This window comes from Leptolyngbya sp. AN02str, from assembly GCF_050565595.1.
In the GTDB taxonomy this organism is placed as follows: Bacteria; Cyanobacteriota; Cyanobacteriia; order Elainellales; family Elainellaceae; genus Kaiparowitsia.
This window is the reverse complement of record NZ_JBNXVR010000047.1, coordinates 1-52363: the sequence shown is the minus strand read 5'-3', so window position 1 is coordinate 52363 and position 52363 is coordinate 1. Positions and strand designations below refer to the sequence as shown.

53 protein-coding genes and 1 tRNA gene are annotated in these 52363 nt (G+C 49.5%); 28 read left to right on the top strand and 26 right to left on the bottom strand.

The annotated features are described in order from the left end of the window. Positions 1-276: 276 nt before the first annotated feature. Entirely contained in the window at positions 277-423 is a 147-nt protein-coding gene (locus ACQ4M4_RS24665; RefSeq protein ID WP_430687135.1) for a hypothetical protein, read from the bottom strand. Positions 424-963: 540 nt separating this feature from the next. Further along, positions 964-1590 carry a sigma-70 family RNA polymerase sigma factor gene (locus ACQ4M4_RS24660; protein WP_430687134.1) on the bottom strand — a complete coding sequence of 209 codons (627 nt, stop codon included), beginning with the start codon at positions 1588-1590 and terminating at the stop codon, positions 964-966. A 425-nt stretch (positions 1591-2015) separates the two neighbouring features. On the opposite strand from ACQ4M4_RS24660, the gene ACQ4M4_RS24655 reads away from it, so the two are divergent. The 8 genes from ACQ4M4_RS24655 (at position 2016) to ACQ4M4_RS24620 (ending at position 10727) form a co-directional block, all read left to right on the top strand. After that, on the top strand, positions 2016-2615 hold the full coding sequence (locus tag ACQ4M4_RS24655; protein ID WP_430687133.1) for a tRNA-(ms[2]io[6]A)-hydroxylase: 600 nt from the start codon (positions 2016-2018) through the stop codon (positions 2613-2615). A gap of 823 nt (positions 2616-3438) precedes the next feature. After that, positions 3439-3972, top strand: coding sequence for a GNAT family N-acetyltransferase (locus ACQ4M4_RS24650; protein WP_430687132.1), 534 nt, complete (start codon positions 3439-3441; stop codon positions 3970-3972). Positions 3973-4026: 54 nt separating this feature from the next. Then, positions 4027-4149 (top strand): hypothetical protein, encoded by a 123-nt coding sequence (locus tag ACQ4M4_RS24645; RefSeq protein WP_430687131.1) that lies wholly within the window; start codon positions 4027-4029, stop codon positions 4147-4149. A gap of 1 nt (position 4150) precedes the next feature. Continuing rightward, positions 4151-4642 carry a GNAT family N-acetyltransferase gene (locus tag ACQ4M4_RS24640; protein ID WP_430687130.1) on the top strand — a complete coding sequence of 164 codons (492 nt, stop codon included), beginning with the start codon at positions 4151-4153 and terminating at the stop codon, positions 4640-4642. 82 nt (positions 4643-4724) lie between these two features. Next, on the top strand, positions 4725-5159 hold the full coding sequence (locus ACQ4M4_RS24635; protein ID WP_430687129.1) for an SRPBCC domain-containing protein: 435 nt from the start codon (positions 4725-4727) through the stop codon (positions 5157-5159). 90 nt (positions 5160-5249) lie between these two features. Next, positions 5250-5798, top strand: a complete 549-nt coding sequence (locus ACQ4M4_RS24630) for a DUF1499 domain-containing protein (RefSeq protein WP_430687128.1) — start codon at positions 5250-5252, stop codon at positions 5796-5798. 182 nt (positions 5799-5980) lie between these two features. Beyond that, positions 5981-6937, top strand: coding sequence for a threo-3-hydroxy-L-aspartate ammonia-lyase (locus ACQ4M4_RS24625; protein WP_430687127.1), 957 nt, complete (start codon positions 5981-5983; stop codon positions 6935-6937). A gap of 382 nt (positions 6938-7319) precedes the next feature. Continuing rightward, the gene (locus ACQ4M4_RS24620) at positions 7320-10727 is read left to right on the top strand and encodes a DEAD/DEAH box helicase (RefSeq protein WP_430687126.1); all 3408 of its coding nucleotides are present in this window, start codon (positions 7320-7322) and stop codon (positions 10725-10727) included. Between the two features lie 297 nt (positions 10728-11024). Here ACQ4M4_RS24620 and ACQ4M4_RS24615 read toward each other — a convergent pair whose 3' ends face one another. The 4 genes from ACQ4M4_RS24615 to ACQ4M4_RS24600 all read right to left on the bottom strand — a co-directional run bounded on the left by ACQ4M4_RS24615 (position 11025) and on the right by ACQ4M4_RS24600 (position 14173). Next, on the bottom strand, positions 11025-11204 hold the full coding sequence (locus ACQ4M4_RS24615) for a hypothetical protein (protein WP_430687125.1): 180 nt from the start codon (positions 11202-11204) through the stop codon (positions 11025-11027). A 567-nt stretch (positions 11205-11771) separates the two neighbouring features. After that, positions 11772-12032 (bottom strand): hypothetical protein, encoded by a 261-nt coding sequence (locus ACQ4M4_RS24610; protein ID WP_430687124.1) that lies wholly within the window; start codon positions 12030-12032, stop codon positions 11772-11774. A 366-nt stretch (positions 12033-12398) separates the two neighbouring features. Beyond that, on the bottom strand, positions 12399-13643 hold the full coding sequence (locus ACQ4M4_RS24605) for a PrsW family intramembrane metalloprotease (RefSeq protein WP_430687123.1): 1245 nt from the start codon (positions 13641-13643) through the stop codon (positions 12399-12401). 146 nt (positions 13644-13789) lie between these two features. Beyond that, positions 13790-14173: a cupin domain-containing protein gene (locus ACQ4M4_RS24600; RefSeq protein WP_430687122.1), complete on the bottom strand. Its 384-nt coding sequence runs from the start codon at positions 14171-14173 to the stop codon at positions 13790-13792. A gap of 312 nt (positions 14174-14485) precedes the next feature. Here ACQ4M4_RS24600 and ACQ4M4_RS24595 point away from each other — a divergent pair, with 312 nt between their 5' ends. From ACQ4M4_RS24595 to ACQ4M4_RS24585, 3 genes are all read left to right on the top strand, one after another. Then, complete coding sequence (locus ACQ4M4_RS24595) at positions 14486-15463, top strand: putative 2-dehydropantoate 2-reductase (protein ID WP_430687121.1); 978 nt, start codon at positions 14486-14488, stop codon at positions 15461-15463. A 66-nt stretch (positions 15464-15529) separates the two neighbouring features. Next, positions 15530-16588, top strand: coding sequence for a YgfZ/GcvT domain-containing protein (locus ACQ4M4_RS24590; RefSeq protein ID WP_430687120.1), 1059 nt, complete (start codon positions 15530-15532; stop codon positions 16586-16588). An 87-nt stretch (positions 16589-16675) separates the two neighbouring features. Beyond that, positions 16676-17482 (top strand): endonuclease domain-containing protein, encoded by an 807-nt coding sequence (locus ACQ4M4_RS24585; protein WP_430687119.1) that lies wholly within the window; start codon positions 16676-16678, stop codon positions 17480-17482. Here the strand turns inward: ACQ4M4_RS24585 and hppD are convergent. Together hppD and ACQ4M4_RS24575 are read right to left on the bottom strand one after the other, a co-directional pair. Beyond that, positions 17461-18606 carry a 4-hydroxyphenylpyruvate dioxygenase gene (gene hppD, locus ACQ4M4_RS24580; protein WP_430687118.1) on the bottom strand — a complete coding sequence of 382 codons (1146 nt, stop codon included), beginning with the start codon at positions 18604-18606 and terminating at the stop codon, positions 17461-17463. The two genes, ACQ4M4_RS24585 and hppD, sit on opposite strands and share 22 nt — an antisense overlap. 49 nt (positions 18607-18655) lie before the next feature. Beyond that, the gene (locus ACQ4M4_RS24575; RefSeq protein ID WP_430687117.1) at positions 18656-19372 is read right to left on the bottom strand and encodes an SDR family oxidoreductase; all 717 of its coding nucleotides are present in this window, start codon (positions 19370-19372) and stop codon (positions 18656-18658) included. 617 nt (positions 19373-19989) lie between these two features. Between ACQ4M4_RS24575 and ACQ4M4_RS24570 the strand changes: the two genes are divergently transcribed. From ACQ4M4_RS24570 to ACQ4M4_RS24555, 4 genes are all read left to right on the top strand, one after another. Continuing rightward, complete coding sequence (locus ACQ4M4_RS24570; protein WP_430687116.1) at positions 19990-21018, top strand: chlorophyll a/b binding light-harvesting protein; 1029 nt, start codon at positions 19990-19992, stop codon at positions 21016-21018. 138 nt (positions 21019-21156) lie between these two features. Then, positions 21157-21669, top strand: a complete 513-nt coding sequence (gene fldA / locus ACQ4M4_RS24565) for a flavodoxin FldA (protein ID WP_430687115.1) — start codon at positions 21157-21159, stop codon at positions 21667-21669. A gap of 212 nt (positions 21670-21881) precedes the next feature. Then, positions 21882-22640, top strand: coding sequence for an alpha/beta fold hydrolase (locus tag ACQ4M4_RS24560; RefSeq protein WP_430687114.1), 759 nt, complete (start codon positions 21882-21884; stop codon positions 22638-22640). A gap of 54 nt (positions 22641-22694) precedes the next feature. After that, complete coding sequence (locus ACQ4M4_RS24555) at positions 22695-23270, top strand: Crp/Fnr family transcriptional regulator (protein ID WP_430687113.1); 576 nt, start codon at positions 22695-22697, stop codon at positions 23268-23270. Positions 23271-23321: 51 nt separating this feature from the next. Here ACQ4M4_RS24555 and ACQ4M4_RS24550 read toward each other — a convergent pair whose 3' ends face one another. The 3 genes from ACQ4M4_RS24550 to ACQ4M4_RS24540 form a co-directional block, all read right to left on the bottom strand. After that, the gene (locus ACQ4M4_RS24550; protein WP_430687112.1) at positions 23322-24188 is read right to left on the bottom strand and encodes a metal ABC transporter permease; all 867 of its coding nucleotides are present in this window, start codon (positions 24186-24188) and stop codon (positions 23322-23324) included. A 180-nt stretch (positions 24189-24368) separates the two neighbouring features. Further along, on the bottom strand, positions 24369-25106 hold the full coding sequence (locus tag ACQ4M4_RS24545; RefSeq protein WP_430687111.1) for a metal ABC transporter ATP-binding protein: 738 nt from the start codon (positions 25104-25106) through the stop codon (positions 24369-24371). Further along, positions 25103-26125, bottom strand: a complete 1023-nt coding sequence (locus ACQ4M4_RS24540; protein ID WP_430687110.1) for a metal ABC transporter substrate-binding protein — start codon at positions 26123-26125, stop codon at positions 25103-25105. Before ACQ4M4_RS24540 ends, ACQ4M4_RS24545 begins: the two co-directional genes overlap by 4 nt. A 106-nt stretch (positions 26126-26231) precedes the next feature. On the opposite strand from ACQ4M4_RS24540, the gene ACQ4M4_RS24535 reads away from it, so the two are divergent. The 3 genes from ACQ4M4_RS24535 to ACQ4M4_RS24525 all read left to right on the top strand — a co-directional run bounded on the left by ACQ4M4_RS24535 (position 26232) and on the right by ACQ4M4_RS24525 (position 27922). Continuing rightward, positions 26232-26363, top strand: coding sequence for a hypothetical protein (locus ACQ4M4_RS24535; protein ID WP_430687109.1), 132 nt, complete (start codon positions 26232-26234; stop codon positions 26361-26363). 205 nt (positions 26364-26568) lie between these two features. Then, on the top strand, positions 26569-27330 hold the full coding sequence (gene aqpZ / locus ACQ4M4_RS24530; protein WP_430687108.1) for an aquaporin Z: 762 nt from the start codon (positions 26569-26571) through the stop codon (positions 27328-27330). Between the two features lie 100 nt (positions 27331-27430). Then, entirely contained in the window at positions 27431-27922 is a 492-nt protein-coding gene (locus ACQ4M4_RS24525; RefSeq protein WP_430687107.1) for a hypothetical protein, read from the top strand. A gap of 66 nt (positions 27923-27988) precedes the next feature. On the opposite strand, the gene ACQ4M4_RS24520 is transcribed toward ACQ4M4_RS24525, so the two are convergent. Further along, a complete protein-coding gene (locus ACQ4M4_RS24520) occupies positions 27989-30073 on the bottom strand; it encodes an NAD-binding protein (protein WP_430687106.1) in 2085 nt (694 codons plus the stop codon). Positions 30074-30358: 285 nt separating this feature from the next. Between ACQ4M4_RS24520 and ACQ4M4_RS24515 the strand changes: the two genes are divergently transcribed. Together ACQ4M4_RS24515 and ACQ4M4_RS24510 are read left to right on the top strand one after the other, a co-directional pair. After that, positions 30359-30556 (top strand): hypothetical protein, encoded by a 198-nt coding sequence (locus ACQ4M4_RS24515; RefSeq protein ID WP_430687105.1) that lies wholly within the window; start codon positions 30359-30361, stop codon positions 30554-30556. 400 nt (positions 30557-30956) lie between these two features. Next, positions 30957-31346 (top strand): VOC family protein, encoded by a 390-nt coding sequence (locus ACQ4M4_RS24510; RefSeq protein WP_430687104.1) that lies wholly within the window; start codon positions 30957-30959, stop codon positions 31344-31346. Positions 31347-31504: 158 nt separating this feature from the next. Here the strand turns inward: ACQ4M4_RS24510 and gloA2 are convergent, their stop codons facing one another. Together gloA2 and ACQ4M4_RS24500 are read right to left on the bottom strand one after the other, a co-directional pair. Next, entirely contained in the window at positions 31505-31894 is a 390-nt protein-coding gene (gene gloA2 / locus ACQ4M4_RS24505; protein ID WP_430687103.1) for an SMU1112c/YaeR family gloxylase I-like metalloprotein, read from the bottom strand. A gap of 29 nt (positions 31895-31923) precedes the next feature. Then, positions 31924-32085: a hypothetical protein gene (locus ACQ4M4_RS24500; protein WP_430687102.1), complete on the bottom strand. Its 162-nt coding sequence runs from the start codon at positions 32083-32085 to the stop codon at positions 31924-31926. A gap of 127 nt (positions 32086-32212) precedes the next feature. Between ACQ4M4_RS24500 and ACQ4M4_RS24495 the strand changes: the two genes are divergently transcribed. Then, complete coding sequence (locus ACQ4M4_RS24495) at positions 32213-32767, top strand: zf-TFIIB domain-containing protein (RefSeq protein WP_430687101.1); 555 nt, start codon at positions 32213-32215, stop codon at positions 32765-32767. A 325-nt stretch (positions 32768-33092) separates the two neighbouring features. Here the strand turns inward: ACQ4M4_RS24495 and alr are convergent, their stop codons facing one another. Continuing rightward, the gene (gene alr, locus ACQ4M4_RS24490; RefSeq protein ID WP_430687100.1) at positions 33093-34304 is read right to left on the bottom strand and encodes an alanine racemase; all 1212 of its coding nucleotides are present in this window, start codon (positions 34302-34304) and stop codon (positions 33093-33095) included. Positions 34305-34709: 405 nt separating this feature from the next. Between alr and ACQ4M4_RS24485 the strand changes: the two genes are divergently transcribed. From ACQ4M4_RS24485 to ACQ4M4_RS24465, 5 genes are all read left to right on the top strand, one after another. After that, the gene (locus ACQ4M4_RS24485; protein ID WP_430687099.1) at positions 34710-35207 is read left to right on the top strand and encodes an HNH endonuclease; all 498 of its coding nucleotides are present in this window, start codon (positions 34710-34712) and stop codon (positions 35205-35207) included. A gap of 333 nt (positions 35208-35540) precedes the next feature. Continuing rightward, positions 35541-36764 carry a DHH family phosphoesterase gene (locus ACQ4M4_RS24480; protein WP_430687098.1) on the top strand — a complete coding sequence of 408 codons (1224 nt, stop codon included), beginning with the start codon at positions 35541-35543 and terminating at the stop codon, positions 36762-36764. 202 nt (positions 36765-36966) lie between these two features. Further along, entirely contained in the window at positions 36967-37470 is a 504-nt protein-coding gene (sixA, locus tag ACQ4M4_RS24475) for a phosphohistidine phosphatase SixA (RefSeq protein WP_430687097.1), read from the top strand. Between the two features lie 526 nt (positions 37471-37996). Continuing rightward, complete coding sequence (locus tag ACQ4M4_RS24470) at positions 37997-39133, top strand: Gfo/Idh/MocA family oxidoreductase (RefSeq protein WP_430687096.1); 1137 nt, start codon at positions 37997-37999, stop codon at positions 39131-39133. A gap of 105 nt (positions 39134-39238) precedes the next feature. Then, positions 39239-39460, top strand: a complete 222-nt coding sequence (locus ACQ4M4_RS24465) for a DUF2945 domain-containing protein (RefSeq protein ID WP_430687095.1) — start codon at positions 39239-39241, stop codon at positions 39458-39460. A 70-nt stretch (positions 39461-39530) separates the two neighbouring features. Here the strand turns inward: ACQ4M4_RS24465 and ACQ4M4_RS24460 are convergent, their stop codons facing one another. The 9 genes from ACQ4M4_RS24460 to ACQ4M4_RS24420 form a co-directional block, all read right to left on the bottom strand. Beyond that, positions 39531-40241, bottom strand: coding sequence for a GntR family transcriptional regulator (locus ACQ4M4_RS24460; protein WP_430687094.1), 711 nt, complete (start codon positions 40239-40241; stop codon positions 39531-39533). A gap of 574 nt (positions 40242-40815) precedes the next feature. Then, the gene (locus tag ACQ4M4_RS24455) at positions 40816-42252 is read right to left on the bottom strand and encodes a uracil-xanthine permease family protein (RefSeq protein ID WP_430687093.1); all 1437 of its coding nucleotides are present in this window, start codon (positions 42250-42252) and stop codon (positions 40816-40818) included. 361 nt (positions 42253-42613) lie between these two features. Then, entirely contained in the window at positions 42614-43312 is a 699-nt protein-coding gene (locus ACQ4M4_RS24450) for a hypothetical protein (protein ID WP_430687092.1), read from the bottom strand. Between the two features lie 123 nt (positions 43313-43435). After that, positions 43436-43678, bottom strand: a complete 243-nt coding sequence (locus tag ACQ4M4_RS24445) for a hypothetical protein (RefSeq protein ID WP_430687091.1) — start codon at positions 43676-43678, stop codon at positions 43436-43438. A gap of 18 nt (positions 43679-43696) precedes the next feature. After that, positions 43697-44368 (bottom strand): hypothetical protein, encoded by a 672-nt coding sequence (locus ACQ4M4_RS24440; RefSeq protein WP_430687090.1) that lies wholly within the window; start codon positions 44366-44368, stop codon positions 43697-43699. Positions 44369-44564: 196 nt separating this feature from the next. Then, positions 44565-45173, bottom strand: coding sequence for a hypothetical protein (locus ACQ4M4_RS24435; RefSeq protein ID WP_430687089.1), 609 nt, complete (start codon positions 45171-45173; stop codon positions 44565-44567). 57 nt (positions 45174-45230) lie between these two features. Beyond that, the gene (locus ACQ4M4_RS24430) at positions 45231-46013 is read right to left on the bottom strand and encodes a YoaK family protein (RefSeq protein WP_430687088.1); all 783 of its coding nucleotides are present in this window, start codon (positions 46011-46013) and stop codon (positions 45231-45233) included. A 57-nt stretch (positions 46014-46070) separates the two neighbouring features. After that, positions 46071-46610, bottom strand: a complete 540-nt coding sequence (locus ACQ4M4_RS24425) for a hypothetical protein (RefSeq protein ID WP_430687087.1) — start codon at positions 46608-46610, stop codon at positions 46071-46073. Positions 46611-47285: 675 nt separating this feature from the next. Beyond that, positions 47286-47358, bottom strand: a tRNA-Thr gene (locus ACQ4M4_RS24420). Positions 47359-47702: 344 nt separating this feature from the next. Here ACQ4M4_RS24420 and ACQ4M4_RS24415 point away from each other — a divergent pair. After that, on the top strand, positions 47703-48383 hold the full coding sequence (locus tag ACQ4M4_RS24415; RefSeq protein ID WP_430687086.1) for a hypothetical protein: 681 nt from the start codon (positions 47703-47705) through the stop codon (positions 48381-48383). A gap of 677 nt (positions 48384-49060) precedes the next feature. On the opposite strand, the gene ACQ4M4_RS24410 is transcribed toward ACQ4M4_RS24415, so the two are convergent. Further along, complete coding sequence (locus tag ACQ4M4_RS24410) at positions 49061-49378, bottom strand: RNA recognition motif domain-containing protein (protein WP_430687085.1); 318 nt, start codon at positions 49376-49378, stop codon at positions 49061-49063. A gap of 309 nt (positions 49379-49687) precedes the next feature. Here ACQ4M4_RS24410 and ACQ4M4_RS24405 point away from each other — a divergent pair, with 309 nt between their 5' ends. Next, entirely contained in the window at positions 49688-51028 is a 1341-nt protein-coding gene (locus ACQ4M4_RS24405; protein WP_430687084.1) for a sensor histidine kinase, read from the top strand. Here ACQ4M4_RS24405 and ACQ4M4_RS24400 read toward each other — a convergent pair. Next, positions 51025-52044 carry a L,D-transpeptidase gene (locus ACQ4M4_RS24400; RefSeq protein WP_430687083.1) on the bottom strand — a complete coding sequence of 340 codons (1020 nt, stop codon included), beginning with the start codon at positions 52042-52044 and terminating at the stop codon, positions 51025-51027. The genes ACQ4M4_RS24405 and ACQ4M4_RS24400 overlap by 4 nt on opposite strands. Positions 52045-52363: the final 319 nt, after the last annotated feature.

Sequence of the window (52363 nt, the reverse complement as noted above, 5' to 3'; positions counted from 1 at the left end):
AGCGTTGGCAAAAGTCGTCGATGTCACAAAACACTTCGTCTAAACTAGTCATAGGAGGGGCTCTGCTGATGTTTCTCTTAAAGCTCAGCTTATCCAGTCCCTCCCTTTCTTATCCATAACTCAGGTTAATTTATGACGGGTTGAGTTTAGCGCACGCAGCGACATCGCAAAAAGCCCAATGCAAAAAGCCCAGTGTTCTCTTACAAAACATTGGGCCATGGAACAAACGTTGAATTAGCAAACGATAGAAAACTGATGGAGGCTAGCTGTTCTCACTCATCGATCGGCAGATTCGGAGTATGGGTCTCCTTCAAACGGTTGAACACCTGTGTTGGGATAGTGGTCACGATTTGGACTAAAAATTTCGAAAGCACCGTCGTAAATGTAGCGGATGGCGTTACCAATAATCTTGAACAAGTTCATAAATTTGGCCTCGCGTAAAGAGCTGCAGAGATTGACCTAAGCTGGTCAAAGCCCCTCACAACCACGTCTTCGCTGCGTTCTTGCTTTGCTGCTGTTGCGATCGCAGATTGGCTATGTAAAACAACAGCAACCAGCCAAACGGTAAGTGGAGATAGTGACCGTTGGAACATCCGACAAGGATGGATTTAGACGCGATGAGAATGCCTTAACAGCTAATCAGTATTCAATTTTTTGGAGAGCGGGAAGCAGTGGTTAGGCATTCCCACTCAAATCATAAGGAATTCGGCGAGTTTATTGTTACCTAAGCTACCATTCTTTACAGAAGAAAAAGTGAACAATATTCAGATTTTTGTGGGCATGTTGCGCATGAGAACAAGGGCTTTTCTGAATGTTGGCACCATGAAACATCCAGAAAAGCCTTTAGCCGAAACTGATGCTCATGAGATGTATGGCAAACATTTAGGGCAACCAGTTGGCGAACCTATCGATAGTGATGGGTGCGATTGCCCTAGATATCGCCCTAGATAAGGAAGAATGCAGCTAGCCAAACTCCACATCTAGATGCGGCCTTACCACTTGAGGCAGTTGAGCCAATCGCCGAGAAATGGTGGGTTGTTTGAGGTTGAGTTCTTGTGCAAGTTGGGCTTGACTTTTATTTTGATAGAACCGACCATGCACAATTTTGAGATAGTGGCGTTCGGGATGCTGCTGATCGAGTTTGGCAATAATGTGTATGGCTGCGATCGCAAAGTCTCGATGCTCTAGCTGCATCGCAACATCGACAGGATAACGCTGCTGGTCAAGATAGGTTTCGTTCGACTCAGCAATGACGGTATCCAAGCTGAGCGCGCGTTTGCGACGTGCCTCTTTCAACAGATCAAGAATGGCATTGCGGGCCACTACCATAACCCATCCCTGAACGTTATAGTTGGCGTGGTTTCTAGCAAAGCGTCCGTTTCGGAACTGCTGCAGGATGCGCAGGTAGGCAGTTTGGGCGGCATCTTCCCAAGAAATTTCAGTACCGTACGTTTTTCGACGGGCTAGGCGATTGATGGCGGCTCGAACGTTTGGAGCGAGTAGAAGCGCCATATCAGGGAGGCGATCGCACGGTGGGTTGCTGGGCTGACCAGCGCTAGGGTGGGCTCCAGGCAGAGGATCTTCAAACATGGGCTTACTCCTTGAAGGGGGCTAACAAAGCAAAGGAAAAACGGACAGATCAGGTTAGGGTCTGGTTAATTACAAGGGCGATCGTGCTCTACAGGCATTGCCAAGATGTCGGCTGCCCAGCCATCGTGTGAACCTGAACAATTCCATTAATCTTTTGTAAGGGATAGGTGTTGCAGTATGTGTTGCAGCTGTTTCAGCAACAGATTTTATTTTCCGAAGCCGCTTAATCAGACGAAATAGCGTAGTTTTGAGCGTAGTTTTAAGTGACTAGGCTCATCTGGCCGACAGCCGCGTTAATACCGTAAGATCAGCAAGAACTAGTTGTTGGTCAGCTTTACTTTTTAGGTCATTGCTTACGGGAGTGACCCGAAATTACCGTTATGACGCTGCGCTAGTTTTTTGGATGTCAATCAAGCGGCAACGTTGTGGAAACTCTTACGCCCAAAACCATTAAATTTTTGCAACAGCCAACGTCTCAGGCTTGGGTTGAGCAAGCACTCGCTCATTTAGATACGATTTTGCTGGATCACTCGCATTGCGAGCGTAAGGCGGCAGGCGTAGCACTCAATCTCATGTTTCGGTATCCATCAAGCGCCAAGCTTGTACGGGCACTAACAGCGATCGCCCAAGAGGAATTAGAACATTTTGAGCTGGTCAATCAATGGCTCGATCGACGAGGAATTGATTTAGCCCCACTCACTCCGCCGCCCTATGGTGCCGGGTTGAATAAGCACATTCGACCGCAAGAACCTCATCGCATGCTGGATTCTTTGTTGGTTTCGGCTTTGATTGAGGCTCGAAGCCATGAGCGACTGGGCTTATTGGCAGCGCATTGCCCCGAACCAGACTTGGCCGCCTTCTATCGAGGTCTCATGGCCTCGGAAGCTCGACACTACGGCGCTTATTGGACCTTGGCGACGACCTATTACGACCGAGAAACCGTCGATCGCCGTTTACATGAATTGGCCATCATTGAAAGTAGCATTTTAGAAACGCTCCACCCAGAACCCCGTATTCACAGCTAGGTTTTAGATTTTTTCGCATTCTTTGCACTAGTGGTCTGTCAACTTAAAGTTTTAGGGTAAACCCCTTAGGGGTTTACCCTAAAACTTAGCTGTGACGCTGCACTAGTTTTTTGGGGTTGATGGGTGCGTATCTTGGCTCCATCGTTCTATTGCAATTCTGTTTGCAATGTTGCGATCGCCCTTTGCAAGAGCAAATTTGGTAAGGGCAAGTCTTGTGAGAGTAAGTTTTCTTGAGACTCACTCTTTGCAATCGGTTCCAGCCAGCAGCATCTATCTTGTTCAGGACTTCCGCACTGCATCCGAAAAGCCAGAGGATTGAATGATGTTTGGAGTGCTAAGTGATCCAAACATCATTCAACTGCACAAGTCCTGTTGTTTTCAGAGCTGTGGGCTGAGGATGTGTTGCATCATGCAACTGATTCATACTTTTGTCGTGTAAATCATCTTGTCCTGTAACCGCACGATAGAGCTTTGCCCGCATGGGTAAAATTCTACTGTGGCGAAGCGTATTCTGACTTAAGAACAAGTCAACACTGAATATAGATGCTTTTGATATAACGTTCTTCAGTTCAGATGGTTCAATCTGGGGGTGATAGCGTCACAGCATACTGACCTGAGTTGGATTAACTGCTTAAATTTTTCATGATATGTTTCTCAACATAAAACGTTCTCTGCTGTTCAGGCAGCACTGCTTTTCTTGGCCGATTTGTGTTGAAAAGGTAAGTTGAACGAGATAGGTTCAACAATAAACTTGGCATCAACGGATTGGTGTTATTTCTTAAATTTGCTATTCCGTTCAGCATGCTCATTTGGGTGCATCGCAATGAGTGACTTTGTAAACCTAATATTAGAGTCAGAGCGAGTTTGTTTAAAACCCCTAACCTTGGATTACCGCGATGTTGTTTTTTTAGAATTTACACCCGAGGTTGCTCGCTATATGTATCCCAAACCTTATGCCAGCCTAGGTGAAGCCATTGAGGATATTCGCTGTGCCATGCGCCAACAGCAAATCGGATGCGACCTTCACAATGTCATTCTGCATCGATTTACGCGTGAGTTTTTAGGCGTTTGTGGGATTCATAGAATTAACACGGATACACCAGAATTTGCAATCTGGCTGAAGCAACTCGCCCAGGGTCATGGATATGGTCGAGAAGCAATTCATCGGCTAAAGCATTGGGCAGATGAATACTTAGACTATCGATTCATTTCTTATTCAGTTGATCAAGAGAATTATCCCAGTCGTCGAATTCCTGAGAGCTTAGGCGGCAAAATTGCTCGGCAAATTCATGTCATGAGTCTGAGTGGACGGCAATTAAATTTGTTGGAATATCGAATTGATTGGTTGAGGTCGTAAGGTTTGTAAGTTTATCGGCTTCGTTGTCGGCTTCATATGATTGATGAGCATTGGATGAACAATCGTTGGCTATTTATGGCCGCGATCGCTGGCATGGTTGAGCAAGGTACAATCCAAAATCGTTGGGTGTGCTTTGTCGGCACGGTTTGGCGAGTACTGGTAGATGGACCCGAGTGAAATGAACACGACCTATCGAGATTTTGTAGTTCGAGACTGGCAACCAAGCGATCGCCCGATTGCCTTTGATTTGATTCGGTCGGTGTTGGCAGAGTACAACCTAGAATGCGAACCTCAGGGTGCCGACCAGGATGTATGGCACGTTGAAGACGCATACCTAAAAACGGGTGGTGAGTTTTGGGTGATTGAGCAGGATGGGCGATTGGTCGGTACGGCGGCTTATTATCCCGTGGAACGAGGCGATCGCTCAGTCGAGATCCGTAAAATGTATCTCCTGGCAGATGCGCGCGGTCAAGGGTTGGGTCGATTTCTGCTGGGTGAGCTAGAACAGGCGATCGCGGCAAAGGGCTATCGGCAAATCTGGATTGAAACGGCATCCGTATTAAAAGAAGCGGTCAAGCTTTACGAGAGCAGTGGCTATGAGCCAAGTATGGGGGTGGAAACGGAACGGTGCGATCGCGTTTACGTCAAACTAATCAAGGAAGCGAACTGATCAAATGTCACTGAACCTGTCGAGGGAGGAATTGCCTGCTTTGACCTGGGAGTTGTAAGTTTATTGTGCTGGTCTCTGTCCTATGCCGAGCCTGTATACCGAAATTGAAATTAATGCGTCGCGAGCAGAGGTATGGCGATCGCTCGTTCGCAAAGATCATTGGCTAAAGTGGAATACCTATTTGTACGACCTCACACCCAATCGTCCATTTCGGCAGGGCGATCGCGTGTTACTGTCTGTCAAGCGCGACTCTAGCGAAGCCGAAACCGAAATTGAATCCTACATTACCCGCTTACAGCCCGAAGCCACCCTTAGCTTCACCTATCACGCACCGGGCTTTAAAAGCGAGCATGTGTTTGAACTCCAAGATTTGGGAAGAAACCGCACTCAGTATTTACATCACATCTATTTTTCTGGCGCTTTAGCGAATGTATTTCTTCCCTTCATTCGACAAGATGAACAACAGGGAATTCGCCGCATGGCTTGGGAACTTAAGCAATTTGTCGAGCGCTACTGACTTTTTGGAACAACTAGAAAGTAATCAATTGGCGGACTCATCGATTTACCTTCTACACTGTTAAGCGTATTTTTCTACCATTTTCCCTTTATGCTGAAAGCTCTGGTCATGGTGCTGTTTGCAGGAATCGTGACCTTTGGCGCTATGCCATCGGCGATCGCGCATTCCAATAGCCCATATTCCCTAAACCCATCGTTTGCACAACCTTTTGCACAAGTTATGGCGGCTAAAAAGTCTCTTTTTTCGTTTTCGGGCACTCGTCCCAGCAATTTGGGAGTGAAGGACGGCAAGCTAGCGGCTTGTCCGGGTTCTCCCAACTGTGTAAACAGTCAGGCTTCCAACAGCGATGCCGAACACTTTATCGAGCCGTTTGCTTACAGCGGTAGCGCTGTCGATGCGATCGCCAAACTCAAGGGCATCATTGAAGCCACAGAACGCACCGAAATCATTACCGCAACCGATTCTTATCTATACGCCGAGTTCACGACACCACTCATGGGTTATGTGGATGACGTGGAATTTTTTGCAGATGATGCTGCTAAAGTCATTCACGTTCGCTCTGCTTCCCGTTTGGGCCAGTCCGACTTGGGTCTCAACCGCAAGCGTATAGAAGCGCTTCGCACTCAATTTGCAGCGTAATGGCTTGAATCACGGTCGTTGGATCGACTTTGGATTGGGTTAATCCGGCAAAGTCGTTCATTTTTTAATTCATTGATATGGAGTAGACCTCCTGCAAGAGTGGCTGTTTGCTGCATGAACGGTTGCACTGTGCAACCGTTCATGCAGGAGGTCTCTTGTTTTGAACCTGGAGAGGGGGCCGGATGTCGCTGCCAGTGACCTATGCCGATGTGGTAGGAGCTATACAAACATTGCAAGGCGTTGCCCATCGCACTCCGGTGATGACCTCGCGCCTGGTCAACGCTCGCACCGGATGTGAGGTCTTTTTCAAATGCGAGAATTTTCAGCGTACGGGCTCGTTCAAGTTTCGGGGAGCCTACAACGCGATCGCCCACCTCAGTTCAGACCAGCGATTGCGTGGGGTGCTCACCTACTCATCGGGCAACCATGCCCAGGCGATCGCCCTGGCAGGTCAATTACTCAACATTGCCACAACCATCGTCATGCCGAACGATGCGCCAGCGGTCAAACAGGCCGCCACCCAGGCCTACGGCGCAGAAGTGATTTTGTACGATCGCGCCGAGATAACGAGAGAACAGTTGGCGTCCCAGCTCGCTGCAGAACGCGGCTCAACCGTCATTCCCCCCTACAATCACCCCCAGGTTATTGCCGGACAAGGCACGACAGCCCATGAGCTGTTGGAAGATGTGGGCAACCTAGATTACTTACTGGTGTGCTGTGGTGGTGGTGGCTTGCTGTCGGGCTGTGCGATCGCCGCCCATGCCCTATCCCCAGCCTGCAAAGTGATTGGCGTGGAACCCGCCGCTGGGGATGACGCCGCGCGCTCATTCAAATCAAAAACGCTACAAACGGTCTCCAATCCCGATACCATCGCCGATGGGGCACGCACGCCATCGCTAGGTGACCTAACGTTTCCGCTGGTACTGCACTACGTTCACGACATTCTGACCGTGACCGATGAGCAATTGCTGCGCGGACTTTTTTACCTATGGGAACGCATGAAACTGGTGGTTGAACCGACCGGAGCCCTAGCCGCAACAGCGTTGTTGGAAGGGGGGGCGATCGCTCCCGGTGCCAGAGTTGGCATCATTTTAAGCGGAGGCAATGTGGATTTACAGCAGCTCAAACATTGGTGCTAAGTACCTCGACGCCATTAAAAGCTAGACCCCAAAGCCCTGTGCGGGCACAGGGCTTTGGGATCTTATATTTGAACGATTACTGATTACTTGGAAACTCCTTGGGTTGGGTCATTCCACAGGTCGTCTCTAGGGATTCGTGAAGGAAAACGTGGAACGCTGCCCGAATTTGGTAACTCGTAGATACAATGAGTGCAAGTTTGCAGATGATGCTGCAACGCTACGCATCGCCAAAGCTGAACGTGCTGGTTTGAGTCGTAGCGTTTGTTCTAATTGGAACTGAAGCATTGCATGCGGCGTAAAGGCTTTTTAGGCAGGTAGTGATGAGCTTTGCTTGTCCAGTCTTGCCCGATACCTTAGTCCTGCTCGTTGCGTTCACATTGGCATGGCACTACTACACGGTAGCTGGATTTCTCTATCCCAGATGCACTCTGTCGCTGTCGATCCAGCCTTGGCAGATGCACCTTGGCCGTTGTCCCAAACGGGGGCGTTTGTGCTTTGGGGGGAAGTATGGCGGCGGGTAGAGCCGATGAGCCAACTGCCTGATGAGGTGCAACCGCTGCCCTACGCCATGGCACAGCCGGAACTGATGGAATGGCTGCGATCGCTCCACCATGCCCACCAAATTCAGTGGAGCGTGGCAGATGTACCGCTCGAAGCTCCTACTGCTGCCCAAGCCAATCAGCGTGGAAAAACCGCCACGCTAGAACGCAAAGCCGAACCTGCGAACGCTTCAAGCGCAATTCAACGGTGGATCGCGCTACCGTTTGCGGTACCCACCACCCGCATTGAGGGCAAGCGGCGCACCAAAAAAGTCACCCTGCTACCCCATTACTCGGTGCGCTTGGCAGATGAAGAAGCGGATGAGCATCCGGTAGAGCTGCGCCCCTGGCAGGTGAACTGCATGGTGTTGCAACCGTTGGAGGCGATCGCTCTGCTCAACTCGTTGCCCCTCGCGGTTGGCTCCGAGGCCGATTCGTTTATGGGCAGTGATTTGCGGTTTTGGTCTCATGCGGCCCGGTGGAGCTTGGACCTAATTGCACGATCGCGATTTTTGCCAGGGCTGCGGGAGCACGAGTCGGCGGCCCATTCCATTTGGCAAGTGCTGCTCGACAGCAGTACCGATCAAGAACGGCTCCAGCAGTTTGTGAAACAGATGCCGCCTGCCTGCTGTGCCTATGGGGCGATCGCTCAACCCGACTTAGCAGCCCCTCTCATGCCTGCCCGCACGCTGCTGCTCGACTTCCTAAACACAAGTGTGGATGCTCAGGTGCGGGGCGCGATCGCCAATCAATCCTTGCCCAAACTGCCGCTGTCACAGGAATCGGTTTTGCTCGCTTGGTTGCATCATTTGGAAACTGACTCGGCGATCGCAGCAGAACCGTTACTGATCGAGCGCTTAACGTCTTTAATTGACCAATGGCAAGCCCCGTTTCAGCGACAGCTGTCGCAACAGTTCAACTCATTTCGCACCTGCCTCATTCTCAATCCGCCACTCCCTAACCAAACCAACTGGCAGCTCGAATTTGGCCTACAAGCCAACGATGACCCCGATGTTGTGGTGAAAGCCCACACCCTTTGGCAAAATCCGGTGGAACAGCTCACCGTTCAAGGGCGAACCATCGAGCAACCCCAGGAAACACTGCTGGCCGGCTTGGGCCTTGCATCCCGTTTGTACCCCATGCTGGAATCCAGTTTGGAGGTGCAACAGCCAGAAACCTGTGCGATCGATCCGCTCCAGGTATACGACTTCATCAAATCCACAGCCAGCCGCCTGCGAGATAGCGGCATTGGGGTCGTGCTGCCGCCCAGCCTCGCCACCGAAGGGGGTTGGGCAACGCGGCTGGGGCTTAGCATTCAAGCAGAGCCACCCAAATCGACGAAGGGTTTGGGGCTTAAGAGTTTGCTCAACTTTCGATGGGAGCTGACGATTGGTGGGCAACGCTTGAGCAAGGCTGAGTTCAATCGCCTGGTCAAGCTCAATACGCCATTGGTGAACATCAACGGCGAATGGGTAGAACTGCGATCGCAGGATATTAAAGCGGCGCAAGCATTTTTTGAAACCCGCAAAGACCAGATGAGCCTGTCGCTTGAAGATGCCCTGCGCATTAGCACCGGCGACACGCAAACAATTGAAAAGCTACCCGTGCTCAGCTTTGAAGCATCGGGAGCGCTGCAAGATTTGATTCAAGCGCTGACTCAGGGCAACCAAAGCATTGAGCCATTGTCCACTCCTCATGGATTCACCGGAGAACTCCGCCCCTATCAACAGCGGGGTGCTGCGTGGATGTCGTTTTTACAGCAGTGGGGCTTAGGAGCTTGCTTAGCGGATGACATGGGGTTGGGTAAGACGGTGCAATTTATTGCACTCATGCTGCATTTACAAGAGCAAGAGGCTTTGGAGAAGCCAATTTTGCTGGTGTGTCCCACCTCGGTGCTGGGCAACTGGGAGCGCGAGGTGAAGCGGTTTGGGCCTAGTCTGCGGGTGTTGGTGCACCATGGCGACAAGCGATCGCAGGGCAAAGCCTTTGCCAAAGTAGCCAAGTCGGTGGATTTGCTCATTACCAGCTATGCGCTGGTGTATCGCGACGAGGAATCGCTGAAGAGTGTGGGCTGGCAGGGCATTGTGCTAGATGAAGCGCAGAATATTAAAAATCCCGAAGCACGCCAGTCGCAAGTGGTACGGCAACTAGAGGCGGATTTTCGGATCGCGCTGACTGGAACCCCGGTTGAAAATCGCCTGTCGGAACTGTGGTCCATTATGGATTTCTTGAATCCCGGCTATTTAGGGCCACGCAACTTTTTTCAGCGACGGTTTGCCATGCCCATTGAGCGCTACGGAGACACCGCTTCGCTTAAAACCCTGCGATCGCTCGTGCAGCCGTTTATTTTGCGCCGTCTCAAAACCGATCGCACTATCATTCAAGATCTCCCCGAAAAGCAGGAAATGTCAGTTTTCTGCGGGCTAACAGCTGACCAGGCTGCGATATACCAGGGCTTGGTTGACCAGGCCCTGGAAGATATTGAAGCTGCGGAAGGCATTCAGCGGCGCGGCAAAATTTTGGCCTTGCTGACGCGGCTCAAGCAGGTGTGCAATCATCCCGACTTGGTGGGAATTGCCAGCGATGAGGATGAAGACTCCTCAGCCGATTCCCCCAGTCCCAAAGCCAGTAAAAAAGGGAAGCGCGACAAGCAAAACCTGGCTGATGTGTTGGCTCAACCAGCGGCATTTTTAGCAAAGTCGGGTAAGCTACAGCGGTTAACAGAAATGCTAGAAGAGGTGCTTTCGGAAGGCGATCGCACGCTGGTCTTTACTCAGTTTGCAACCTGGGGCACCTGGATGCAGACCTATTTGCAACAGCAGTTTGGCCGCGAAGTGCTATTTCTGTACGGCAACACCAGCCAAAAACAGCGAGAAGAAATGGTGGATCGCTTCCAAAATGATCCGCAGGGACCCCGCATTTTTATTCTGTCGCTTAAAGCGGGTGGGGTTGGCCTCAATCTCACTCGCGCCAATCACGTCTTTCACTTTGATCGCTGGTGGAACCCTGCTGTCGAAAACCAAGCGACAGACCGAGCCTTTCGTATCGGGCAAACCCGCAATGTGCAAGTGCACAAGTTTGTATGTACAGGCACGCTCGAAGAACGCATTAATGAACTGATCGAGAGTAAAAAAGCGCTTGCCGAAAATATTGTTGGAACGGGCGAAAATTGGCTAACCGAACTAGATACCGAAGCGCTACGAGATCTCTTGCTGCTGGATCGTGCAGCCGTTATTGATGACTCACCCTAAACGCTTTCACCCACACCTTTCCCAAGCATGTGGTATTCTCCAGCGTTTAGCAAGGGTCATGTCTGCAAGGATTTGCAAAGCGATCGCATCTGTAGGACTGCTCTGTGAACTGGAAAGCTGTCTTAGCCTACTTGTACCTATACGTGTACCCATAAGCTTTGCATTCATCTTTCGATTCACACCACATCAACCCAATCAAAAACTGAGCAGGATATCGGGATGAGCAGATGGATTACAGAGGCGATCGCGTTTTTTTAGAATCGCGGTTTTAGAGAAAAAATACGGGTTCATCGAACTTTATTGAGCCGTTTGAACCGTTTGCTGATATTCGCTCGTGAGCTGAATTTGCTCCCACGTGTTCATGCGGGTTAGGGCATCTGGATTTTTGCCCTTTGCCTTCAAATAGTCAATTAGCTCGCGCCGAGTAGGCAAAAACCGCTTTGTCGTTGATTGAGACGGATGATGATTGCGTGTCATAGGGTTAAGGTTGCAATGTTACAAATGGGTAGAGGCAGGTTGCAGCACGGGGCCACTATTGGCGAGAACCGTGAAAGCCATTCTGCCGAATCGAAGAACCTGGAAAAGGAATTGCCCGATCACATGCGATCGCGACATGACTCTAGACTGACCTAATAAGATTAAGCCTTCAATAAAACCAGGTTTAATTTGCGAATTGGGCAATCGCTCTGAATGGCACAGGCTCAATAAACTGCGCAAAGATTAGCAATACAGCGATAGGATGCCCTATGTTCACAAGTGATACGAGAAATGACCTGTAGTGGCTTGGCGTATCAGAAACAGCGCACAGCTCAACATACCATCATTTCACCTACACCTAATAGTAATTGATACGAGCGATCGCTGCCTTCACCCATTAGGAAGATGGAAAACTCATCCAACGGGGATATGCATTTGCGCCCTAGTTGTCCTAAAAATTGATTGATTATTACACCACCATCACTCGATCCAAGGCCAGCTTAAGTCATGACTGAGCGGTGATATGTCCTCACATAGATCGCTTTAGGAACCCAATCAAAATCCTCGTTAGGCTGCCCGCTTAAAGTAAGCCACAACGCTATTTTCATTCACCGCATCATCGTTCAAATCGGCGGCAGCAACCAAGCTCCACCGCTCAGCCGTCATTTGGCTTAAAAAGTCAGGCCAGCGCTTTCCACGCCATTCCAAAACTTCTTGACCTTGCATCCGCAACCAAGTAATTTCCTGATTCCAGCCTTTCCCTTTCCAGCCGTAGGCGACGCTGCAATGTTCCATCATGCATACCTCAGAACTGTTAGAAAGATACATGGCCTTATCCAACGTGAAAGTCTCTCAAAAAAGTTATCTACTTCTTCCTATCCAAAAAATTAGCGACAAATTCCGTAAAGTTTTGTACCAGGTTTAACCGGCATCAACATTCTTCATCTCGGCTTTATCGCTCGATTCCAAGCCCAACATTAGCTTAATATTCCAACCAGACAACTCACCCAAATGGACTAAATTGCGACTCATCTGGTGGCAATTCGTTTGATTCACCCTGGTTAATTCAGAAGAGCGATCGCCGATTTTGTTCCCATCTTGCAATCAAACGTTGAAAACGCCCGTCAAAAACACACATTGGTCAAGCGTATTCATACCTGCTTTAACCGACGTTTCAGTTCAAACTACAGCAAGCTAAGCGAGCTTCGTTCGGTTGAGTTCACCTCGAATCATATTGACCTCCTCGCGCCAGCCCTGCACCAAGGGATCGGCGTTTGGATCTTTGCCCATTTTACGAACATGGTGTTTGCGAAATGCCAGCTCATTTTGCGCGTTGATGAGTGCCTCCGCCAACCGACGATTGGCCCCTTGAATGCGCCGGGTTTGAAAAATGCCATCCCGACGGATGAGTTCATACTCTTCAGGGGTTACAGCCGTATCCACTTCGGCACGCAACTCTTCCCGAATGACGTTGCGCTCCCAAATGCCGCTACGCCAGAGCAGAAGGGCAATTAAGGCCCAAAAAGGCACAAACAGCACTAGGTCTAACACGCTGCGCTGTAAAAACGCCTCCAAAAAGGATGGGTTGGGCGGAGTCATGGCCTCGGTTGAGGTGGGTTGTTCGATCTGTGCCCCAGCCAGCGTAAACAGCAGTGGCAATGCATTACTTAATGCATGAGCCGCGATCGCCAATATCCATCCCACGATAGGGGCCAAGATGCGCAACCACCCTTGGGTTGTTTGAATAGCCCAGCCCAAAAACAACCCCAGCAAACCACTAAACAACGCATGGCCCGATAAGCCAAACAGTGAGTAGCGTGCCCCCAACTGCAACCCCCAAGGCGCAAAGTCAAAAGCCGCAAAACTTTGAGCCACATACAGAGCAGATTCCAAACAATTAAAACCAATCCCAACTAGTGCTCCATAAATGAACCCGTCCCGCATGTTGTCAAACTCGGCGCTCAAAATTAGCAGCAGCGCCAAAATGCCCAATCCCTTAATGGTTTCTTCTACCAAGGGACCCGCCAGGGGAGCCCCCAGCAGCAATGCCGCTTGAGATCCCAACACAGCGCCAATCGTTGGGTTCGTGGTTAACCAATGTTGAATGGAGAGAATTATCGCTGAGTTAATGGGAAGAGATAGCCCGGTGGCAATAACCCCTCCCCACAAAAAAGCGGTGAGCATCGCCAAGGGAGATTCTCGTTCGCGCCGATCGAGATACCAAAGAACTGCAATCGGAACAAGGCTTAAGAGGGATGACAACAACAACGCTTGAAAGAACACAGTGACGGCTTCTGGCTTAAATGCGGCAAGCGCTGCCAATAAGTTAAAGAAAGCCAAAACCAGAGCCAATACCAAAACGCTCAACACAATGATGGCTAGGGCATTGCGTTTTAAGGGAGATCCGTAAAATAGGCGATCGCGATTGGATTGAGTCATAGTTCAAAGCCTTGTGTGATCTCATCGTCAGCATTTTATCCCTGTTGCCTTGAACAAGGAATATATCGTTGGAGTTCGATTTGTTCCTAAGCCGTTGACATCTGCGGCCTGCATTCTTGAATGGGTAGTGGTGATGGCTGAGTGCTTCAGCGCTGATCTTGCTCAGACGATGCGTAAACAATTTCGTCTTCGGGCTGCCATGCAGGATCCACAATGCAGATAAACATCAAGGGCTCTGTGCCAATATTTTCGATAAATTGTCGGGCATGGGGAGGAATGTAAATGCCGTCTCCGGGTTTCACCAGTTGCACTTCATCCTGAATATGCATTTTGCCTTCACCGCTGAGAATGTAATAAACTTCCGACGTTTTGAGGGCATGGGGAGTCGAGGTTTTGCCAACAGGTACCGTGGCATGGGCAAAACTGTATTGCAGGGCGATCGCCTGCTTATCGGGATGAAATAGCTCTCGCAACAGCGTATTGTCGCCAGCTTTAAATTCAGGGCAATCCAGCAGATTCCGAATCAACATACCAATAGCTCACTTAGGTAATTAAGACGCTGATGACCATTCCCCCAAGGTTCCTGAATCAGACAAGCCCTGAATTAGACAAGTCTCGAATCAATTAGGACTTACACACGTCATCCGAAAAACCAGGGGATTGAATGATGGTTGGAGCGCTCAACGCTCCAACCATCATTCAACTGCGTACGGCCTGTCAAGATGCGACCACAGCACGTGACCAAGGAGGGAGCGGATGTAATGTACCATTTTTGATGGGCTAGGACATGCTTTCAATCCTCATGATCCTCCTCGATTTTTTTGAACGAAGGACAATTGGTAATGACGACTCTAGAATCTGCTGCTCCCCTGCGCTATGCCATCATTGGAACGGGAGCCCTGGGTGGATTCTACGGTGCGCGCTTACAGCAAGCAGGCTTAGAAGTTCACTACTTACTCCGCAGCGATTACGAGCATGTGCGGCAGCATGGGCTAATCATCGAATCGCCCGATGGAAACTTTAGGCTGCCTTCTGTCTATGCTCATCACACACCAGAAACCATGCCCAAGTGTGATGTAGTTGTGATTGCGCTAAAGACCACACAAAACCACGTGCTGCCCAAGCTATTACCAGCTTTAATGGATGCCCAAAATACAGTTTTGGTGCTACAAAATGGACTCCAGGTTGAAGATGAGGTGGCTGCAATTGTGGGTGCGGATTGCGTAATTGGGGGATTGTGCTTTCTTTGCTCCAACAAAGTTGGGCCAGGCCATATCCACCATTTAGATTACAAAAAGATCACCATGGGGGTGTATGGAGCGAATGGCCAGCCCATCGGTATTACGCCTCGCCTCCGGCACATCGCAGCCGATTTTGAGCAGGCTGGAATTCCCATTGAGTTGTCGGATGACTTGGTACTGGCCCGATGGAAAAAGCTGATATGGAATATTCCCTTTAACGGGCTATCGGTTGTGCTAAACGCAACGACAGATCAAATGATGACTCATGGGGATACCTATCATCTTGCAGAAGAGTTGATGCAGGAAGTCGCCTTAGGCGCAAAAACTCAGAGTCGCCACATCCCTCCTAGTTTTTTGGATGACATGCTAGAGCACACCGCAAACATGAAGCCCTACCGAACCAGTATGAAAATTGACTATGATGAGCGTCGGCCATTGGAGGTAGAAACGATGTATGGCAATCCGCTGCGGGTGGCGGCGCAGGGTGGCGTTGCATTGCCCAAGATTGCTATGTTGTATCACCAACTTCGGTTTTTGGATGCGCGAAATCGGGGTGTGGCTCCGATTTCGCCAGCGTGAGGGGCACAACCAAGCGGCCACCGTGCGCGATACTTGAGACAGAAGGACAAGAGGAGCGCGATCGCCATGACACAAGCATTACAAGAAGCACAAGCCGAGTTAGGAGCCACCTTTGCAGAACGGGGAGCGATGCAAATTCCCATAAGCTTTGGGAATGATGAGGCGGCACGACAGGCAGCACAGAGGGGCGTTGCTGTGTACGATGCTTCTCATTGGGGGCGCATTTTGGTGTCGGATAGCGATCGCCTACGTTTTTTGCACAATCAATCCACCAATGCCTTTGAGCAACGACAGCCTGGAGAAGGTTGCGACACAGTTTTTGTAACGCCAACCGCACGCACAATTGATCTGACAACCGCTTACATTTTGGAAGATGCTGTGCTCTTGTTGGTCTCTCCAGACAAGGACAAAGATCTGATCAAATGGATGGATCGGTTCATCTTTTTTGCAGACAAAGTGAAACTAGAAAATCAGACTCCCACCACCACCACCTTTCGCTTGATTGGGCCTGAAAGTGAAGCATTGGTGAATCGTCTGGGAATTGACCCACTAAAAGATCAACCATATGGAACGCATCAACTCGTCAGCTTAAACGGAATAGAGGTGAGAATTGCAGTGGGAAGCGGATTGGCGATCGCAGGCTACACCTTGATCACTCAGATTGAGCATGCAGCCACCGTATGGAAAAGCCTAGCCAGTCTGGGAGCAGTTCCCTTGGGCGAGCAAGCGTGGAACCAACTGCGAGTCATCCAAGGTCGGCCCGTTCCAGGTCAAGAATTGACAGAAGACTATAACCCGCTTGAGGCAGGACTGTGGAGCACCATTTCCTTTCAAAAAGGTTGCTACATTGGACAAGAAACGATCGCACGACTGCAAACTTACCGTGGCGTTAAACAGCAACTGTGGGGCATTCAGCTTCCCACAATTGTAGAGCCTGGAAGTGTTATCACATCGGGAGAAGACAAAATTGGGAAGCTCACTAGCTGTGTTGCAGTCTCTGAGGGCTATGTCGGGTTGGCTTATATTCGCACCAAGGCCATTGAACTCGCCCAAACACAAGTTGAGGTGGAAGGAGTTGCAGGCAGCTTGGTTGCCCTTCCCTTTGTGAGCCACGAGTACCCTTAAGCCCACGGGCGAATCCTAACCGCCTTGCCGCGTGGATGAGCCAAAGATCGGCAAATTGAAATGACGTTAAGGGGAACGGACGGGTTGATGGATGCTTTTCCAACGGTTTTGTTTCCAGACCCTGCTGCGATCGCGATCGCCCCGGCAGGGCTTAGTCTTAATCCAGCAAGAGGCCATGCCGAACATCAGTTTGAGCGGGATTTGTGGCAATTTTTTCCCGGCAAGATCCAAACGGGGCTAGAGCTGCACCGTCCTGGGTTTCGTCAGCCCTATCGGCCAGATTTTGCCTATGTTGATGGGGAGCAGCATCTCTTTATGGATATTGAGGTGGATGAACCCTATGCCCACGTGTCGCGCAAACCCTTGCACTACCTTGGTTGCCCAAAAGATCGCGCTCGCAATCAGTGGTTTTTGGCTGCGGGGTGGGTGGTGATTCGGTTTAGTGAGCGACAAGTGGTGCGATCGCCCGCAAGCTGCTGCAAAACCGTCGCTAGCGCGATCGCCCACATCACTGGCAATAGCTACATCATGAACCCGTTTCGAAATGTGCCAACGCTAAAGCCAGAACGCCGCTGGACACAAGCAGAAGCCACAAACTTTGCAGCGCACCATGACCGAGAACAATATTTAAGCAACCTAACTGAAGGATTGCATGAACAAGCACAAGATATATTCGCTAATGCAAAACTTCATTTAAGACAGCGCTCAAAACAGAAACAGCAGGCAAACCAAGCAGAATCTATTCATGAACGCTCAGGTAGACAAAAACAGCCCAAGTTTTCAGTCACCTCTCAATTCACATTCTATTGTCCGCAATGTGGAGAAGGCCCAATTCGCTGGCAGGGGCACTATGTTTGCTGTCCCACGTGCCGCTACGATGCGTTTGTGCTGTAGGGCGCGGACAACGGCGCGATCGCCCGCTTCAGCTGTTCATGTTCCATCGCCTCAAACAAAGCCCGAAAGTTTCCTTCCCCAAACCCCTTCGCTTGTTTTGGTTGATGATCTTCAACATAAACCTTGCGTTCAATCACTTCAAAAAAGAAAGTTGGTTCGTCAAAGATTGGCTGAGTAAACGCCTGCAACAGCATTGCCTGAGGATTGTTTGGCTGCCAATCAATCAAAATATGGTGCTGAGCGATCGCATGAATAAATTCTTGAGAAAGGCGACCCTGAGCCCTTTGAATCAGCTGTTCGTAATAGCTAGAAGGAACCGATAAAAACGCGAGACCCCGTTGCCGTAATTCTGCAATCGTGGCGATCGCATCGGAAGTTTGAATGGCAATATGTTGAATACCAGCCCCGTGGTTGTAATCTAAAAATTCCTGAATTTGCGAGTTGGCAGATGTGGGCTCATTGATGGGGAGTTGAGCCGTTCCGTGGGGGTGAACCAAGACCCGACTGCATAATCCAGAATGTCGTGTTTGAATCGTAAACTGTTGCTGCGCCAAAAAACCCAAATGGGCACAATACCATTGCACAGCCGCTTCCATCTGTCCGGCAACTACGTTCAGGACCGCGTGATCAATTCTGTCCTGTGACCAGTTCACCGATGTATCAAGGTCTTCGCAGCAGACGTGATCTTCCAATTCGGAATGATAGGTAAACAACCATTCACCACTGGGAATCACCTTCGTGTCGTTGCCTTGTATCAACGTATGCTGAAACCCATCCCACCCAGCGATCGCGCACCATTGAGTGCGACCCTGCTGTTGCAACGGACTGATGCACAAAGCGCCATGCTGCATGGCCTTGGCTAGTACAGGGGCGATCGCCTGGATCCGAAATGCAACATCCACCACTCCCGGGGGATGGTGGGTGAGATAGCGCGCAACCGGACTGGTATCAGCAATGGCAGACGATAGGAGGATCTTGATCGACCCTCGACACACAAACGCTGTTTGCGTGTGATGCTGAACGGGGCTATGCAGCGCGATCGCACGAAACCCCATCTTTTCAACAAACCAATCTCGTATTGACGCCGCATCGTGGACGTAAAAGTGAACGTGGTCAATTTCCATCCGTTCGTTCCCTGAACCAACATCGCCAAGGTTTGAAGCACCCAGCCCTTTAAAGAAAGACGTGACTCTCGGGCTGAATGTTCACCTCCAACGGAATGGCCTGTGGTTCAGCCGAGATCGCAAACAGAATAGCATCTGCCGCCGTTTCTGGGCGTAGCATTTTACTACGATCTACCTTCAGACTGACATTGTCCCAAAAGGGCGAGTCAATTCCACCAAAGTAGAACAGCGTAAACTTCACCCCAAACCGCTTCAGCTCATCAGCCATGCACTTGCTAAATCCCACCACGCCAAACTTCGACGCACAATACGCAGCTGCCATCGCCATGGGATGCTTGCCCAAAATGCCAACTACATTGCAAATGTGGCCGGACTTATGCTCTTTCATCACCTCGGCAGCCGCTTGGCAAGTGTAAAAACTGCCCTTCAGGTTTAAGTCCAACATTCGATCCAGGTCAGATGGCTCTAGCTTTTGATATTGCTTGAGCACACCAGCCCCGGCGCTGTTGACCAATACATCTAGCTTGCCAAACTGGGCCACCGTCTGTTGCATAAGCGCGATCGCTTGAGCCGAATCGGTAATATCGGTGGGAATTGCCACAACGTTTGTGGCCCCCAAGGCAGACAACTCTTCGGCCAAGGTTGCAAGGGGAATTGGGCGGCGGGCGGCAAGCACCAAGATTGCCCCCATAGATGCCAGCTTGTGGGCCAGAGCCATCCCAATTCCTCCCGTAGCTCCCACAATGACAATGACTTTGTCGCGCATATTTACAATTTGTTACATTCTTTTCTTGATCATACGCACATTCCAAAAAGCAGCAACCTATAGGATTTGGGAGATTTTTGCGAACTTGACACTCGTCCCCTCATCAAATGAAACTTTATCTCAAATGCAAGGGCGGGTAGATGGAGTCCATCATCACACTCCCAAAAAAATAAAAAAATTGACTGCACCCTCAATTTATCGAGAAAACTGATCGGACTTCTAGCCACAGCAGGCTGTTGAGCACAAAGAGTCGGCTCCCAACGATATGTTTTTTTGAGATCTGGATTCATCTTCCATCAAAAAAACTGACCTAATTTAATGCAACTAATTCTCAATAAGTTAGAGATTTCCTGCTAAGCTATGGTGCAGGTACGGAACGAATGTTTCATCACCGATTGAGAGGAGAGAATGTTGTCGAGTTGGTTCTTGCCCTCGGCAAGATTGCGTAGGCATTAGCCGCGTCACCTGTTGAGTTTTCTGCCGATTGTATTAACTGTTGCTGCATTGCGATTGGGCGATCGCAGCGTTATTTGTGCTGCCAATGATTGGGCGATCGCGCCCGACAGGGTAGAGCACATCTCCTTCGTTCCATACCGTCACATCTGGAAGGAGATAGCATGCAAACTTACGATAATCCCAAAATTTCCTATGAATGGTGGGCAGGCAATGCTCGCTTCGCAAACCTCTCTGGCCTTTTTATTGCTGCTCATGTGGCCCAAGCGGCGCTCATCACCTTTTGGGCTGGCGCGTTTACCTTATTTGAAATGTCCTGGTACGATCCCACCTTGCCCATGGGTGAACAGGGACTCATCTTGTTGCCCCATTTAGCCACGCTTGGCTTTGGCGTGGGGGATGGAGGGCAAGTTGTGGATACCTATCCTTACTTTGTCATTGGCGCGCTGCATTTAATTTCTTCGGCTGTGTTGGGGGCAGGAGCCCTGTTCCACACCTTCAAGGCTCCCGAAGATCTCAGCACCGCAAAAGGACAAGCCCGCAAGTTTCACTTTAGCTGGGATGATCCAAAGCAACTGGGCCTGATCTTGGGTCACCATTTGCTGCTGCTGGGGCTGGGTGCGCTGCTGCTGGTGGGTAAAGCCATGTGGTGGGGTGGCCTCTACGATGCCACAATCCAGGCGGTGCGCGTTGTGACGAATCCAACGCTCGATCCCCTGGTTATCTACGGCTACCAAACCCACTTCGCCAGTGTTGACAATCTAGAAGATCTGGTAGGTGGGCACATTTATGTGGCTGCGTTGCTCATTGCTGGCGGTATTTGGCACATTCTGGTGCCGCCTCTGGCCTGGGCAAAGCGGGTGCTCACCTTCTCGGGCGAGGCAATTCTTTCTTACTCCCTCGGTGGCATTGCGCTCGCTGGATTTGTGGCAGCTTACTTTTGTGCAGTCAATACATTGGCCTACCCTGTGGAGTTTTATGGCCCAGCTTTGCAGGTCAAGCTGGGAGTATCGCCTTATTTTGCCGATACGGTAGACCTACCCATGGGTGCCCACACCTCTCGCTGCTGGCTGGCCAATGCCCACTTTTTCCTGGCGTTCTTTTTCCTGCAGGGCCATCTCTGGCACGCACTGCGAGCGATGGGGTTTGACTTTAAGCGCGTTGAAAAAATGCTCAGCGCGGTTGAAGGCTAAGCCCTGCTAGCCATCTAAAACTGGATGGGCCTCACAACTCGGCCCATCCATCACGCTCCCCATACGTTGTTTTGGATGGCTGCACGACGTTTTCCCAAATTGACGAGAACTTGACAAGATACGAATTACGGATGACCTATGGCAAAGATTGCGCTCTTTTTTGGAACCCAAACCGGAAACACTCAAACCATTGCAGAAACAATTCAACAGCAAATGGGTGGAGATAGTGTTGTCACGGTTTACGACATTGCCGATGCAGAACCCAGTAACTTTGATGAGTATGAATGCATCATCATCGGTTGTCCAACCTGGAATATTGGCGAACTGCAATCAGATTGGGAAGGTTTTTATGATGAGCTGGATGCGATCGCGTTTAACGGCAAAAAGGTAGCGTATTTTGGGGCGGGCGATCAGGTTGGATATGCCGACAATTTCCAGGATGCAATGGGCATTTTGGAAGAAAAAATTTCGCAGCTAGGTGGCAAAACGGTTGGCTACTGGCCCGTTGATGGCTATGACTTTAACGAATCGAAAGCGGTTAAAAACGGTAAGTTCGTTGGTTTGGCATTGGACGAAGATAACCAAGCAGAACTGACCGATGAACGCATTGCAGCCTGGGTGGCTCAAGTTAAGCAAGAATTTGGCATTTAGCTGATAACAGCTTGTCGATAAACATCTTGTGAAATCTGAATTGTCTTGATTTCACAAGATCAGGACTTACGCAGTTGAATGATGTTTGGAGCGCTGAGCACCCCAAACATCATTCAATCCCCTAGTTTTTCGGATGACGTGCGTCAGTCCTAAATATGTCCTCTTTTGTTTGTTGTGTTGTGTATTTCGTATTAAAACCAGAGGATCAGCCCTTGATTGATAAGATTCCAGATGTGGTTTGGTTAAATGTGAGTCCGGCGTTAGCCCGGTTTCACCATCCTGTCATGAAGCAACTATCCCATCAATCCTTGGTCGCGTTTTGGGAGTATGTGCACAATCAAGATGAGGCGAATTCGCTGGAGGATGCACTCGAGGTTTTGCATCGGTATCTCTCTAGTTGGGATGAGCCCGTCCATTTAGTTGGGCACAGTACTAGTGGAACGCTGGGGTTGCTGTATGCTCAAAAGTTTCCAGAGAAGGTGCGATCGCTCACTCTCTTGTCTGTAGGAATTCATCCACTCATTGATTGGCAAGCGCATTACTACAACAACCGACGACGGTTTCACTGCGCCCGCGAGCTGTTGTTAGCGCAAATGGGGAAATTGCTATTTGGCGATTGGAGTCGCCTTGTGGGTCAACGCGTGATCGAGTTACTGGATGCGGATCTCAATACGAGTTTGTCGCCCCATACGCTGTATCACGTGGTATCCATGGCTCCGGTGTCGGTATCGGTGCCGCTGTTAGTGTGTGGTGGTCAGATAGATGGAGTGCTCTCGCCCCATGAAATGGAAGGATGGCGATCGCTCTTTTCCACCTCGGTCGCTTGCATGACCTCTCGCCTGTGGCTGTGTGCTAATGAGGGTCACTTTTTTCACTACTTTCGGCCTGAACTCACGGCTTGCCATATGCAAAGTTTTTGGCAATCTATTCAGTCAGCATACTGCCGTTCGGCGATCGCAATCGGTTCGTAACCCTTTACCCCAACCTCATCAATTCACCCACATTACAGGAGTTGAACAGTCACCATGGCGACTCTCAATCATGTCTTTTCATCTGCGGTTCGATTTTCAACCCGAAGGTTTGGCCGACGTGAGTATTTGCCAACCGATCGCACCCATGCTTGGCAGCTCCATTCTGGCTATGTCCGCATGTTTGCACAGGATGACCAGGATGCGATCGCCACTTTGGGACTGTGGCGGGCGGGCGATATCGTAGGGCATTTTGGAGGGACCAATCAGCCTTGTTTTATTGAATGCTTGACCCCGGTTGAGGCAACTCCAGTCAACTTAAATAATTTGAATCAACATGAAATTTTGATGGCGCAACTTCAGCAAAACCAGGGATTAGTTCGCATTCTCCACCAGAAAAGGGTTGAGCTGCGTCTGTTGGCATTTTTGCAATGGTTGGCAACACAGTATGGATGCCCCATGCCCCAAGGCACCCTCATCGACATGCCTCTCACCCATCAAGATATTGCCGATGCAATTGGCAGTACTCGGGTTACCGTTTCGCGCCTGATTAAACGACTGTATAGCCGAGGAGAGGTAACCTATCGGCGGCATCGCTACATGTTGCTGGGTGTAGAGATATGTGAGTCGTGAAGACCGAGATCCGTTAGTAGATTGCTAACTGTGAAGCGAAGGGTATTTCAGCTATTCTCCAGACAAGATTGGACGATGCCACATTCGAGCAAGCAGACCATGCTTGGGAGCCAAAATCATCGTCAGCATAAAGAGCAGCGTTTGTACCAAGACGATGCATCCTCCAGTGGATGCATCTAAGTGAAAGCTAATAAAGGTTCCAAGAACGCAAGAGCAAATGCCACAAATAACCGAAATGACCATCATATGATTGAAGCGATCGCTCAACAGATACGCAGTTGCTCCAGGTGTGACTAACAATGCCACAACTAAAACGACACCAACCGCCTGCAATGCAACCACAATTGTGAGCGATAGCAATGTCAGCAAAATATAATACAGAGCAGTAATATTCAAGCCAATGGATTGCGCATGGGTTGGATCAAAGCAAAATAGCAACAGGTCTTTGCGGAGGATCAAAATCGTGATGAGTGCGATCGCTCCAATCAACACCGTTTGTACAATCTCTGCATTGGGAATGCCCAACACATTGCCAAACAAAATGTGCATGAGATCCACATTGCTAGGAGTTTTGGAAATGAGAACCAGCCCTAATGCAAAAAAACCTGTAAAGACTAGCCCAATCACCGTATCTTCTTTGATACGAGTTTTTGCTTGAATGAAGCCAATCGCTAGAACCGAGCCAACTCCAAAAACAAACGCTCCGATCGCAAATGGAATATTGAGAATGTAGGCTAATACGACACCGGGCATTACCGAGTGCGACACAGCATCGCCCATTAGTGCCCATCCTTTCAGTGTCATATAACAGGATAGTACCGAGCACACAATACCGATAAAGGCACTCACCAATATCGCCTTAACCATGAATTCATACTGTAATGGTTCTAAGAACCACTGCTGAATCATTTGCAACATGTTGGTACCGCACTCAAAATGATAGATAGGTAGAGAGATGGCGATCGCCATTTTGATGAGGCCAGCTTTGGGAGTAGCAAGGCTGTTCTCAAAACTGGCCCTGCCTTAACGACACTGGCGACAGCGGTAAAAGTGAAGATAAATAGCACGAAAAATTTTCGTCTGAGTCAACTCGATAATTTAAGCAATTTTGGGTGCAATGCCACCGAAAGTGCGGTTAAGGTTCTCTTGGGTAAACACCTCAGCAGTCGGCCCGTAGGCCAAAATCGTTTGATTGATAAACACGACCTGATCGCAAAATGTTGAAATAGATGCCAGATCGTGGGTGGAAATAAGAATGGTGTGACCGCGATCGCGCAATGCAATCAACAGTTCAATCATGGCCTTTTCGGTTTTAATATCGACTCCACTAAAGGGTTCATCCAATAGCAAAACGGGAGCCTGTTGTGCGATCGCTCGTGCCAAAAATGCGCGCTTTTTCTGTCCACCTGACAACTCCCCAATTTGTCGGTGTTTAAACGAGGTCATTTGCACTTGGTTGATGCTGTCATCCACAATGTGGCGATCGCCCCGTTTGGGAATGCGGAGCAGATTCATGTGGCCATAGCGACCCATCATGACCACATCCCACACATCCACCGGAAAGTTCCAATCCACATCTTCGGACTGAGGCACATACGCCACCAGGTTTTGCTGCTGAGCCCGCCGCAACGGCAATCCATTAATCAGCACTCGGCCCGTTTGGGGGGCAACAAATCCCATAATGGCTTTGAACAGCGTAGATTTGCCGCTGCCATTCATGCCAACCAAGCCCACAATCGAGCCGGGATATAGCTTCAAACTGGCTCCATGAAGCGCCACCTTGCCGTTATAAGCAACGGTCACATCCTCAACTTGAACGCTCGGTGCGTGCATCATGAACCCTCCTGAAGGCCTTGAATTAATGTGTTGACGTTGTATTCCAGCAGCTTGAGATAGGTTGGCGCGTCACCTTGGGCTGCAGTTAGCGAATCGACATAGAAAACGCCCCCAAACTTGGCCCCAGACTCCTGAGCGACCTGCTGCTGGGCTCCAGCATTCACCGTGCTTTCACAAAACACGACGGGAACCTGATTCGCTTTGACAGTATCAATCGCCCGACGAATTTGCTGCGGTGTACCCTGCTGGTCGGAGTTAATAGCCCATAGGTAAATTTCCTGCAATCCATAGTTTTGGGCCAGGTAAGTAAAAGCACCTTCGCAGGTCACAATAAAGCGATCGCTCTCTGGCAATTTGGCCAATGCAGCTCGCAGGGTTTCATCAATTGCAAGAATTCGGTCGCGGTAGGCGGCGGCGTTGGCAGCGTATACATCCGCATGATCGGGATCTAGTTCGGATAGCGCTGCCCGAATATTGTCAACATAGATCAGCGCATTTTGAGGCGACATCCACGCATGGGGGTTGGGGCGATCGCGATAAGGCCCTTCCGAAATAGGAATTGCATCGATTCCTTCGGTCACCGTCACCCGAGGCACATCTTTGACACTGCCATAAAACCGCTCGGCCCAGCGTTCTAGCCCCATGCCGTTGTCCAAAATGAGATCAGCCTGCTGCGCCCTCACCAAATCGCTTGGGGTAGGTTCGTAGTCATGAATTTCAACCCCAGGACGGGTGAGCGATTGCACCACTGCGCGATCGCCCGCAACATTTTGGGCGATATCGGCCAACACCGTAAACGTGGTCAGCACAATGGGCTTGCCCTGGGCCGCTGCGTCAACACTGGCAGCAGATTCCACCGCTGCTTCAGAGTTCGATGTGGGAGCTGTTGCAGAGTTGGTACAGCCGCCAAGCCACAGACCAGTCACCAAAACCGACAAAACTGGGGCGATCGCCAGCCGAATGCCAACGTGGGGTAAATAAGAAAGAAAAGGGTGAATCGGCATATATCGGCGTTTCATAATCTTTTCATTTTTGATTCTATCGGATGTGGCTGCAAAAATGAAAGGAATATGAAATTCAACCCCAGTAAGATTTGCAAGATAACGCTAAGGGTAGAGAATCGCGATGTCGCCCATATTCCCCTGGGTTCTCCATGATCCCCTGGGTTCTGATATTGTTCGCTATCCTCCCTATTCCCTCATGGTTACCGGGTTAAATCGTCATCCCCTGGTTGCATTCTTTGTAGAGCGCAGGTAGAGCGAGGCCATGAATCGTCTCCCGGTAAAGCTGAAGAACGATTAATGCAGAAGGTCTCTGGGAATTTTGATAAGTTCGGTTTATCTTCGAGTTTTATTTTGTCGCAAAGAATACAGTTTTATTTATCGTTCTCCTCATCAAATCCTTATATTTGTCCTGTAGCTTCAGCGTGTAAACACTCTCTAAAAAAAAGTTCTTAGAAAATATGCCGTTGTCTAAAAAGTTGCTTGCCGAGTTTATCGGCACTTTTTGGTTGGTTTTAGGTGGGTGCGGTAGTGCTGTATTTGCTGCGGGTTTCCCCTACGATACAGATACCAATCCGCTAGGAATCGGTTTGCTGGGGGTTTCTCTGGCCTTTGGCTTGACGGTGTTTACCGGGGCCTATGCATTGGGTCACATTTCGGGTGGTCACTTTAACCCAGCTGTTTCGTTTGGGTTGTGGGCAGGCAAGCGGTTTCCTTCTAGCCAATTGCTGCCTTACATTGTGGCTCAGGTATTGGGTGCAATTTTGGCTGGCGGTTTGATTTATTTAATTGCAACGGGTCGGGCTGGGTTTGAACTGGCTGGCTCCAATCCTTTGGCGACGAATGGTTTTGGTGAGCATTCGCCCGGTGGTTATGGTTTGGCTGCCGCTCTGCTCGCTGAAATTGTGATGACGTTTATGTTTTTGATGGTGATTTTGGGTGTGACGGATGTGCGCGCTCCCAAAGGCTTTGCTCCTGCTGCCATTGGTTTGGCACTTACCCTGATTCACTTGATTAGCATTCCAATCACCAACACATCGGTAAACCCTGCTCGCAGCACGGGGGTCGCTTTGTTTGCAGGTGCTAGCCTGTTTAGCCAGGTGTGGCTGTTCTGGTTGGCTCCGATTGTGGGTGCGGTGTTGGCTGGATTTGTTTACAACCTCGTGTTTGAAGCATTGGAAGAACCTCAAGGGGTAGAAACGCTGCGATCGCCAGAGGTGTAGCGTCTAACCTTCTGCATCAACCAATTTGCTAAGGTATCACAAGGGCAGGTTGCCCTTTTTTTGTGTCTGTCGGTCATGCTCGATAGGAAAAGGACGCACCATGACGACTCGCCAACACTACACCGATGCCGAATGGAAAACGCTGGCGATCGCCCCGGTGGCCTGTGGCTATGCGGTGGCCATGAGTGAGCTAGGGGTGTTTTCTTCGGCATCGGAGGGATCAACTTTGGGGCAAGCTTTAGCAACGGCGAGCGATCGCTTTCCTGCCCATGAGCTAATTCATGCGCTGTTTACGGCGAACGATCAGCCTGTGAGTATCCAACCGCAAGATTTGGGAACAACGCCCGCCGCCGCATTGCAGCAAGCCATTACCCTATGCCACGCAGCGATCGCACTATTGCAGGAGCGATCGCCCGCTGAGCTTACCGATTACCAAACGCTTTGCTATTCCCTGGCGGAACAGGTAGCCCAGGCAACTGCGGAGACTCCACGCTCTCATCGGCCCACTCGCCCCCATCAACCCAAATCCGTTGGCGAGCACGAACAAGAGACCTTGCATCAGCTGCGATCGGCTCTGGGCCTGGAGATTTAACCCTCTGAGGCGAACGTGTATCTTTAACGCGTCTGCTGGATTGGTCTATTGGACTTGTCTAAGCCATTAATCAGCCTCGGGCATTAGCTTGGCAGTCACTCCAACTTTGTGGAGTTCGCGCACCATGCGAATAGCTTGATGGTGGTACATCGGAACGGGCACTTGGGTGGGTATGTGCTCCATCACATCGCGTGCAGGTTGCAATGCACAACCCGCAACCCGCGCAATGGTGGTGGCTCCCTCGAAGTGAGCATCTTTGGAAAACGCCCGCTCTACTTGTACCCACCACGTTGGCTGGAGGCGATCGCCCCGTTCAATGCGCTGCAACCCCTCGCTACTAGCCAATACCACCATGCGATCGCCTTGATGCAGGCGCACATCATCCGACGGCATCAGCCGCACATTATCGTCCTTGCGGCTGTGGAGCAAGGGCACCACGCGATAGCCATAGGCTACCTCCGAAAGCAGCAGTCCATTTAAGGTATCGCCTTGTTCAATAAAGTACTCTGTCACAATAATGGTTTGCTCATTCAGCCGAAATAGCGACAACACATTTTCGCCAAAGGCAGCAGCAACAAAGGCTTCGGCCGCTAGCTCGTAAGCACACAGCACATTGGCAAAGGGCATCACGCGATCCATATTCTGGCTAAATCGAGGATCATAGGTGCGGATCACCACTCGTAAATTGGGGTTGATGGAATTGGCCATCATGGCAAGTTCCAAATTGTCGATTTCGTCTTCGGTACATAAAACGATGCCGCGTGCCGTGGATAAGTTGACCTTGGCGATCGCCACGGTTGGGTTTCCAATCACAATCGGTAATTGAGGTAACACACCCGCTTCAAGCATATCGGAGTGCACCCCAACCACCTCTTCCTGGAGCGATTCTAAAAATGAGGCGACGCGCTTGCCCACACGCCCTAACCCAACGACAACAATATGATCGGCTTTGGGTAAGGGTTGTCGCTTTTGCGGAAGCTGAAACTTAGCCGCTAGCAAACTTTCAGTCAACAGCGCGTACAACACGCCAATCGACGCGGTACCCGCCAGGGCAAAACACACATGCAACACCTGCAGCCAACCGGGAATCGTGTCGCGATCGCCCGTCAAACTTAACAACGCATCGTACGAGTCGAGCAGGAGCATCGCACTCATGTAGAGCGAGTCGGCAAAGGTGGTATTGGGAATGGCAAAGTGTAAAACCACCGTGCCCACCAGCAATAGCAGCACAATCAACACCCCCACCACCAGCGCTACGCGCTTGGTCTGCTGCTGCTCGGTGGCGTGCCATAGGTGTTGCAGCCAGCGGTGCATCCGCAGCGGAGTTACGGCACTTTGCACACGCTGCCACATCGACTTGGAATACGGTGAGGGTTCGGAGCCTGGAGCCGCTGCCTCGGTACGCACCATCGGCTGATTCAGGCGATCGCTGAGTTCGACATAGGTGAGGGTGTCTCCCATCCGAACCCGCGCATTGGGATCCCAGTTAAACACTTCCATGGCGGTGGTGGTGCCGCCTGCCCGGTGGCTCAGCATCCGGGTCATGGTGGTGTTGAGTTCGTGCAAAAAACGGCGATCGCACCAGCGATGTTGAGGCGTTACGGTTTGCTGCACAACCCGCAGCAAGTGCCCATCCAGGTCGATAAATCCCTGATTCTCGTTGCCCAGAGCGGCGATCGCAAAGGCGTGAGTCGGAAGCTGCGTGGCCTCAAATGCGACAAAGTTACCCAACTGTTTGCTTAGTAGCTCGTTCAGGCTTTCTTTGGCAGAGCGGACGACCAGTCGCACATGGGGGTTGAGCGATCGAACCGCAAACGCCGCCTCAATATTGACTCGTTCATCGCTGGTTACCAACATCACCGCTCGATAGCGCTGAATTTGAGTTTGCTCCAGGTAAACGGCTTGGCGACAGTCCCCCTCCCAAAATGACTCTAGTTGCCTCAGTAAAGCTTCGGCATCGACAGGATTTGGCGCACGAATATCGATCGCACTCACCAGTACCGAAAACTCTTTCAGCGAGGTCACACAGTAATAGCCCAATCGCCCCAACCCACACACCAAAAAGTGAGACGGCACGACAGGTTGAGACACAACGGGTTGAGAAGAGTCAACAGCGGTTTGAATATTCTCTATCGATGGAGGATGGAGCATAGAGAATGAGTTCGTCAATGATTCATTTCACAGATAGATGCAGCCTTTGTTGAAGATAGAGCCAGCGCATTGTGCAGTCCAACCTCCCCCTTATATAACACTGTTGCCCAGCTCTGTCTGCCGCATAGATTAACACTCATTGCCGACTCCAACGTCAAACCCAGCAAGCTGTTGAAGGGATGGCTCAACATTCTGTTGCAATATCTAAAAAATATTTCGCCTTTAACGTTAAGATCTGGTTAACAAAAATAAAATACGTACGGTGAAGGCCGACTTTTAAAATCCTTGTACACTCCTGATATTCCTCAAATTGGCGATAAAGTTATTATTTTATTTCCAGATTATGTTTCTGAAAAAGCTGGAAAGGTCTGCGGTCGAGAGAAGATTTCAGAGGATCCAATGCGCGATCGCTGGTTAATTGAAATTTCCTCCGACAATTTTGTTGTCTCCCTTTACTCACACGAGTTTCGTGTTGTGCGATAAGGCAGAATCATGTTGGTTTTTCTGCCCCAATTTGCTCAATCTATAAGGAAAATACCCGTAGTTTCAACGCTTTAGAATACGGTTCGATTATCCATCATTGAGAGTCTAAATTACGGAGTACCTCCGTTGGATATTGCCAACTAAAAACGGTTGAATCCATCAGCAACCTTCTGGAGTCCTATTGGTTGATAGTTGCTGTCATTTCCTACACAAAATAGACCTCCTGCATGAATCGTTGTGCAGATCCTCGGCCCCACGATTCATGATCCCCAAAAGCCATTTGGACAGGAGGTGTAATAAGCTGCAATCTTGTAGCCTGTTCTCCCAGGTTGGAGGAGAAGGCTTTTGGTGGCGTTTTGCCGCACCTCTCGATAACACTTGTGTTTGTGAGCCATTCGCGATGCATATCACTCAGATTGACCACTTGGTGCTAACCGTGCAGGATATCTCGGCCACTTGCGATTTTTATGGTCGGGTGTTAGGGATGCAGGTGGTTACGTTTGGGCAGGGGCGTACAGCTCTTGTATTTGGCCAGCAAAAAATTAACCTACATCTTTACAGGCAGGAGTTTGAACCCAAGGCTCGGCATCCAACACCTGGTTCGGCAGATTTATGCTTCATCACACATTTAACTTTGGAGGAGGCGATCGCCCATGTGCAGCACTGCGGGGTTGCCATTGAAGAGGGAATCGTCGAGCGCACGGGAGCCACAGGCCGTATTCGGTCAATTTATTTTCGAGATCCAGATGGAAATTTGTTGGAGCTTTCCAATTATTTTGAATCTCAGTAAATCTGAGGTTTGGATAAGCTGAAGCACCCATTTTTGCGTGCTCGTCGCGCACGCAAAAATGGGCTTTTCTAGGGTTTGCGCGTCGCGTAAACCTTAGAAAAGCTCTTAACCAAAACTGACGTTCAGTCAGTGGGCAGCCATCGTTAGCAAGAATCGCATCAGGCCAGTTCGTACAGCTCTAGCGGCAACTGATCAGGATCGCGGAAAAAGGTGAACCGTCGATTGGTAAACTCATCGACCCGAATGGGCTCGGTTTCAATGCCGTAGGTGTGCAAATGGGCGATCGCCTCATCCAGATCGGGTACGGCAAAGGCAAGGTGTCGCAAGCCACAGGCTTCGGGATATTGGGGCCGGGGAGGCGGCTCAGGAAATGAGAACAGTTCGATTTGCGTATGCTCGTCCACTGTAAGGTCGAGCTTGTAGGAATCGCGGGCGGCTCGATAGTTTTCGCGAATGATGGAAAAGCCCAAAACCTCGGTATAAAACCGTTTGGAGGCTTCGTAGTTGGAGCTAATAATGGCGATATGGTGAACGTTTGAGATCTGCACGGTTTGGGGTTCAAAGATGGAGTGACAGTCTAGGGTGCAACGGTCGGGGCGATCGCCCCTGGCTCAACCGTACCGCACCCATTGTCAAACCGTTTGCGATCGCAGCAGGGCTGGGGTTTATCCAGTCGAATGATTCGCACGCCAAGTTCAAAACCCGTCATCCAAAATCCATCGATCTGTACGATAGGCATCGATTTTGCAGGCTTGCGCGGCTAGGGGGCGATCGTAGCAGAGTCGCGATGAGTATGAATCCTGGCCAAGGGTTAGCAATCTTGCCGTCCAGTGGTTTAATGAAAGGGTTCAAATGGAGAATGACTTGTGCAGTGTCCAAAAGACAAAGGTGAATCGCTATCGAGCATCATCCTGTCTGGCAATTTAGCGGCGCATCAATGCCCGGTTTGCGAGGGGACGTGGGTTTCGGCAGATGATTACGAAAGTTGGCAGGCAAGCCTATCCGATCGATCGATTGAGCCGGTTCCTGCGGATTTGGATTTGGGCTATGAACCTTCACCGTTGGATGCGAAAGGTGGCCTCTGTCCCGACTGTGGGGGCTACTTGGCCCGAGCACGCATTGGGCTGAAGCATCCATTTTATGTGGAGCGCTGTGTAAAGTGCGGTGGGGTGTGGTGCGATCGCGGTGAGTGGCCTGTCCTGGAGCATTTAGGTTTGCATGTGGCGGTGGAGCAACTGTTTACCAGCGATTGGCAGTTGCGATCGCGCGAACGCGAGTATTTGGATCGCGAGCGTCGCGCTACGGTAGAAAAGTTGGGCGATGACTTGGCACAGCGGGTATTTGATCTGGCAGATCAGTTGGCGAAGCATCCTAATGGGGATTTTGGCGTGGCGTATTTGATGCGGCGGTTTGAGCAGTAGGACGGTGAGGGAAGCCTTCGAGGGTGATGGTTTTGGGCCATGCTAATGGGTTGGGGTTCGGTTGGCCAAAGCATGGCTCGGGGGACTTCCCCCAAGCCCCCGCTTCTAAGGGGACGAAGCACGTCCCCTTAGGAACCCATCCGCAAGGGGCGAACATCTCAATGCCAATCCGCTCACCGGGTTAGGGCTTGAGCGAGGTGGCAAAGGGGCGCGGATTGGGGTTCCGGCCCGACCCATTCGAACCGCTGGCAGTCACCCCGACTACCGACTTCCCACTCCCTACTCCCTCCCTTTCCTCCTAACCTCTAGCCCCTAGCCCCATCTCCTAACTCCTTCCCCCACTCCCCTCTTTCCCCACGCCGTGCGCCACCTCCTGCGATTGGTTGATGGTGAGCCGGGGAAGCCGATGCTTGAAGCCGCAGAGAATTTCCCAGGAGATGGTGCCGAGGAGGTTGGCCCAGTCGTCGGCGGTGATGCGATCGCCCCTGTCTTGGCCCAGCAAGGTGACAACTTCACCTTCTTGCAGGTTGGGGATGGTGGAAACATCGAGCATGAGCTGATCCATGGTGATGGAGCCAATTTGGGGAATACGCTGGCCACGAATGAGGACGGTCATGCGGTTGGAGAGGAGACGCGGCACTCCGTCGGCGTAGCCAATGCCAACAACGGCGATTTGCATATCTTTGGGGGCAATGAATTTGTAGCCATAGCTCACGCCAGTTCCGGACTGGAGTGATTTGACTTGGGTGATGCGAGCGCGCACTTGCATCACGGCCTGTAGGTTGAGGCGATCGCTCAGGTGGGGTGCGGGATGGAGTCCATAGGTGGCGAGTCCGGTGCGCACCATGTTGTAGTGCAAAGCAGGGTCAACCAGGGTGGCGGCGGAGTTGGCCAAGTGCAGCCGAGGTGGGGCAATGCCTGCGCTGCACAGTTGGGCGATCGCCGCTTCAAAACGGTGGTGTTGGAGCTGCATCACCGTTTGGTCTGGCTCGTCGGCGGTGGCTAAGTGTGAGTAAACGCTGGCAATTTGCAGATTGGGCAAACCCTGTACGAGTTGGGCAAAAGCGGCAGCTTCTTGCCATGGCATGCCTAAGCGCGACATGCCGGTATCGAGCTTGAGATGGACGGGGAGCGATCGCCCCATATGACTCATGGTTTCGGCAAACACGAGCGCTTGCTTGGGGTTGCATAAGGTTGGCTGCAAATCCCAATGGGCGATCGCCCGCACTTGCTCGGGAGTATTGGCAGCTCCCAGCAGCAAGATGGGTGCGTCAATGTTGGCCTCGCGCAATTCAATCCCTTCGGGAATGGTGGCTACGCCTAGCCAGGTGGCCCCATGCTGCAAGGCAGTGCGGGCTACGGTGACGGCTCCGTGGCCATAGGCATCCGCTTTGACTACGGCCATAAGATCAGTTCCTGCCGCAAGCGATCGCCGCAACTGCTGCACATTGTGAGCCACCGCTGCCAGGTCAATCTCAACCCAAGCCCGTTCTCGCATCATCGGAATTAAACTGGGCGTATGTTCCCAACTCAGCATCGAACTCCACTCCTTGCATCACACCAAATACTACACACCAACCGCTGGTTTGATTGTTTCAGGACTTACGCAAGCCCACTAAATCTGGTGTGTTGGTGTTGTGGGTAGGGTGCTTCGCACCCTACCCACAACACCAATGCGTAAGTCCAATGTTTGTCGAGATCACTCAATCATTCATGTCATTCCTGGCTTTGCTACTCAAGCCCCAGCCTATCAATTGCCCTTCACTCTACACACTCAAAACTTAAATAACCGTAAGCGGGAACCTTAAAAATTGCAAAACATAAAAATTGCAAAACAACGCCCAAATTTTGGTTTCTCCGTAAATCCTCTGAGGGTACGCCCACCGCTTCTGGGCCAACTATGTTAATATCACGTCAACCTTCTTAAATTAACTAGCCATCAATGGGCAAAGTTCTGGTGTTGAACGCTTCCTATGAACCTCTCAACATCACGAGCTGGCGACGGGCAGTCGTTCTGCTAATAAAAGGAAAAGCAGAACAGGTAGAACATAATGGCAAACTGGTCTACAACAAGCTGCCCCTGCCAACGGTGATTCGACTGAGGCATTATGTTCGGGTGCCCTACAAAGAGATCCCGCTAACCCGACGCAACTTACTGCATCGCGATAGCCACACCTGTCAATACTGTGGCTACACAGGCGACGAATTAACACTAGATCATGTACTGCCGCGATCGCGCGGAGGTGGCGATAGTTGGGAAAACATCGTCACGGCCTGTGTGCGCTGCAATGTAAAAAAAGGAAACCGCACGCCCAAAGAGGCAAACATGCACTTGAATCGACCGCCCCACAAACCCCATAGCGGCCTTTACTTTGAAGTCACCAAACATGTCAAGAGTGGCTTGCACAAAGAGTGGCAAAAATATGTCATTGGTATTTAACCCCTGAACCTGCAAATGGTTTGGGGGTTTTTCTACGTGGGATTTGATACTTAGCAACCGAAAAAAGCCCAGTTGAGCGATCGCAACCACAATCAATAGGCCATATGGCCTATCCAGATGAGTCGAATGTCAGCAAACTGTGAATTTATGTACGGAAATTAGAACCTTCGATAGGGTGCGGCCTGCGTTTTTTTCTGCGAAGATCAAAGGGTATACCCACAATTCTGAGAATAATTTGAGTAGTCGTTTATACGACAGCGCTCAAGGTTGCTCAGTCACTACTGAGATATGCCATCTAATTCCTCTTTGAAGTCTCACAACGGTTCTAACGTGATGACGGATTCTGCCCTAGCAAGCTCTAGTTCCAACAGCACAGATATTGATGATGTGGAACTGCTTCGCATTCGCTCAGACTGGACGTTGACCACTCCAAGCGGTCGTCGCCTTACCGAACAAAAAGCAGACGAACTCAATCGTCTGCTCGAACGGCATCGGGGCGATCGCCATCTCGTCTTGCTGCAAGATTTTCCCGATCCCGATGCGTTGTCCTGTGCTTGGGTATATAAGCTGATTGCCGAGCAGTACAGCATTCGCTGCGATATTGTGTATGCCGGCACCCTGAGCCATCAGGAAAACATTGCCCTGGTTAAACTAACGGGCTTGCCTATTCAGCGCTGGTCACTACAGATCGCCCGCGACAAAGACCTATCCAATTACAGCGGCTGTGTATTCGTCGATAACCAGGGCACAACCACCCAGCTCTTGCCCCTTGTGGAAGAGCTGAAACTGCCGATCATTGCCGTCATTGATCACCACAGCCCACAGGGCGACATGCACGCTGAATTCACCGATATTCGGTCCAACACTCGCGCCACAGCCACTATCATGACGCAGTACCTGCAAGCGGGTCTCCTGCGATTGGATAACAGCAACGGCGAACACATTAAATGCGCAACAGCCTTGATGCATGGCTTACGCTGTGATACAAATCGGCTGATGCAAGCACAGGAAGAAGACTTTTTGGCGGCGGCCTACCTGAGTCGGTATTACGATAGCCAGTTGCTCAATTCGGTGCTGCACTCGTCGCGCTCGAAGCGGGTGATGGATGTGATTGAGCGATCGCTCCGCAACCGCATTCTGCAGAACAACTTTTGCATTGCAGGGGTTGGCTACCTGCGCTACGACGACCGCGATGCCATTCCCCAGGCTGCCGATTTTCTGGTTACCGAAGAGAACGTGCATACCGCTGTGGTATATGGCATCGTGCACGACGAAGACGAGGATCTGGAGATCGTCGTTGGCTCGCTACGCACGAGCAAGCTCACCCTCGATCCCGACGAGTTCATTAAAGAAGCCTTTGGACAAGATGGCCATGGCCGTTTCTTTGGTGGCGGTCGCTCTATGGCAGGCGGGTTCGAAATCCCAATGGGCTTTTTGTCTGGCTTTAATGAAAGCAGCGAATATACCCGCCTGAAGTGGGAAGTCTTTGATACCCAGATCAAACAAAAGCTGCTGCGTTTGGTGAACCCTGAGAACGGGATCATTCAAACCCACTGATGTTCCTTTTTATGTGGGAGTAGCAACCGGATCAAGCCTCTCAAGCCGCAAATCGAATTTCGATGGTTCTCGAATTCGAGCGCCAGACACCTCACCCAAACTCTCACCCGTTTTGGGACTCTGTTCGATCCTCAATCCATCCCGTGGTCTCACAAGCGATCACCCCATCATCTCCTCCAGCAGTCATTCTTCCTTCTCTCCAATGTCTTTAGAGCTATACATCATTCGTCATGGATTGGCTGGTGAGCATGGCAGTTATGCCAACGACAACGAACGCCCCCTCACAGAAGAAGGCGTGCGCAAAACTCAGCAAGTCGCTCAGCGCTTACTAGAGCTGGGACTCAAGTTTGACGTTCTGCTTACCAGCCCCTTAGTGCGTGCTCGACAAACGGCAGAGATTCTGCAGCAAGCGGGATTGAGCAAGCACCTAGACGAATCGGCAACTCTGGCACCCGGAGGCAGTTTGCAAGAATGGCTGGGCTGGCTAGATACATGGCGAAACTCAGCCAAGGGCGATCGCATTGCCATTGTGGGGCATGAACCCGGCCTAAGTGAGTGGGCAGAGCAGCTCGCCTGGGGCAGTATTCACCATTGTCTTGTGCTTAAAAAAGCAGGTGTCATTGGTCTTTCGCTTCCAAGCCATGGCACTCCCCTAGGCCAAAGCGAGCTGTTTTGGCTAACGCCACCCCGCTTTTTGTTGCAGTAGCCATCACCACCCATGGATGGCTGGGTTTCACAGAGATAAATGGCTTTTTGGAAGCCTAGATTGTTGCGCAGCAGAAACGCCCAAAGATCTAGGCAGCAGGTCGATTGTCGAGATGGCTCAGGAGATTGCTCAACCGACAATGAACCAGGATTTACGCACTCTAATACGAAAAACCAGGGGGTTGAATAATGTTTGGGGCGATTCGCGCTCTAAACATCATTCAATTGCGTAAGTCCTGTGAATTTTTTGAGATGGCGTTTTGATGGTTATAGCGATCGCCAGTCATATCCAAGCCGTTTAAACATTCACAATTGCTTAGAGTTTCAACACAACCGTCGTCTCTAACCCATGGTTTAGAAGCGGATTGAGAGATATGCCTCAGAAGTAAGAGGAAAAAAGTGATCCAGGTTTTTAGGCTAATTGCATCGGGAAGATCCCTGTCGCGATCGCATCAATGCATGTTTGCTGATATCCAGCTGGGCTCGGGTCCGTATTTAACCCTCACCACACTTGCGGGAGACGTTTGATGAACTCATCTCAATCGGTTTCAAACCAGGGCGATCGTAAAATTCGCTATGCCGTCATTGGCCTAGGTTGGTTTGCCCAAGAAGCAGCACTACCCGCCTTTGCTCAGTCTGAAAATTCAGAATTAGTAGCCCTCATTTCCGACGACGCCACCAAGCTGCAAGAGCTAAGCAAAAAATACAATGTGCAGCACACCTACTCCTACGATGAGTACGACGAGTGCTTAGCAAGTGGCCATATCGATGCCATATACATCGCGCTGCCAAACCATTTGCACTGCGAGTACACAATGCGCGCCGCCAATCAAGCCATTCATGTTCTGTGCGAAAAGCCAATGGCCATGACCGAAGATGAATGCGAAGACATGATCTACGCCTGCAATAACAATAGTGTGAAGCTGATGATTGCATACCGCCTTCATTTGGAACCAGCCAATCTGGCGGCCATTGAAGTCGTGCAATCTGGAAAAATTGGTGAACCTCGCATCTTCAATTCTGTGTTTACCCAACAGGTCAAGGATGAGGGCAACATTCGCCTGCGCGATGTCACCGGAGGTGGCACCATCGACGACATTGGCATTTATTGCCTCAACGCAGCTCGCTACCTTTTCCAAGATGAACCCTACGAGGTTTTTGCCATTGCTGCCAATAAGGGAGAACAGCGCTTTGCCGAAGTAGAGGAAATGGCAACGGCAATTTTGCGCTTTCCGAATGAGCGGTTGGCAACGTTTACAGTCAGCTTTGGTGCAGCGAGTGTGTCTACGTACCAGGTTGTTGGAACCAAGGGCGATTTGCGTGTCGAGCCTGCCTACCCGTGGCAGGGAGAACTAAAGCACTTTTTGACAATTGAAGGCGAAACTCAGGAAAAAACCTTTTCGCCCAGTGGCCAACTTGCAGCTGAGTTTTCTTACTTCTCAGATTGCATCCTTCAAAACAAAGATCCAGAACCATCTGGCATGGAAGGATTGACTGATGTTCGCATCATTCGCGCTTTATATGAGTCCATCGAACAAGGTAAACCCATCAAAATTCCAGGGTTGGATGAGCAACAACACCCCTCTACAGAACAAACTGTACAGCGTCCTCCCAATGCTGAGCAGCCAGATCTAGTCAATGCCACCTCTCCTAAGGGAACGTGAGTTATAGATAAGCTGAAGTGTCCATTTTTGCGTGCGCGTTGTGTACACAAAAATGGACTTTTCCAAAACTCACGTTAAAGGAAATCACTAATTTGGAGTAAGTTTATGACTCAGCCATTTAAGAAGGGCGATCGCGTTGAATGGAAGTCCTCTGGGGGCACATCGCGTGGGGTTGTCAAGGAAATCATTACCAAACCCACCGACTTCAAAAATCACCATTTCGAGGCTTCTAAAGACGAGCCTGAGTACTTGGTAGAAAGCGAAAAAAGTGGCAAAGAAGCTATCCACAAGGCAGAGGCTCTCAAAAAGTTGGAGAAAGGCTCATAAAGCCTAGATCATTGGGGGATGTGGTATTCATGCCCCCGTTTTTTGGGTGTAGCCCCAATCATGTCTCATTTCAAAACTGATCGGCAGAATTGGGCTTTGCTGCCAAAATCGATAACTCGTGAATCACCCGCGTTTTGGCGGCTTTTAGGTGCTGAGTTGTTGCCTGTTTTGCGGCTTTTGTATTTCGCTGGGCGATCGCGTCATAAATTGCAAGATGCTCTACTCCAACATCAAGCACCCCTTGATTTTGCTCAATTGTCTGAATTCTTAACAGCATCATCTTGTCAAAAATTTGGTCAAGAATTTCTTGCAGCCAGGAATTGCCCGACATCTCAGCAATCAACCGATGAAATTGGTAGTCCAATTCCAGCAGTTGAAAGTTTAATAAGCGAGACGCATTGGCATCCACCAGTTTTTCTGCCTTTTGCACAAATTGTTGCAGCTTGCGCATTTGCCCCGATGTGGCATGTTCACAAGCCTCTGTAACCGAAACAAGCTCTAGCGCGATGCGGCATTCATACAGATGGGCAGCATCATCCGCCGAAAATCTAGCGACCTGGAGCCCTTGGTCAGCATCAGACATGACCAACGCCTCTCGGTGCAATTGACCCAATGCTTCTCGAATCGGCGTTCGGCTCACCGCCAAATCCCTCGCCAATTGTGCCTCTACTAAGCGCTGTCCAGGTACTAGCTCACCCGTCAAAATCATCTTGCGCAATGTTTGATAAGCCTGCTCCTTCAACGGTTGGGTGCGCTGAAGTGATTTTGGGAACCTGGACAAGCATTTACTCCTTATTGTTCAAGCCGTTAACTGAGTTGACACGAACCAAACACCACAGGTTGCATGACAACCTAGAATTTGCGTTTGATAACAAAATCAACTAGCTTCAAGGAAGCCACGTTACGAAAGATAGCTTACCAAGTAGAAGACTATTGTCCCCTGGTTTTATCCGTTTTGAACGCCTTTTATCAATGTGAGAGACTTAACGTTCATTCGGCATCTGCTGATCGATAATTTTGATGGACTAAAACTCCCTAAGCGGATATCTGAGAAGTCAAAAAATAGCTCCCGTCCCTCAGACCCTTCTCCCAAAATTGGGATAAGGAGAGCTACAGACCCTTTCCCCTCGACCAATTTTGGGCGGGGGAACACCAGGGGTGAGGGCAATACACAAAGCTTTAGGCACTTTTCAGATGTCCTCTAACGGCCCAGAGACAGGTTCCACAAAGCTGCTTGCTGTCCAATTGCTACTAGATACTAAAAACAAAAAGTGGCATGGCACCAAACACCACACCACTTTTACTCAGCTGTCTTCTTACCAAACTTCCTTCAAGCGTCCTATAAGTTCGATTGCTTAAGTGGAGGGGTCTGCTTCAAGAACCTGGGCTTCTTCAACAACAGCACTCTTGGGCAGTAGCCAGCTCAACAAAATAGCGGTTAAGCCTCCGGTTGAAATGCTTGAGCCAAAAAGATTTTTAATAATTGCAGGTTTGTCATTGAATATGTCTGGAGCATAGAGAACGCCTAACCCCATAGCTAGCGAAACCGCCACAATAATCATGGAGCGACGATCTAGCTTTTCGGATGCGACAATATTTAATCCTGCAACAGCGATTGAACCGAACATGACCGTGGTTGCGCCCCCCAAGACGGGTTGGGGAATGGATTGAAACAACCCTCCGACAATGGGCAACAACCCCAGCAATGCAAAGATGCCTGCAACAAAGAAGCCAACATAACGGCTTCCAACGCCAGTCATTTGAATGACACCATTGTTTTGGCTAAAGGTGGTGTTAGGAAAAGAGTTGAGCAAAGCAGCGATCGCAGAGTTGATGCCGTCACCCAACACGCCTCCTTTAATACGACGAATGTAAACAGAGCCAGAAACCGGTTCTCCCGAAACGGCAGAGGTTGCCGTTAGGTCTCCAACCGTTTCGATGGCGGTCAGCACATACAGTAAGATGAACGGCAAAAATGCTGCAAAGTCGAAGCTTAGGCCATATCTGAATGGGATAGGTGCGCTAACGATGGGCAACTGGCCTAATACTGATAAGTTAACCATTCCCATGAAGGCTGCAATGATGTAACCGATGATCAGACCAATGGCGATCGCGCCCATTCGTAAAAATCGGTTATTTGACGTGGTTAGTAACACCACAATCAGCAAAACACCGCCGCCCAAAGCCAAGTTTTGCACACTGCCAAATGTACCGTTTTGCTGAGCAGCAACACCCCCCGCCAAACTCACGACTCCGGTGCGAATTAAACCCAAACCAATAATCATAACCACCGTCCCCGAAACCACCGGGGTAATGATTTTGCTCATGAGATGGAGAAATCGGCTCAGGATAATTTCAACGGCAGCCCCAAAGAAGCAAACGCCAAAAATAAGAGCTAGAGCCTGTTCGGGCGATCGCCCATTTTGAACAGCAAACGTTCCAACTCCCAAAATTGGGCCTAAGAATGCAAAGCTTGTTCCCTGTAGGCTTAGCAAACCAGAGCCAACAGGTCCAATTTTTTTGCATTGAATAAAGGTACATAGACCCGATGCAAACAGCGACATGCTAATCACATAGCTAGTGTTGGTTGCATCCAAACCCAGGCCAGTACAAATGATCAAAGGTGGCGTAATAATGCCGACAAATGCGGCTAAAACATGCTGAAATGCAACAAAAATAGCCTCTGCTAAAGGAGGTCGATCATTCAAGCCGTAGATGAGTTCGCTTGTTTTGGGTAGCTCTACAATATCTGAGCTGTCATCCACGGTTAGGTTTTGGTTTAACTCGGTCATAGACGCCTATTGTTATTAAATGAAGTGCCACCATTTACCGATGTGATGCTTGGCCTCAGCTTCTACCCAGCAAACCAAATGAAATTTGCTCGTTTGTCTAGGCTGTGAATATTGAAGCAAAACACTGTGTATACGGTATACCGACACAGGGGATTGTTTTGTGTATGGAGTTACATCTATTCGCGCTAGCAGAATGACAGTCGCAAATTTTCATCAGTTTGCAGCGGATAGACTTAACGGCATCTTGTAGTAATCGCGATCGCCTATCCAGCCGTCGATTGATGGCGTTGCAATGCCCACAAGGGTTAGGCGTGTTTCCCTTCGCCATCGTGCCGTTCAAACAAGGCTTTTCAGTGCTGATTCATTGTTTTTGGTCTTTTTTAGGCTCAGCCGGAATGATATTCACCACGTTATAAAGCTGTTGTGTGTGATTCGCTAATGCTGCCAAGCTGGGAGAAATTGCGATCGCTGTAGGTTCACCCACATCTGCAAACCCGGCACTACAGTTCCAGTTCACGATGAGGGCGATCGCATTGTCTTCGGTACTGGTTAACAACAAAACGGATTGAGGAATGGGCTGTTGATTTAACAGCGTGGGAATCAGTTCTTCTACCTGAGCCAACACCTGCGGCTGCACGTCAGGCGTATTCGGCGTAAATTGCACCAGTTGAACCACTGCTTCTTTGCCGCGTAGCGCGGGCGTTGCATTGGGAATGGAAGTTTGAGCGATCGCCGTTTCAAACACAATGGTACGAGCGGGCTCCGATAGCACCGCATCAGCACCGTTGACTAAAGTCATTGGCGTATAAGCGTGATAGCTAGCAACATCTTGCCATTGAGCTAGCGTTATCACTTGTTTGCCATCTTGGCTTTGCAGTGTAGAACTTCCCTGAAACCCAGCCGCTTTTTTCATCATCTTGCTCGGAATCTTCAGAGACTTGAGAAGACTTTTTTGAGCGGCGTAGGATGTTTCATAAAATGCAAATACTTCGAGGCTTGTGTGAGGTTGTTGAAAGGCCAGAGCTTTAGCCATGTCGCCAGCCTGCGCAGGTGCAACCATGCTCAGCCATACACTCCATATCATCACCCCAAGGAGTAACCAAGGCTTTGTCCAGCCAAGCAATGGCTTTAACATCTCACCTCTCTCCGCCAACACTCTATGCCAATGCTCTATGCCAATGCTCTATGCCAACGACTGCGCCCATTGCGCTAGATCCTGTGGAAGGTGACTAATCTCAAACCACAGAGCTTCTGGCGAAATTCCAAACACGTAATACAACACCAACACAATCGCAAGAATCGCTGCCATAGAGCCAAGGCCAGCCTGAAGCACTTGAAATAGCAGACGTAAAGAAAGGAAAAATACGGCGATCGCTCCCACCAGCAAAACAAGCTGTGTATCCAACAAAGAGACAAATGAATCCATAAATCGTCTTAAGATGCCTCAAAATTGATGAAAAACAAGAACCATGGTTCCTAGCAACATAGCAATCATGCCAAACCCGTACAGATCTATTTTCCAAGAAGGTAACCGATAGGCAGGCCGGAGCCAAAACCCCATGAGCCGAGCAACAAGAGGCATAATTGCTAAGCTTAAAATTGTGGACGTAATCAAGTTATTCACCAACATTGAGCTGGCAAATGGCCAAGAAGACATGATGCCCAAAGCATCAAACAACCGGGTTTGCAAAATGACAACCGGATATAGCCCCAAAACTACTGATAAAATTTGCTTCCAAACAGGAGGTCCTAAACTACTTTGCTCAGAGCCAGCCGCCTGAGAAAACCAGCCTTCCAAACCTGTCGTAAACGATTTAAAGCGGTAAGCTCTAAAAATTTCTTGCCCTTCTTCAAAGAGCTGCTTACGCTCATCCGACTCGATCCAGCAGTTCAAATGCTCGGGGGTATCAAAATGAAAGATCGAGTACCATTTCTCCACATCATCCTTACATGGCAGGGGTGGGCAACGATCCGATCGCACAAACCCAACTTGGTGTCGAGCCGATTGCAGCAATGATTGATGCCATCGACGAAACACAAACCCCTTGCCCTTAGGCACAATGTGCTCAATGACCAAACTACTGTAAAAGGCTTTTTCGGCTGTCGGATCTAACATCGCACAAATTGCTAGGTATCTCCTAACAGCTACGTGAACAATGGCTGGAGTCTGAAGCGCGAGGCATGTCTAAATTCCGTCTAAAACTCATCAAGCTGATATTAGGCGAGCAAATCTGAACGGAATTTAAACATATTCCCGCTACTTCAGTTGTCTCTGCAGACAAACTGGCAAAACACTTTCAATCACAAACAGCCTACTCTTCCATTGTATTTTTTAGAGCGTTCATCCCAGCCTCAATCTTTTCAGTAATTGCCTTTGAAGTTGGCATAAAACTATCTTTCATTTTGAGACCGGTTCCAATTTTTTCTTTGACTCCAGCAGGCAACTCCACACCCTTATCTTTAAGACTGGCTTCAATTTTTTCGGTAACTTCCTCCGCTGTTGGCATAAACATCTCTTTTTTCTTGATAAAAAGCTGCTTCTTCTGTTCAGGAGTTAACGAGGCCAAAGCATCCTTTTTCGTGACGGATTGCAGCACGGTCTTAATTTGGGTCTTCTGCTCTGGGGTAAGGGTTAGAGACTTGAACGCCTTACGGAAGCTCATACCATCTGCCATATTGGCTTGAAACTGTTCTCTCTGTTCAGGATTAAAAATTTGCTCAATTTGAGGCAGAATTTCGGTTTCTAGCTGCATCATCCAATCTTTTCCAGACGGGGATGGCACCTCAGCCAGGTACAACGATGTCGTGCTTTGCAACTGCTCAGGTAGCGCCGAGGCAACATCAGTCACGACAAAGCCGAACACAGTTATCCACGCAAAAATGGATACCAGCAGACATTTCACAGCACGGATTTTATACATAGATGACACTTTGGTGAAACAACTAGGAGACCTAAAAAAGAATCAATGGCAGAGCGGTTAAGCCATGGAAGATTGACGCATATGTTGCATATAAGCAGCGATCGCTAGTCCAATAATGATCACTAGCGGAAACACCAAGCTCCACCACGATTCTGAAACCAACACAAAAATCGCAGCAGCTAACCCACCAAATGCAAACCCAAGAATCACAGGAAGAAATCGACTGATCCGCTCCAAAGCTTCTGTTGCTTCCAACTTGTCATCCTCATGGGATGAGAACTTGCCGCTCAAAATTTTGACCAGATCAATCGTAAGCTGGGTCGTGTTACCGGTCATCACTGTAGTTGGGATATAGCTTTTGAACACTCCATGGGATTCCTTCATCAGAGCATTTTGAATTGCCATTGCCACCACACCCGACATACCCACCGGCAAGATGTATTCTTCCTGAACATCAAGCAATAGTGCCGGAGACAAACTGGTACCAATCAATAAAAACACACTCAAAGCCACAGCCTCAGCCGTTAGTAGCACCGCAAAAACAGACCATTTCCTGCGCCGTGCATATCGGGCTAATAGAGAAGTTAGTGCAACAGTCAGCATAAACGTCGGCAACATTAACAGCCGAGTAATCGTTGTTCCCTCGTCACTGCTGACAAAAGATGCTCCTGCCAAAGCAATGTTTCCCGTCACATGCGCTGTAAAGATACCGAACAGAATAATAAACGCTGAGGTATCTACAAAGCCTGCGACCCAGCTGAGTAAAAAGCCAGCAGGTCCGTCACTAATGAGAAACGCGCTCAAGCTGAACGCTGTCTTCTGTTGCGGAACAGTTGTCATCGCTTCCTCTCTCATCCAAACGTTGCCAACGTATCCAAAATTGCACCCTAGCTTCAGTTAGGAATCCGAATCCACAACAGCCTCAGTTTCCATGGTCTTAAGCTCCTGCTCAGCTAGCTTGGCCGCTTTTTTGGCTGCTTTTTCCTCTTCCTTAGCCGCTTTTGCCAATCGCTTCGCTTCTTCTTTTTCAGCTTCCTTAATTGCTTCTTGCTCTTCTTTGATGCGTTTGGCTTCTAGCTTTGCGGCTTTTTTCTCAGCTTTCGCCTTTTCTTTAGCAGCCTTTTCTTCAGCCTCTTGTTCTTCTTTGATGCGTTTGGCCTCTAGCTTTGCAGCCTCTTTGGCTTCCTTCGCTGCGACTTTTTCAGCAGTGGCAGCGTCTTCATCGATTGCGTCAACTACAGCCTCGGGGGCTTCAACCGTTTCTGCAAGTAGCGCGATCGCGGGCTGAACTGGCAAAAAAGAGATGAGGCTAGAAGACGACCCCGCGTTTCCTGAGAGTTGGGCAGCCTGAACAGGAGCCGAAAACCCAAACACCACACCTAAAAACAACGCAGACGAAACCAGAACATGAAGCAATTTGGATGAAGATTTCAGCATGGATATCTATATCTCACTCAAAACAGACACAAAAACAACGACAGCAAATACTTGAAGCACCGCTGGACAAATAACCAATATCCCAGCCATCTAAGCTCAAGCACTCGTCAAACTTCCGTCTTTCAAGATACAAAACAAAGAGGTTTTTGGTATACCGTATACAATCATACATTCTTAAACACCTCTGTTTTCAAGGGTTCTGGGTACATAGGGATCGTAAAGTTATATCAAGACTCGGTATGCTGTTTCGTTTTTTATTACCGATGTGGAAACAGGGACGCAGAGTCATTCAATATTCTCAACTTCACCTATAACTGGCCCAGCAATTCTTGGATATTGGGAAGATTGGGACGTGATGTTCGGTATTGTTGGTATTGAGGTGTCCAAATTTTTTCTTTAGCTTACCAACCACACGTTAAACATCTCCAAAGGGGCTCTCCAGAACACTCCCTTTGGACTGCTTATCAGTTGGCAACCTATCCCCGCTATACAAGGCATCCTTATTGATGCACTTGCTCCGACACCCAGATGATCCCAAAAATGATGTTAAATTTCTAACCTCTCGCTAATTTCTAGAATCTCCGTTCTTGCAATGAACAATACGCTTAACGCTAATAGCTCTCGAAGCACCACTTCGAGAGCTATTAGCTGCATATTAATCTGCGAACGTACATAAGCTGGTGACAAGACTCGAACTTGCGACCGGCTGATTACAAATCAGCTGCTCTACCAACTGAGCTACACCAGCATTCTTCCAATAGTAGCATTTTGTGAATCCTATTCGATAGCCGTTCAAATTAAGTGCTAATTATCGAATTTGGACAAGCTATAAGAACAACTTGATAGTGGCTATGCTTCCCCTTGCGATCGCATAGCCACCATCAGTTCCTCTCATAAGCTTGCTAGCATCACATCCCCAACATCGTTTCAAAGATTTTTCCAAAGCATTGAGATCAGAAAACCAGTCTGTAATATTCACTGACTGTCTAGAACCTTTGTCCACCTCAAGAATAACTGTGATGGATGATTAGCATCTGAAGTACGATAAAAGCATCATTTACGTTTAAGTTTTAGCTTGAAGTCGAGGGTATTGTGATTGATTATCAAGACATTCTAGGAGAGAAGCAGGCTACGGCATTTGTAGAGTCTTTGCAGACTGTTGTTGAACATTTAGAAGTACGACAACAACAATTGATTGCGGCCCTGCAGCAAACTGCTGCTACCCTTTCAGCGTTTAAGCAGCTTCAAGGTGGAGATGCAAATCAACCCTTAGATGCGATCGCACTAGCAACAATTGCTCATTTAGAAGACGACAGTTTGCCTCAATTGCAGGCTGTTGCCGAAGAAATTTCTGATGCAACAATTCATCCTGAGACGAATGAGCAACCCGAGGTAGAAACGATTCAGGAGCCATCCCAAAAGGCTCGACGAAACCGAAAATTAACGAGCAGCAAGCAAAGCACAAGAGACGAGTCCGAGTCTAAAGAATCGTCTTCTTCAGACTCGAGTTTTAATCCTCGCCATGCATTACTACGAGAATTTGAAGGGAAAACCGTGCGAGACGCAATTACTACCATTTTGCAGCGTCAGCCAGGAGAACCGATGAATACGGAGGATGTAACTCGGGCTTTGTATGGTAGACGAATCAGCCAAGAAAACCTGAAAGCAGCCAAGCGACTCGTTGTGGTTGAACTATCAAAAGGAAAGCTGGCAAACCGCTGGGCAAATGTAGAGGGCAAACGAGGATATTACGTATTTCCGTCTGAAGGTTAAATTTCCTACTCGACTGTTGGTTCGTACACTTAGACAATTTGGCGCAAATTAGCGAAAGCCAACCCACAGAGCTCGCGATGAGTTACCAGCGCATCACTATGTTAGATAAGACGTTGTTCTTGGCGAAAGTTTTGGGAGCCTCACTTGCCTTTTCGGCCGCAATAAAGTACGGTGCCCCAACATTAAAAATCCCTATGACCAATACAGTCGTAGGGATCGCCATCTTAACGCCTAGTGTGATTTTGGGGCTTCTATTATTTTTGCAAAGTTTAAATTCGCAAAAACAGCACATGTAGGCAGTTAATGATTATCCTTAAGAGTGAAGGTGCTTGCACCTTCACCCAAGGAGGGCAGACAGCGTGGGGGCTATTTGCTGTCTGCTTTTTCTTGGGGGTTAATCTTTACATCACGGCTTCACTCGGTATTTACGCAAAACAGCCAAGAGAACTGCCAGGTGTAATGTATGCAATTGAGGCTAGGATATCGAATAGTTCTAAAGATCCCATAAGAGGAGCATAGTTTTTGCAATATTTCCCCATAGGGGATGTTGTTATTGAGTCGATACCAATCTCCCCATGCAAAAAGCAGCTTAACTTAAACGTTAAGCTGCACAGCATGAAACTTTTTATAGTTGAAAGACGATCGGCCTTTACCTAAGTGCCGCGTTTAGCCGTCAACTAGAAGCGACGCTCTGAGCGAAATGCTCCGGCCTCGCTGCGGCCACCATTCCAGCCACCCGAAGAACGCCTCTCTTCACGAGGACGAGCTTTGTTCACTCGAAGGTCACGGCCCATCCATTCTGCACCATCTAGGGCTTCAATTGCAGCGGCTTCTTCGGCGTCAGATGACATTTCGACAAACCCGAAACCCCGAATCCGGCCAGATTCGCGATCGATTGGTAACTGAACCCGCTTTACTGTGCCATATTCTGCAAACACAGCTTGAACATCTTCCTCCGTCGCTCCGTAGGCAAGATTTCCAACATAAATCGACATGGATGGACTCCGAAAACATGAACATAGAAAGGATCTTCAGCTGGGACTGTACGGTTGCCAAAAATACAATCCGATGAAACCAGGCAGAAGTATCCAGCGTTCAGTCTAACACGGAATCCAAACGTGGCGATGGCCTTAGGTTATAGACGCTTGAGTAGAAATTTTTGGCCACTATTCGACGGAAAAAATGCGGTAAAAAGACTGCTATTTTATCGCTGACTATCCGAGGTATGAGCATGTTCCACGATCCATCTGTATCACGTTGCTCAAGACTTCGCCTAAGATTGGGATCTTCGTTAAATCTGGGATATGTTTCAAACGACGCGACGACGACTGGCCTTGTGGTACACCATTGCAACGGCGGTGCTGCTGTTGTTATTTGCAAGCGGTGTGTACTGGTATGTTCGCAGTACGTTGATTGAGCGGATTGATGACACGCTGAATCATGTGGTGGAGGTTGTGCAGCGATCGCTCATTTTAGAAACAGGCGACTCTGAGCCCAATCCCCGACTTAATGTTGAAGCCAGCTTCCGAGATGATGCGGACTCGGTAGAAGATGATCACATTGATTTGGAGTGGTTTGATGCCACAGGTGAGTTGGTGTGGTCTACGTTTTCAGCACCTTTGACCGTCCCGCTTCATGCCAATCCCAACGGAGAAACCGTTCGCCTTGTTGGGGAGCAGCTTCTCCGTCAAGTAACCCAACGTGTGGAAGTTAACCATCGCTTGCTGGGTTATTTGCGAGTGAGCCATCCTTGGTTTGAAGTGACAAAGCCAACCCGACAACTGATTCGCGATTTGGCTTTGGGCACCACGCTCATGGTGGCGGCAGTTGCGTTAATTGGTTGGCTTCTATCGGGATTAGCCATTGCTCCCATTCGGGATTCCTATCAACGGCTCAAGCAGTTCACGGCCGATGCATCCCATGAGCTGCGCAATCCAATTGCGGTCATTCAAACCAATGTGCAAGTTGCCCTTTCCGACCCTGAGCCAGATATACAAGAGCAGCAGCAACAGCTTAAGGTCATCGAACGCCTAACTCGACGGTTGGGTCGGTTAGTGGATGATTTACTGTTTCTTGCCCGTCAAGACGGTAACCTTAAGACGCTGCGCCAAGAACCTTTGATATTAGAAGATCTACTCCATGAGGTTGTCGAGGAGCAACAAGCGATTGCTGCTGATAAAGTTGTTCAGTTTCAAATTGTCGCTCCGGAGGGCAATCACGGGCAAGTCCATGTGTTGGGCGATCGCGATCAGCTAACTCGTTTGTTTACCAATCTCGTTAGCAACGCTGTGCAATACACTCCGTCTCAAGGAAAAATTCTCGTTACGCTTCAGCGCTTACGCCACAATCCTCCTCAACTTCAGGTACAAATTCAGGACAGTGGTATTGGTATCCCATCTGAGGCATTACCGTACATCTTCGATCGATTCTATCGAGTTGATCCGGCGCGATCGCACCCCACCCATTCGCCAAATGGGGCTCACTCCTCCAATTCCGAAAAGCCAAACCCACCCACTGGTTCAGGCCTAGGGTTGGCGATCGCCAAAGTGATTGCCGACAACCACCAAGGACACATCCATATCGAAAGCCAACCCAATCAAGGCACAACCATCACTGTCACCTTACCGGGTCAACCCTCCCACTAAGGTGTCACGACAACCCGCATTCCCACACGAACCTGACTAAATAGCGCCACCACATCCTCATTTCTTAATCGTACGCAGCCATTAGAAGCCGCCTGACCAATAGAGGAAACCGTCGGCGTACCATGAAAACCAACCACACCATTCGAAAGGCTGGCAAACCCAATCCACCTTAACCCCAAAGCACTATTTGGCCCCGGACTGTGGACTTCCCCCGTCCATGGACTCTGCCAAACAGGGTTTTCAATCATCTCAAAAATTTCAAATTCTCCAGTCGGAGTCGGAGTTTGAGACTTACCCACAGCAACCGGATAGCTAGCGATTACTCCATCGCCCTCATGCACAAACAAACGACGTTGCTGCAAATTCAGCACAACATGGGTAGGGGCTGATTGCTGGGCTTCAGGCAAATAACTCACATAATCTTCTAATCCCGGTAGAGCTGAAGCAGGCCGTTCATACGGGAACTCAACAGTTGGCATTGGTGGATTCAATCCCACTTCAGCAGCCGGAACAATAGCTGCATCTAAGGGCGCTTCTTCGATAGCTACAGAAGATGAACCCTGCGCCGTTTCAACCTCAGGCACGGTACGAATCTCTTCTATTAAGGGTGTAGCCGTGGGTTCTTGTGGCGCGCTAGGGATTAACGGCGTTTCGGATAAAGGTGATGGATAAGAAGCGTCAACTACATCATCAACCGCCCCAACGCTTTCCTCAGAATTGCCTACCGAGGACGGTACGCTACTTCCTAAGGGCTCAACTGCACTATCAGGCGATTCGATAACTTCATCAGCCTCAGTTTGCAAAATCGGGAGCGATCGCCTCATATTCAATTCCACCTCATAAGTTGGAACAGTTGAACCACCCGAACTTTCTACCGCGTCAATCTCAGAGTCTCTCCCAGGAATCTGAATAGCCCCTTGGTCAACCCAGGGACGATTTACCCGAATTCCGCGCAGCGGTTGACTGTAGACATGTTCAGCCAACGCCATTCCAACCAGCGAAAATCCAATACACATCAACACTGATGGATAAAGCCGAACAAGGTAACTAGCAATCATTAGCTGCACACTCAGCAATCCCTTCTAAACTAATCAAAAACCCTCAATCAGTTTTAACAAGACTTTCCCGATTTGACCAAGGATCAATACACCTTAAAAAGCGGCACCTCAATCAGCTTGATAGTTAATACACAATAGAAAAAATTAAACAGAGGGAGAGAGGAATGACAATGAACCGTCATTCCTCTCTCCCTCTGTTTGTTTAGAAAAGAGCCCTGGCATCGAGCTATTTTTGCAGGCAGCTACCCACCAACTATCGTTGCCGCGGATGCGTTTC

Coding starts and splice junctions, on each gene's coding strand:
- ACQ4M4_RS24665 (WP_430687135.1), bottom strand. CDS start 423: ATGAACTTGTTCAAGATTATTGGTAACGCCATCCGCTACATTTACGAC.
- ACQ4M4_RS24660 (WP_430687134.1), bottom strand. CDS start 1,590: ATGTTTGAAGATCCTCTGCCTGGAGCCCACCCTAGCGCTGGTCAGCCC.
- ACQ4M4_RS24650 (WP_430687132.1), top strand. CDS start 3,439: ATGAGTGACTTTGTAAACCTAATATTAGAGTCAGAGCGAGTTTGTTTA.
- ACQ4M4_RS24645 (WP_430687131.1), top strand. CDS start 4,027: ATGAACAATCGTTGGCTATTTATGGCCGCGATCGCTGGCATGGTTGAG.
- ACQ4M4_RS24640 (WP_430687130.1), top strand. CDS start 4,151: ATGAACACGACCTATCGAGATTTTGTAGTTCGAGACTGGCAACCAAGC.
- ACQ4M4_RS24635 (WP_430687129.1), top strand. CDS start 4,725: ATGCCGAGCCTGTATACCGAAATTGAAATTAATGCGTCGCGAGCAGAG.
- ACQ4M4_RS24630 (WP_430687128.1), top strand. CDS start 5,250: ATGCTGAAAGCTCTGGTCATGGTGCTGTTTGCAGGAATCGTGACCTTT.
- ACQ4M4_RS24625 (WP_430687127.1), top strand. CDS start 5,981: ATGTCGCTGCCAGTGACCTATGCCGATGTGGTAGGAGCTATACAAACA.
- ACQ4M4_RS24620 (WP_430687126.1), top strand. CDS start 7,320: ATGGCACTACTACACGGTAGCTGGATTTCTCTATCCCAGATGCACTCT.
- ACQ4M4_RS24615 (WP_430687125.1), bottom strand. CDS start 11,204: ATGACACGCAATCATCATCCGTCTCAATCAACGACAAAGCGGTTTTTG.
- ACQ4M4_RS24610 (WP_430687124.1), bottom strand. CDS start 12,032: ATGTATCTTTCTAACAGTTCTGAGGTATGCATGATGGAACATTGCAGC.
- ACQ4M4_RS24605 (WP_430687123.1), bottom strand. CDS start 13,643: ATGACTCAATCCAATCGCGATCGCCTATTTTACGGATCTCCCTTAAAA.
- ACQ4M4_RS24600 (WP_430687122.1), bottom strand. CDS start 14,173: ATGTTGATTCGGAATCTGCTGGATTGCCCTGAATTTAAAGCTGGCGAC.
- ACQ4M4_RS24595 (WP_430687121.1), top strand. CDS start 14,486: ATGACGACTCTAGAATCTGCTGCTCCCCTGCGCTATGCCATCATTGGA.
- ACQ4M4_RS24590 (WP_430687120.1), top strand. CDS start 15,530: ATGACACAAGCATTACAAGAAGCACAAGCCGAGTTAGGAGCCACCTTT.
- ACQ4M4_RS24585 (WP_430687119.1), top strand. CDS start 16,676: ATGGATGCTTTTCCAACGGTTTTGTTTCCAGACCCTGCTGCGATCGCG.
- hppD (WP_430687118.1), bottom strand. CDS start 18,606: ATGGAAATTGACCACGTTCACTTTTACGTCCACGATGCGGCGTCAATA.
- ACQ4M4_RS24575 (WP_430687117.1), bottom strand. CDS start 19,372: ATGCGCGACAAAGTCATTGTCATTGTGGGAGCTACGGGAGGAATTGGG.
- ACQ4M4_RS24570 (WP_430687116.1), top strand. CDS start 19,990: ATGCAAACTTACGATAATCCCAAAATTTCCTATGAATGGTGGGCAGGC.
- fldA (WP_430687115.1), top strand. CDS start 21,157: ATGGCAAAGATTGCGCTCTTTTTTGGAACCCAAACCGGAAACACTCAA.
- ACQ4M4_RS24555 (WP_430687113.1), top strand. CDS start 22,695: ATGGCGACTCTCAATCATGTCTTTTCATCTGCGGTTCGATTTTCAACC.
- ACQ4M4_RS24550 (WP_430687112.1), bottom strand. CDS start 24,188: ATGTTGCAAATGATTCAGCAGTGGTTCTTAGAACCATTACAGTATGAA.
- ACQ4M4_RS24545 (WP_430687111.1), bottom strand. CDS start 25,106: ATGATGCACGCACCGAGCGTTCAAGTTGAGGATGTGACCGTTGCTTAT.
- ACQ4M4_RS24540 (WP_430687110.1), bottom strand. CDS start 26,125: ATGAAACGCCGATATATGCCGATTCACCCTTTTCTTTCTTATTTACCC.
- ACQ4M4_RS24535 (WP_430687109.1), top strand. CDS start 26,232: ATGTCGCCCATATTCCCCTGGGTTCTCCATGATCCCCTGGGTTCTGAT.
- aqpZ (WP_430687108.1), top strand. CDS start 26,569: ATGCCGTTGTCTAAAAAGTTGCTTGCCGAGTTTATCGGCACTTTTTGG.
- ACQ4M4_RS24525 (WP_430687107.1), top strand. CDS start 27,431: ATGACGACTCGCCAACACTACACCGATGCCGAATGGAAAACGCTGGCG.
- ACQ4M4_RS24520 (WP_430687106.1), bottom strand. CDS start 30,073: ATGCTCCATCCTCCATCGATAGAGAATATTCAAACCGCTGTTGACTCT.
- ACQ4M4_RS24510 (WP_430687104.1), top strand. CDS start 30,957: ATGCATATCACTCAGATTGACCACTTGGTGCTAACCGTGCAGGATATC.
- ACQ4M4_RS24500 (WP_430687102.1), bottom strand. CDS start 32,085: ATGCCTATCGTACAGATCGATGGATTTTGGATGACGGGTTTTGAACTT.
- alr (WP_430687100.1), bottom strand. CDS start 34,304: ATGCTGAGTTGGGAACATACGCCCAGTTTAATTCCGATGATGCGAGAA.
- ACQ4M4_RS24485 (WP_430687099.1), top strand. CDS start 34,710: ATGGGCAAAGTTCTGGTGTTGAACGCTTCCTATGAACCTCTCAACATC.
- ACQ4M4_RS24480 (WP_430687098.1), top strand. CDS start 35,541: ATGACGGATTCTGCCCTAGCAAGCTCTAGTTCCAACAGCACAGATATT.
- sixA (WP_430687097.1), top strand. CDS start 36,967: ATGTCTTTAGAGCTATACATCATTCGTCATGGATTGGCTGGTGAGCAT.
- ACQ4M4_RS24470 (WP_430687096.1), top strand. CDS start 37,997: ATGAACTCATCTCAATCGGTTTCAAACCAGGGCGATCGTAAAATTCGC.
- ACQ4M4_RS24465 (WP_430687095.1), top strand. CDS start 39,239: ATGACTCAGCCATTTAAGAAGGGCGATCGCGTTGAATGGAAGTCCTCT.
- ACQ4M4_RS24455 (WP_430687093.1), bottom strand. CDS start 42,252: ATGACCGAGTTAAACCAAAACCTAACCGTGGATGACAGCTCAGATATT.
- ACQ4M4_RS24450 (WP_430687092.1), bottom strand. CDS start 43,312: ATGGTTGCACCTGCGCAGGCTGGCGACATGGCTAAAGCTCTGGCCTTT.
- ACQ4M4_RS24445 (WP_430687091.1), bottom strand. CDS start 43,678: ATGGATTCATTTGTCTCTTTGTTGGATACACAGCTTGTTTTGCTGGTG.
- ACQ4M4_RS24440 (WP_430687090.1), bottom strand. CDS start 44,368: ATGTTAGATCCGACAGCCGAAAAAGCCTTTTACAGTAGTTTGGTCATT.
- ACQ4M4_RS24435 (WP_430687089.1), bottom strand. CDS start 45,173: ATGTATAAAATCCGTGCTGTGAAATGTCTGCTGGTATCCATTTTTGCG.
- ACQ4M4_RS24430 (WP_430687088.1), bottom strand. CDS start 46,013: ATGACAACTGTTCCGCAACAGAAGACAGCGTTCAGCTTGAGCGCGTTT.
- ACQ4M4_RS24425 (WP_430687087.1), bottom strand. CDS start 46,610: ATGCTGAAATCTTCATCCAAATTGCTTCATGTTCTGGTTTCGTCTGCG.
- ACQ4M4_RS24410 (WP_430687085.1), bottom strand. CDS start 49,378: ATGTCGATTTATGTTGGAAATCTTGCCTACGGAGCGACGGAGGAAGAT.
- ACQ4M4_RS24405 (WP_430687084.1), top strand. CDS start 49,688: ATGTTTCAAACGACGCGACGACGACTGGCCTTGTGGTACACCATTGCA.
- ACQ4M4_RS24400 (WP_430687083.1), bottom strand. CDS start 52,044: ATGTGTATTGGATTTTCGCTGGTTGGAATGGCGTTGGCTGAACATGTC.